At 39.4% G+C, this 57,671-nt stretch carries 47 protein-coding genes and 1 riboswitch (1 of these 48 running past the window's edge); of the genes, 22 read left to right on the top strand and 25 right to left on the bottom strand.

What is annotated here, in order from left to right:
- From hisD to QZU77_RS00220, 4 genes are all read right to left on the bottom strand, one after another.
- Window positions 1-518 carry the 5' portion of a histidinol dehydrogenase gene (hisD, locus tag QZU77_RS00235; protein ID WP_295598228.1) on the bottom strand. It extends 760 nt beyond the left edge of the window, so 518 of the gene's 1,278 nt are visible here — the first part of the coding sequence; the start codon lies at window positions 516-518; its stop codon lies off the left edge, out of view.
- 10 nt (window positions 519-528) lie between these two features.
- Complete coding sequence (gene ilvD, locus QZU77_RS00230; protein ID WP_295598225.1) at window positions 529-2,178, bottom strand: dihydroxy-acid dehydratase; 1,650 nt, start codon at window positions 2,176-2,178, stop codon at window positions 529-531.
- 277 nt (window positions 2,179-2,455) lie between these two features.
- Window positions 2,456-7,429, bottom strand: coding sequence for a hypothetical protein (locus tag QZU77_RS00225; protein WP_295598222.1), 4,974 nt, complete (start codon window positions 7,427-7,429; stop codon window positions 2,456-2,458).
- A gap of 65 nt (window positions 7,430-7,494) precedes the next feature.
- Entirely contained in the window at window positions 7,495-12,132 is a 4,638-nt protein-coding gene (locus QZU77_RS00220) for an Ig-like domain-containing protein (RefSeq protein ID WP_295598219.1), read from the bottom strand.
- Between the two features lie 618 nt (window positions 12,133-12,750).
- On the opposite strand from QZU77_RS00220, the gene QZU77_RS00215 reads away from it, so the two are divergent.
- Window positions 12,751-13,863: a radical SAM protein gene (locus tag QZU77_RS00215; RefSeq protein ID WP_295598216.1), complete on the top strand. Its 1,113-nt coding sequence runs from the start codon at window positions 12,751-12,753 to the stop codon at window positions 13,861-13,863.
- Between the two features lie 199 nt (window positions 13,864-14,062).
- Here the strand turns inward: QZU77_RS00215 and QZU77_RS00210 are convergent, their stop codons facing one another.
- From QZU77_RS00210 to QZU77_RS00200, 3 genes are all read right to left on the bottom strand, one after another.
- Window positions 14,063-14,623, bottom strand: coding sequence for an AAA family ATPase (locus tag QZU77_RS00210; RefSeq protein WP_295598213.1), 561 nt, complete (start codon window positions 14,621-14,623; stop codon window positions 14,063-14,065).
- Window positions 14,623-15,402, bottom strand: coding sequence for a ParA family protein (locus QZU77_RS00205; protein WP_295598210.1), 780 nt, complete (start codon window positions 15,400-15,402; stop codon window positions 14,623-14,625). The genes QZU77_RS00210 and QZU77_RS00205 overlap by 1 nt, the downstream gene beginning before the upstream one ends.
- A 633-nt stretch (window positions 15,403-16,035) precedes the next feature.
- A complete protein-coding gene (locus tag QZU77_RS00200) occupies window positions 16,036-17,337 on the bottom strand; it encodes a TrpB-like pyridoxal phosphate-dependent enzyme (protein ID WP_295598207.1) in 1,302 nt (433 codons plus the stop codon).
- A 95-nt stretch (window positions 17,338-17,432) separates the two neighbouring features.
- On the opposite strand from QZU77_RS00200, the gene QZU77_RS00195 reads away from it, so the two are divergent.
- Together QZU77_RS00195 and QZU77_RS00190 are read left to right on the top strand one after the other, a co-directional pair.
- Entirely contained in the window at window positions 17,433-18,464 is a 1,032-nt protein-coding gene (locus QZU77_RS00195; protein ID WP_295598205.1) for a DUF1786 domain-containing protein, read from the top strand.
- Window positions 18,465-18,470: 6 nt separating this feature from the next.
- Entirely contained in the window at window positions 18,471-19,130 is a 660-nt protein-coding gene (locus QZU77_RS00190; RefSeq protein ID WP_295598202.1) for a PHP domain-containing protein, read from the top strand.
- Here QZU77_RS00190 and albA read toward each other — a convergent pair.
- Both albA and QZU77_RS00180 read right to left on the bottom strand, forming a co-directional pair.
- A complete protein-coding gene (gene albA / locus QZU77_RS00185; RefSeq protein WP_295598199.1) occupies window positions 19,127-19,411 on the bottom strand; it encodes a DNA-binding protein Alba in 285 nt (94 codons plus the stop codon). The two genes, QZU77_RS00190 and albA, sit on opposite strands and share 4 nt — an antisense overlap.
- A 196-nt stretch (window positions 19,412-19,607) precedes the next feature.
- Window positions 19,608-21,140: a 2-isopropylmalate synthase gene (locus tag QZU77_RS00180; RefSeq protein WP_295598197.1), complete on the bottom strand. Its 1,533-nt coding sequence runs from the start codon at window positions 21,138-21,140 to the stop codon at window positions 19,608-19,610.
- Between the two features lie 243 nt (window positions 21,141-21,383).
- Here QZU77_RS00180 and QZU77_RS00175 point away from each other — a divergent pair, with 243 nt between their 5' ends.
- Both QZU77_RS00175 and QZU77_RS00170 read left to right on the top strand, forming a co-directional pair.
- Window positions 21,384-22,301 carry a hypothetical protein gene (locus tag QZU77_RS00175; protein WP_295598194.1) on the top strand — a complete coding sequence of 306 codons (918 nt, stop codon included), beginning with the start codon at window positions 21,384-21,386 and terminating at the stop codon, window positions 22,299-22,301.
- 141 nt (window positions 22,302-22,442) lie between these two features.
- Window positions 22,443-22,658 carry a hypothetical protein gene (locus QZU77_RS00170; protein WP_295598191.1) on the top strand — a complete coding sequence of 72 codons (216 nt, stop codon included), beginning with the start codon at window positions 22,443-22,445 and terminating at the stop codon, window positions 22,656-22,658.
- Between the two features lie 6 nt (window positions 22,659-22,664).
- Here the strand turns inward: QZU77_RS00170 and QZU77_RS00165 are convergent, their stop codons facing one another.
- From QZU77_RS00165 to QZU77_RS00150, 4 genes are read right to left on the bottom strand one after another with little or no spacing between them, the layout of a single operon-like run.
- Window positions 22,665-23,867: a PQQ-binding-like beta-propeller repeat protein gene (locus QZU77_RS00165; protein WP_295598188.1), complete on the bottom strand. Its 1,203-nt coding sequence runs from the start codon at window positions 23,865-23,867 to the stop codon at window positions 22,665-22,667.
- A 13-nt stretch (window positions 23,868-23,880) separates the two neighbouring features.
- On the bottom strand, window positions 23,881-25,035 hold the full coding sequence (locus tag QZU77_RS00160; protein ID WP_295598185.1) for an ABC transporter permease: 1,155 nt from the start codon (window positions 25,033-25,035) through the stop codon (window positions 23,881-23,883).
- Window positions 25,022-26,071, bottom strand: coding sequence for an ATP-binding cassette domain-containing protein (locus tag QZU77_RS00155; protein ID WP_295598182.1), 1,050 nt, complete (start codon window positions 26,069-26,071; stop codon window positions 25,022-25,024). The genes QZU77_RS00160 and QZU77_RS00155 overlap by 14 nt, the downstream gene beginning before the upstream one ends.
- Window positions 26,068-26,472, bottom strand: a complete 405-nt coding sequence (locus QZU77_RS00150) for a PadR family transcriptional regulator (RefSeq protein WP_295598179.1) — start codon at window positions 26,470-26,472, stop codon at window positions 26,068-26,070. The genes QZU77_RS00155 and QZU77_RS00150 overlap by 4 nt, the downstream gene beginning before the upstream one ends.
- A 67-nt stretch (window positions 26,473-26,539) precedes the next feature.
- Here QZU77_RS00150 and QZU77_RS00145 point away from each other — a divergent pair, with 67 nt between their 5' ends.
- On the top strand, window positions 26,540-27,253 hold the full coding sequence (locus QZU77_RS00145) for a sugar phosphate isomerase/epimerase (RefSeq protein ID WP_295598176.1): 714 nt from the start codon (window positions 26,540-26,542) through the stop codon (window positions 27,251-27,253).
- A 150-nt stretch (window positions 27,254-27,403) separates the two neighbouring features.
- Here QZU77_RS00145 and QZU77_RS00140 read toward each other — a convergent pair whose 3' ends face one another.
- Window positions 27,404-28,198, bottom strand: a complete 795-nt coding sequence (locus QZU77_RS00140) for an HAD family hydrolase (protein ID WP_295598173.1) — start codon at window positions 28,196-28,198, stop codon at window positions 27,404-27,406.
- A 274-nt stretch (window positions 28,199-28,472) separates the two neighbouring features.
- On the opposite strand from QZU77_RS00140, the gene QZU77_RS00135 reads away from it, so the two are divergent.
- The 4 genes from QZU77_RS00135 (at window position 28,473) to QZU77_RS00120 (ending at window position 37,357) form a co-directional block, all read left to right on the top strand.
- Window positions 28,473-33,833, top strand: coding sequence for an Ig-like domain repeat protein (locus tag QZU77_RS00135; RefSeq protein WP_295598170.1), 5,361 nt, complete (start codon window positions 28,473-28,475; stop codon window positions 33,831-33,833).
- Between the two features lie 151 nt (window positions 33,834-33,984).
- Window positions 33,985-35,355, top strand: coding sequence for an Asp-tRNA(Asn)/Glu-tRNA(Gln) amidotransferase subunit GatA (gene gatA / locus QZU77_RS00130; RefSeq protein WP_295598167.1), 1,371 nt, complete (start codon window positions 33,985-33,987; stop codon window positions 35,353-35,355).
- Window positions 35,356-35,448: 93 nt separating this feature from the next.
- A complete protein-coding gene (locus QZU77_RS00125; protein ID WP_295598164.1) occupies window positions 35,449-36,942 on the top strand; it encodes a DJ-1/PfpI family protein in 1,494 nt (497 codons plus the stop codon).
- Window position 36,943: 1 nt separating this feature from the next.
- Entirely contained in the window at window positions 36,944-37,357 is a 414-nt protein-coding gene (locus tag QZU77_RS00120; protein ID WP_295598162.1) for a hypothetical protein, read from the top strand.
- Here the strand turns inward: QZU77_RS00120 and ribB are convergent, their stop codons facing one another.
- Window positions 37,358-38,041, bottom strand: coding sequence for a 3,4-dihydroxy-2-butanone-4-phosphate synthase (gene ribB / locus QZU77_RS00115; protein WP_295598160.1), 684 nt, complete (start codon window positions 38,039-38,041; stop codon window positions 37,358-37,360).
- A gap of 56 nt (window positions 38,042-38,097) precedes the next feature.
- Window positions 38,098-38,233, bottom strand: a riboswitch (FMN riboswitch).
- A 39-nt stretch (window positions 38,234-38,272) separates the two neighbouring features.
- Window positions 38,273-38,647, bottom strand: coding sequence for a DUF120 domain-containing protein (locus tag QZU77_RS00110; RefSeq protein ID WP_295598158.1), 375 nt, complete (start codon window positions 38,645-38,647; stop codon window positions 38,273-38,275).
- Window positions 38,648-38,874: 227 nt separating this feature from the next.
- On the opposite strand from QZU77_RS00110, the gene tfrA reads away from it, so the two are divergent.
- Window positions 38,875-40,518, top strand: a complete 1,644-nt coding sequence (gene tfrA, locus QZU77_RS00105) for a fumarate reductase (CoM/CoB) subunit TfrA (RefSeq protein WP_295598155.1) — start codon at window positions 38,875-38,877, stop codon at window positions 40,516-40,518.
- Here tfrA and QZU77_RS00100 read toward each other — a convergent pair.
- Window positions 40,511-41,812, bottom strand: a complete 1,302-nt coding sequence (locus tag QZU77_RS00100; RefSeq protein ID WP_295598152.1) for an amidohydrolase family protein — start codon at window positions 41,810-41,812, stop codon at window positions 40,511-40,513. The genes tfrA and QZU77_RS00100 overlap by 8 nt on opposite strands.
- Window positions 41,813-41,860: 48 nt before the next feature.
- The gene (locus QZU77_RS00095; protein ID WP_292801434.1) at window positions 41,861-42,067 is read right to left on the bottom strand and encodes a histone family protein; all 207 of its coding nucleotides are present in this window, start codon (window positions 42,065-42,067) and stop codon (window positions 41,861-41,863) included.
- Between the two features lie 242 nt (window positions 42,068-42,309).
- Between QZU77_RS00095 and hisG the strand changes: the two genes are divergently transcribed.
- The 3 genes from hisG to pyrB are packed head-to-tail and all read left to right on the top strand — an operon-like array spanning window position 42,310 to window position 44,592.
- A complete protein-coding gene (hisG, locus tag QZU77_RS00090) occupies window positions 42,310-43,170 on the top strand; it encodes an ATP phosphoribosyltransferase (protein ID WP_295598319.1) in 861 nt (286 codons plus the stop codon).
- A complete protein-coding gene (locus tag QZU77_RS00085) occupies window positions 43,167-43,664 on the top strand; it encodes a flavodoxin domain-containing protein (RefSeq protein WP_295598148.1) in 498 nt (165 codons plus the stop codon). The genes hisG and QZU77_RS00085 overlap by 4 nt, the downstream gene beginning before the upstream one ends.
- On the top strand, window positions 43,657-44,592 hold the full coding sequence (gene pyrB, locus QZU77_RS00080; protein ID WP_295598146.1) for an aspartate carbamoyltransferase: 936 nt from the start codon (window positions 43,657-43,659) through the stop codon (window positions 44,590-44,592). Before QZU77_RS00085 ends, pyrB begins: the two co-directional genes overlap by 8 nt.
- Here pyrB and QZU77_RS00075 read toward each other — a convergent pair.
- Window positions 44,585-45,751: an orc1/cdc6 family replication initiation protein gene (locus QZU77_RS00075; RefSeq protein WP_295598143.1), complete on the bottom strand. Its 1,167-nt coding sequence runs from the start codon at window positions 45,749-45,751 to the stop codon at window positions 44,585-44,587. The two genes, pyrB and QZU77_RS00075, sit on opposite strands and share 8 nt — an antisense overlap.
- 664 nt (window positions 45,752-46,415) lie before the next feature.
- Window positions 46,416-46,898 (bottom strand): DUF2299 domain-containing protein, encoded by a 483-nt coding sequence (locus QZU77_RS00070; RefSeq protein WP_295598140.1) that lies wholly within the window; start codon window positions 46,896-46,898, stop codon window positions 46,416-46,418.
- A 67-nt stretch (window positions 46,899-46,965) separates the two neighbouring features.
- On the opposite strand from QZU77_RS00070, the gene QZU77_RS00065 reads away from it, so the two are divergent.
- Entirely contained in the window at window positions 46,966-48,003 is a 1,038-nt protein-coding gene (locus QZU77_RS00065) for a cobalamin biosynthesis protein (RefSeq protein WP_295598137.1), read from the top strand.
- Window positions 48,000-49,013 (top strand): cobalt-precorrin 5A hydrolase, encoded by a 1,014-nt coding sequence (locus tag QZU77_RS00060; protein ID WP_295598134.1) that lies wholly within the window; start codon window positions 48,000-48,002, stop codon window positions 49,011-49,013. Before QZU77_RS00065 ends, QZU77_RS00060 begins: the two co-directional genes overlap by 4 nt.
- A 23-nt stretch (window positions 49,014-49,036) precedes the next feature.
- On the opposite strand, the gene QZU77_RS00055 is transcribed toward QZU77_RS00060, so the two are convergent.
- Window positions 49,037-49,285: a UPF0147 family protein gene (locus QZU77_RS00055; protein WP_295598129.1), complete on the bottom strand. Its 249-nt coding sequence runs from the start codon at window positions 49,283-49,285 to the stop codon at window positions 49,037-49,039.
- Between the two features lie 147 nt (window positions 49,286-49,432).
- Here QZU77_RS00055 and QZU77_RS00050 point away from each other — a divergent pair, with 147 nt between their 5' ends.
- Window positions 49,433-49,606 (top strand): Met repressor, encoded by a 174-nt coding sequence (locus QZU77_RS00050; RefSeq protein WP_295598126.1) that lies wholly within the window; start codon window positions 49,433-49,435, stop codon window positions 49,604-49,606.
- Here the strand turns inward: QZU77_RS00050 and QZU77_RS00045 are convergent.
- Window positions 49,603-50,172: a class II aldolase/adducin family protein gene (locus QZU77_RS00045; RefSeq protein ID WP_295598123.1), complete on the bottom strand. Its 570-nt coding sequence runs from the start codon at window positions 50,170-50,172 to the stop codon at window positions 49,603-49,605. The two genes, QZU77_RS00050 and QZU77_RS00045, sit on opposite strands and share 4 nt — an antisense overlap.
- Window positions 50,173-50,187: 15 nt before the next feature.
- Window positions 50,188-51,990: a DNA-directed DNA polymerase II small subunit gene (locus QZU77_RS00040; protein WP_295598120.1), complete on the bottom strand. Its 1,803-nt coding sequence runs from the start codon at window positions 51,988-51,990 to the stop codon at window positions 50,188-50,190.
- 172 nt (window positions 51,991-52,162) lie between these two features.
- On the opposite strand from QZU77_RS00040, the gene QZU77_RS00035 reads away from it, so the two are divergent.
- Genes QZU77_RS00035 through QZU77_RS00020 form a run of 4 tightly spaced genes read left to right on the top strand, consistent with a single transcriptional unit; the run spans window position 52,163 to window position 55,657 of the window.
- Window positions 52,163-52,660 carry a hypothetical protein gene (locus QZU77_RS00035; RefSeq protein WP_295598117.1) on the top strand — a complete coding sequence of 166 codons (498 nt, stop codon included), beginning with the start codon at window positions 52,163-52,165 and terminating at the stop codon, window positions 52,658-52,660.
- Between the two features lie 8 nt (window positions 52,661-52,668).
- Complete coding sequence (gene cobJ, locus QZU77_RS00030; RefSeq protein ID WP_295598114.1) at window positions 52,669-53,742, top strand: precorrin-3B C(17)-methyltransferase; 1,074 nt, start codon at window positions 52,669-52,671, stop codon at window positions 53,740-53,742.
- 11 nt (window positions 53,743-53,753) lie between these two features.
- Window positions 53,754-54,353 (top strand): potassium channel family protein, encoded by a 600-nt coding sequence (locus tag QZU77_RS00025; RefSeq protein ID WP_295598111.1) that lies wholly within the window; start codon window positions 53,754-53,756, stop codon window positions 54,351-54,353.
- A 38-nt stretch (window positions 54,354-54,391) separates the two neighbouring features.
- Window positions 54,392-55,657, top strand: coding sequence for a magnesium transporter (locus QZU77_RS00020; protein WP_295598108.1), 1,266 nt, complete (start codon window positions 54,392-54,394; stop codon window positions 55,655-55,657).
- Here QZU77_RS00020 and QZU77_RS00015 read toward each other — a convergent pair whose 3' ends face one another.
- Together QZU77_RS00015 and QZU77_RS00010 are read right to left on the bottom strand one after the other, a co-directional pair.
- The gene (locus QZU77_RS00015; RefSeq protein WP_295598105.1) at window positions 55,658-56,509 is read right to left on the bottom strand and encodes a hypothetical protein; all 852 of its coding nucleotides are present in this window, start codon (window positions 56,507-56,509) and stop codon (window positions 55,658-55,660) included. It lies immediately after the preceding gene.
- Window positions 56,496-57,455, bottom strand: coding sequence for a hypothetical protein (locus QZU77_RS00010; RefSeq protein ID WP_295598103.1), 960 nt, complete (start codon window positions 57,453-57,455; stop codon window positions 56,496-56,498). The genes QZU77_RS00015 and QZU77_RS00010 overlap by 14 nt, the downstream gene beginning before the upstream one ends.
- Window positions 57,456-57,484: 29 nt before the next feature.
- Here QZU77_RS00010 and QZU77_RS00005 point away from each other — a divergent pair.
- A partial coding sequence (locus QZU77_RS00005) for a hypothetical protein (RefSeq protein WP_295598100.1) occupies window positions 57,485-57,671 on the top strand: 187 nt, incomplete at its 3' end.

Raw genomic sequence — 57,671 nt, 5'->3', positions numbered from 1 at the left:
GCAATGTCAGCGGCCACCAGAATGGCATCCAATATTTTGCCGTCCTTCTGTGGCGGGGTGACGCACACCACCTTTTCGACACCGGCAATTTTAGCAGGTATCACTGTCATGAGGATTGATGAGGGATAAGCTGCCCTTCCACCCGGTATGTAGCATCCTGCGGAGTTGATTGGCCTGACAATCTGGCCTGCAACCACTCCAGGGTTCACTTCCATTTCCCAGTCTTGGGGGATTTGCTTTTCATGAAACCTTTGAATATTATCCGCAGCCTGCTTAAGCGCTGCGAGGAGTTCATCATCCAGGGTCTTATAGGCCTCTTCAATCTCGCTCTCGGATACTTTCAAGTCATCTATCACTACGCCATCGAATTTCTCAGTGTACTGGCAAACAGCCGCATCCCTGTTCATGCGAACATTTTCCAGAATCTCGGATACCGTGCCCAGTACATTGTTCACGTCCTGTTCTGATCTTTTGATTGTTTCTTCCAAGTCAATCTGTGAGTATTTTAAAATATCCATGATTATAACCCTACCTTAAGATGGCTCCGGTGTCTGCGGAGTGAACGAGCTTCTGGTATAATGCAAGCCAGCCGGACACATCACTTTCAGGGTGCTCGACTTCTCCTAGCCTGGCTCGGATTTCCTCATCGGTTAATTCCACATTGATTGTCCTGTTTTCAATATCGATTTCGATAATGTCACCATTCCTGATTGCAGCAATCGGCCCGTTCTCCCTTGCTTCCGGGGAAACGTGACCGATGCATGGTCCGCGTGTTCCGCCGGAGAACCTTCCATCGGTTATGAGTCCCACATCCTTGATGTTCATGCCCGCTAAAGCGGATGTTGGGTTCAGCATCTCGCGCATTCCCGGTCCTCCCTTAGGGCCCTCGTAGCGGATTACAACAATGTCGCCCTCGTCGATTTCATGGTCAAATATTGCCTTTGTGACATCCTCCTCTGAATTGTAGACCTTTGCCGGTCCCTTAAGGTGCATGAGATGATCTGCAACAGCGCCCTTCTTGACCACACTGCCGTTCGGTGCAAGATTTCCTTTAAGTATGGCGATTCCACCGTCCTCATGCACTGGATTATCTAATGTGTGGATTACCTCAGTGTTCTTGTTCTCGACATCCGCAAGGTTTTCAGCGATTGTCTTGCCTGTTACTGTCAGCTGATCGGTGTCAATCTTATCCCCTAAGGTTTTCAATACTGCCTGTATTCCCCCTGCCATGTGAAGGTCCATCATTGAATCCTCACCGGCCGGTGAAATCAGTGCGATGTGAGGAACGTTACGGGATATCTCATCGAACAGTTCCAAATCCACTTCAATGCCTTCAACCTCGCTTGCAATGGCCGGGATGTGAAGGGCGGTGTTGGATGAGCCTCCCAATGCCATGTCCACTGCGATTGCATTGTTGAATGCTTCCTGTGTGAGGATATCTGATGGCTTGATGTCATCTTCAACCAGCTTTAGAATCTGTTTGCCTGATTCATAGGCGATTTGATTGTTTTCCTCGGTTCTTGCATGAGTGGTTGCGCATGTCGGCAGGGACAATCCGAATGTTTCGGTTATGCATGCCATGGTGTTTGCGGTGAAGAGTCCTGAGCAGCTTCCGGCACCCGGACAGGCGCATCTTTCAAGTTCAAGAACTTCCTCCTCAGTCATCTTGCCTGCGGAGTATGCGCCGACAGCCTCGAATACTGTAATCAGGTCTGCTGGCTTGTCATTGTATTTGCCTGATTGCATCGGGCCTCCAGTCACGACGATTGATGGCACGTTCACTCTTGCCGCACCCATGATCATTCCCGGAACCACCTTGTCGCAGCTTGGGATTAAAACAAGACCGTCAAAGGCATGTCCCTTGGTCATGGATTCCACTGTGGCCGCAATGATTTCACGTGAAGGAAGGGAGTATTTCATTCCCTCATGGTTCATGCTGATACCGTCGCACACTGCCATGGTGTCGAACTCGAATGGTATGCCGCCGGCGGCGATTATTCCCTCCTTGACGTATTCGACAAGTTCCTTGAGGTGAATGTGTCCCGGCACGATGTCGGTGAAACTGTTTGCGATGCCGATGAATGGTTTTTTAAAGTCTTCGTCGTCAAGCCCACAGGCTCTTAAAAGAGACCTGTGAGGTGCTCTTTGAATTCCTTTTTTTACATTATCACTTTTCATTTAATCACACAAATTTAATCGAATCATTAATATATATTTAACTAATCGCTTTTAAAATGTTTGAAAAAATGAGAAATCATGCAAGCATGATGTGCACTGATGCATGTTCTTTTGGAATTTGTTAAATCCCATCAATTGAATTAAAATTCTTAAAAGTAGAGTTGATTAAAACAAAAGACTGATGATTATCATCATGAATTATGATACCTCGAAGCAATTTTAATGGTGTTTGATTTTATGGAAAAAATAGAAAAAATAAATAGGAAAAATTAATTTCCTATTTAATGGTTATTTTAACTTTCTTGCTTGTTGCCTTATAGGACTTGTTGCCCTTGAACTTGATTACAGCATTGTACTTGCCCTTCTTGGTCAATTTATTGATTTTGAAGGTTGCCTTACCTTTAGCGTTTGTTTTAGCCTTGTAAGTCTTTTTGCCAACCTTGATTGTGACCTGCACTTTCTTGATTGGAGTCTTACCTGATTTCAAGGTAATGGAGTATTTTTTAACCTTTAATGATTTTTTGAAGGTTTTCTTCTTAGCTGTAATCTTGGAAGCCTTCTTAGCAGCGGCCGGCGGTTTTACAGGAGTGTTCTGATTGTTATTGTTGTTGGTGGTTTCCTTGATAATAAATACCATTGTTCTGGAAGAAGCACCATACTTGCCGTCCCCAAAGTAATAAACATTAGCGTTATGGTTACCTGCAGGCATGTTTCCAACATCCAAAACAACCTTACCGTCAACTATCCTGCCAGTGTAGATTTGACCGTCAATTTCAACCAATACTTCACCTGTAGCATCCTTAGGGAAAGGAATATTGATGGATCCGTCATCGTTGCTTTGGGCCTGAGTAGTGTCGCCCATAGGATTGGTCGGGCTAGCTGAAGAAGCATCCTTGACTATCACAATAGTTTTGATTGTGCTTGAATAGTTTCCGTCACCAGGATAATAGACGATTGATGTGTAGTTTCCAGCAGGCAAATCAGCAATATCCAAAACAACCTTGCCATCAATAATTTTACCAGTGTAGTTTTTACCGTCGATAGTTACAATGACATCCCCTGTAGCATCCTTAGGGAAAGGAATTTCAACGGTTCCGTCACCGTTGGTCTTAGCTTCAGTTACATTAGCCAATGGACTGTTAGGGTCTTCCACTGTACTGTCTTTAATGATTATAGTAATGACTTTCTGTGAAGCTGAATAGTTTTCATCACCTGAATAGTTGACAGTGGCTGTGTAGGTACCGTTTGGCAAATCAGTGATGTTTACAATGATTTTACCGTCAACAATCTTGCCAGGATAGACTTTACCAGCGATTGTTACATTAACTTCGCCAGTAGCATCGCTAGGCATTGGGATGACAATTGATCCAGTACCATTGGTGGTTACTTCAGTGATGTCACCCATAGGATTGCTTGAATCAATAACCCTGATTGTTGCTATTTTAGTCAAGCCCTCATATTCAACAGCCAATTCAAAGGTTGTCGGATTAGCTGGCAATGCGATTAAAATATTGGTGGCGCCATTATTCAATGTATGTTCAATCTTTTGATGATTGTACAATATGGTAATTTTACCTTCCAAAGCATTGCCCTTGCCGTCATGAACACTGACTGGAATATTGAGCAGTTTACCGGCGTGGCCGATATATTCATCATTTAATTCAATGACCACTTCAGTGTCATTGGTTTCACTATCATCAGATGCATCTTTAACTGTGATTAGACAGTTTTTAGAAACACCCTTATACATTACAGTTAAATTGTAGGATGTTGGCTCATCCGGCAAAAGCATGACAATGCTAGCGTTACCGTTGTGTAATGTTTCTGTTGTTTCAAAACCAATGTAATAAATGCTTATGTCTCCGCTTAAAGGATTACCTTCACTGTCATATACGCTAATTGGAATAACAATGGTTTTTCCGACATGACCTGATTCAGCCACAGGCAATGTTATGACAGCATCAACAGTTTGACTATTCGGATCAACCACATTTACGAAACAGTGCGCCATTTGAGCATGATAAGCTACGGTTAGCTCAAAGGATGTTTGGTAATTTATAGGGTCAATTACGATAGCTGTTGAACCGTTAACCAATGTTTGAGTAAATTCATTGCCGGCATAATAAACTGCCACATCGCCTTGCAAAGGATTGCCTTCACTGTCAGTTACTTTAACAGGAATTTGAATAACCTTGCCTATGTTTTCGGTTTTTTCATTAGGCAAAGTAATTACCGCTTCAATATGAGCGCCGCGATAAACTACATTGATTAATGAAGTTTCCATATGTCCCTTATATGAAATTACCAATTCAAATGAAGTTTCAGCAGCCGGCAAGGCCATTTCAATATTGGCTTCACCATCAACAAGAGTTAAAGTCATGTCATGGCCATTATATGAAACATGGATATCACCAGTTATTGGATTGCCATCCTTATCAGTGACTTTTACAGGAACTGTCAATGTTTCACCCAAATAACCAATATATGATTCATTAACATTGATTACAACGGATTCATGGACTGTAGGAATAACTGATTCGACAATGCATGATTTAATATTTCCATTATAATTAACAATCAATTCAAATGATGTTTCATAGTCTGGCAATGCAACGCTTATTTCCGCTTCACCAGTGGAATTTAGGGATATGGTTGTTTCTTTTCCATAATATGAAACATGAATATCACCGGTTAACGGTTGGCCATTCTCATCAACTACCTTCACAGGTATTTTAATGGTTTCATTAATGTTTCCGGAAGCGCTGTGAGCTAAATCAATTTGAGCAAATGTATCAACAGTATAATCATGAACATTGATTTTGCAAATAGCATTATATCCCCAATAGGAAACGCCTAAATCGAAAGTGGTTTCATAAACCGGCAATGCTATTACAATATCTGCCTTACCGTTGTTTAATGTGATTGTTTCTTCAATACCATTATAGAATATATGAATGTCACCTTTTAATTGAGTGCCGTTTCCATCATGGATATTTACAGGAACAGTAATTGTTCTTCCGACATATTCATTTTCACTTTCAGGCATTTCAATAATAACCGCAGCAGGTTCATTCGGGTCAAGCACGTTTACTTTGCGAATTTCGATTACATCATCATATTCAACAATTAAATCCAAGGTACGTTTAGTATTAGGTAGACTCATGCTAACAGTTGCCCTACCATTGTCTAGAGGAAGTGTCTTATGATTGCCATTATAATTTATGAAAATGTTTCCAGAAACCGGATGACCTGTAGAATCATGAACATACACTGGTACCTGAATAACTTCACCCAAATACCCGTGAGCATCGTCAAAGTCAATATATACAACATATGGATAGACATTTAAGAATGCAGTTGAAATTTTAGCCTGGGTTGCACTTGTGGTTTTTACACCAATGACTGATCCGTCATCTTCAGGGGTGGCGTTGAACATTACCTCTGCATAATTGTCAACAACTTTGGTTACAATTTCATGAGACCCAACAACGAATATGAATTCCTCAAATGAAAATTTAACTCCTTCATTATTAGATATCGTAGCATATATTTTCATTTCACCTTCACAGACATTGAGAGTTTGATTGTCCAAAATTACAATGTTAAAACCATTGTAATCAATGGCATCTTTAATTACAATTTCAGTTTTATCACTGTTGAAATTATTGCCTTTTATATAATCAAAAGAATAGATAGTTGAAATATAAATGGCAGTGGAAGCGTCCAATGCTACATTATTTTTGAAATTATTGTTTGAAACCTCCCCCCCATAACGAGTATCATAATAAATTCCTCCACCATAATCTGCACTATTCGAATTAAAATTACATCCAGAGACCCAATCTGAATAAAGTGCTCCTCCTTCAGTTGCAACATTGTTTGTAAAATTACTGTTACGTGCGCTGGTAGAGTATCCTGCACCACCTCTAACTGCAGTGTTATCAATAAAATTACAATAATTTAAAGAACCATGATATACTGCACCACCATCGTTAGTAGCGGAATTTCTAGTGAAATTTGAATAGTATATTGATACTGTAGACCAGACTGCTCCACCCTTTTTTGCTTTGTTATTGGTGAAAATAGAATAATATACATCACGAAGGTACCCTCTGATTGCTCCTCCCTCATTAGTAGCAGAATTATCAGTGAATTTACAATCACTTATTTTTGAAGAATAGCTTACACGCACACTCTGCCCATATGAAAAGTCTTCAAGATTCTGGTCTTCAAATTCATGGATATGATTTGAATAAATTGCACCACCATCATTAGTAGCAGAATTATTAATAAAATCCGAATGTTCCAATAAATAATTTTCAACTGAATAAATAGCACCACCCTCTCGAGCAGTGTTATTTATGAAAATACAGTTTTCTATATTAGGAATATTTATACCGAAAGTAAGTATACTAATGGCTCCACCCTTGTCTGTAGCATTATTTAAAAGGAAATAACAATTATTTATATTATATTTAAAATGTTCACAGATATATAAATCTCTGCTATGATCCCCATAATAATATTTTTCAGGATGATAATATGGACTTGAAGGATAATATCCCTCATAATAATAATAACCATTTTCGATTTCATCATGATACCATTTTTCATACTCATAAATATCACCATATGACTCCCAAGTAGGGTCATCATGACGAACTATATGATAAATATGACTAGCCAAATTTAAAGCTCCACCATCATGAGCAGTGTTGTTGATGAATTGACAATCTTCAATTGTTAGATTAGATTGAGCATTAATAGCTGCTCCTGCACCTGTACTTTTACCATTTATAAATTTAATTGATTTTAAAACTACATTGGTTTTATTGAAGACATGCATAATAGAGGACAAACTTTGTGCATCCAATGTTGCCAATTCTTCAGGATTGGATTGTGATCCACCAATAATTGTTATATTCTTCTTAATTTCTATATTTTTCCCATTACCAAGATATGTTTTCCCATCCAAATATATAGTGCTGCCATTTATGGCTCCATCGATTTTAGATTGAACATCTGAAAAACTACCTTCACCTGCAGCCAATTGGTCTTCCCCACTAGACTGCAGTATTTCATTATCTTCAGCACTAATAACTGAAGATTCCACTTCAACAGCATTAATCTCTGGGTCTTCAGAAGACACGGTTAATATTTCAGTATCAACATCATTTATATCGCTTTGCTCGAAAGTCATATCTTTCTGTGCAGCCACGGCACTAACTGAAAATATTAAAGAAAGTAACAAAGCAATAACCAAATATTTATGAATAACTTTCATTTTAATTACCTCTTTTAATCTTTATTAATTTATCAAACTATTGTGATTTTAACCTTCTTAATTGACGCTTTGTATGTTTTATCACCTTTAAACTTAATTACAGCCTTATATTTACCTTTTTTGGTTAATTTTTTAATCTTAAAGGTTGCTTTACCTTTATTGTTAGTTTTAGCCTTGTAAGTTTTCTTTCCTATTTTAATTGTAACTTTAACTTTTTTAATTGGAGTTTTGCCGGATTTTAAGGTAATTGAATATTTTTTAACCTTCTTAGCTCTTTTAAAGGTTTTCTTTTTAGCTGTGATTTTAGATGCTTTTTTATTTACAACAGGCGGTTTGACAGGAGTATTTTGCTGATTGTTATTATTAGTCTCTTTAATAATGAACATGATAGTCCTGGCTGATGCTGAATAATTTCCGCCACCCAAATAGTAAACATTAGCATTATAATTACCGTTTGGCAAGTCTTTAACATCTAAAACTACTTTTCCATCAATAACCTTACCATTATAGTATTTGCCGTCAATGTTAACAACAACATTTCCACTTGCATCATTAGGGAACGGAATACTGATAGAACCATCCTTAGATTCGGTTTCAGTAACATTACCCATTGGATTATCTGGACTGACTGCAGTATTATCTTTAATGACCACAATAGTTTTTGTGGAATTGGTGTAGTTTCCATCCCCTGAATAATATATAATTGATGTGTAATTTCCGGCAGGCAAGTCTTTTATGTCTAAAACCACTTTACCATCAACAATTGTGCCAGTGTAATTTTTACCGTTAATGGTTACAATCACATTACCTGTAGCATCGCTAGGGAATGGAATAACCAATAATCCATCACCATTAGATTCCACATCAGTGATATTGGCTAACGGGTGTTTTGAATCAACGACACCACTATCCTTAATGATAATTGTGACGGTTTTTTCAGAGGCGGAATAGTTTCCATCACCTGAATAGGAAACTACTGCACCATATTCACCATCAGGCAAATCATCAATGTTTACAATCACTTCACCATTGACTACAGTTCCATTATACTCTTTACCGTTAATGTTAACGGTAACATTTCCAGTAGCATCTTTTGGGAATGGAATTACAATGGATGTTCCGTTTGAAGTGATTTCAGTCAAGTCCCCCATAGGGTTATTTGAATCAACTACAATGACACTTGTAATCTTAAAGATTTCTCCATAAATAATAGTTAAATCAAAGGTTGTTGGATTTGAAGGCAAAGTTAAAACAATGTTAGCTTTTCCATTTTTCAAATTAATTTCCCTTTCATTATTATTGTATGTGACAATTAATTCACCATTTAATGGGTTGCCTTTTCCATCATGAACAAATATTGGAATAATCTTTGTTTTTCCAACAGAACCGGTTATATCATCTTCAATTTCGATTACTACTGTAGTATCATTGGTTTCACTAGTATCAGATGCATTTTTAACTGTGATTAAGCAATCTTTAGATGTTTCGCCATAAGCAATTGTTAAATTGAATGTGGTTGGAGTGTCAGGCAAGATTACAGCAACGTCAGCAAGGCCATTCTGTAAAGTTTCTGTAAATTCCTTACCTTCATAGTATATGCCAATTTCTCCCTGCAAAGGTTTTCCTTTTTCATCAAATACTTTAACCGGAATAATGATTGTTTTTCCAACATGCCCAGATTCACTTTCAGGCATGGTAATTACAGGTTTGACAGGATTTGGATCAATAACATCAACGAGGCAATGTGCCTGTTTATCTTTATAAGCTACAGTCACTTCAAATGATGTTGGATGAAGTTGTGAGCTTATAATAATATTGGTATGTCCATTCACTAGTGTTTGAGTTGTTTCCTTATTATTATAATAAATTACCACATCACCCTGCATGTGGTTTCCGTTTTCATCTGTAACATAAACCGGTATCACAATAGTTTTTCCTATGTTCTCGGTTTTAGTTTCAGGCAAATTAATTATTGAATTTACATGAGGCTTGTTATCAACTACATTTACTTGAGTAATTTTTGTGTGTCCATTATAAGAGATTGCGACTTCAAATGAAGTTTCAGTGACTGGTAATCCTATTACTATATCAGCCTTACCATCAGTCAATGTTGCATTTTTCTCATGGTCATTATATTCAATGAAAATCTCACCAGACAAAGGATTTCCATTTTGGTCAACTACACTGACCGGAATTGTTATACTTTTACCTGGTTCGGAAGTGTAAGTATCATTTACATTGATTAGAATTTGAGTAATTTTATTTGGATTAATCACATAAACAAGGCATGACTTAATATTTCCCTTATAATTAACTGTCAATTCAAATGAAGTTTCATGAAGCGGCAAGGATATTGCTATTCCATATTGTCCGGTTGTATTTAAACTTCTTGTTATTTCCTGGTCATTATATGAAATAATGATATCCCCTGTTAATGGATTTTCATCCTGGTCAACGACACTAACTGGAATGATGATTCCTTCACCAATGTTTCCAGTTACATTATGTGGCAAATCAATGCTTGCTTCAATTTCTGAAACCGGGTCAATGACATTTATTGTACAAATCTTACTGGTTCCTTTAAATGATACGCTTAAATCAAATGAAGTTTCATAAACTGGCAAACTAACCAATACATCAGCCTGACCATCAATTAATGGCATTATTCTTGTTTTTCCATTATAAGAAACACTTATATCTCCGATTAATCCGTTTCCTTTACCATCATGTACTGTGATAGGAAGTGTAATTGTTCTTCCAATGTATCCGTTTTCATTTTCCGCCATGTCAATTACAATTGCAGTATCGTCATGAGGATCCATTACATAAACCTTACGCACTTTAACTTCGCCATCACATTCGACAGCTAAATTAAAACTGGTTTTTTCAAGCGGTAAACTGATTAACACATGCGCTATACCATTATATGAAACTAATTCTTTTTCATGACCGTTATAACTGGCTATTATAGTTTTTTCCAATGGATGGCCCGATGCATCATTCACATAAACGGGAACCTTAACTGCTGTACCCATAGCTCCTGTGTAATCTTCAAAATCGAAAACAACTGAAAATGGAATAATCTCCAATTTACCGGTGTAAACATTTTTATAATCAGTGGTATTTACACTTACAATCTTGCCGTTGTCATTTGCAATTGTTGCCTGATAATCGATTTCAGCAACACTGTCCAATACTCTTGTTACAAATTCCTCATCACCTACAAGGAATCTGAACTCTCTTGTAGATATCCTATTTCCTTCATCATCAGTTACTAAAGCATATATTTTAATATTACCTTCACAGAACTGGACTGTAGTACCATCCAAAATATAGGTGTACAATCCTGTTACAGGCTTGTCAAAGTAAATTTCAGTTTTATCACTGTTTACGATATTTTCACTGAAATCAACATTCACTGAATTTAATTCCTCTATTGTGGTAATAAACATTGAATGTGAATTATAATAAGGAGCATAGTTATTTGTAAATTCATTGTTTGAAATATTGATTGTCATGAAACTTTTAATATTCAATGCTCCACCATAGAAAGTAGCAACATTGTCAATGAATTTGGAACCTGTGATATTGATAAAATCTCCATAGATAGCTCCCCCTTCAACAGCACTGTTATTAATAAAAATAGAATTATTAATTACATTTGTTACAACATATTTTCCATATTTAGGACTGTAATAAGTTGATTGAGTATGATATATGGCACCACCAAAATGAGCAGAATTTCCAATAAATGTACAGTCCTGAATATTTGCACCATATCCTAAAGAAATCGCACCACCATAATTAGCAGTGTTGTTTTCAAATAAACAGTTCCTGAAAGTCTTTTTACCATAGTCCCTAGGATTATCCATACTAGTCGTATGAGTTTTAGGCGAATTAGTTACATCTACAATGCTACCATATCGACGAGTATTGTTTATAAAATATGAATTTAAAACATTTAAATTATAAATAGGAGAGTAGGAATATCCACCGTAATAATAATAATCTTCAAACCGTATACAATCTTTAAATAATATTGCCTGAGAATTGTTAATAAAATAACAGTTATTAATGTTTAAATGACATGCCGCTCTAATAGCCACATCAGCATTAGTAAATATTATTGAATCCAATGTAACAGCACAATTCCAATCACTGTCATAATAATCATAATAAAAATAAGTATTTTCATTATTTGAAATTGACAATATAGAACTCAATCCTCTAGCATCTAATGTTGCATATTTTCCATCACCTAAACTAGATCCACCAACTATAGTTAAGTTTTTTTGCTGAAAATAAATACGATCTCCATTAGAAACATAATTTGAACCGTTCAAATAGATAGTGTCACCGTTTTTAGCATTGTCAATTGCTTTACTGATTACAGAAAAATTAGCTGGCTCATCAGCAGCCAATTGATCTTTTTCACTAGCTTTTAAAATTACATCATCATCTTCAGCAGCGTTAACTGAAGATTCTTCTTCGACAGAGTTAACCTCCAGAGTTTCCTCAGCAGGTGCATTTAGCGTTTCATCTGAAACTTCCCCCATATTGCCTTGCTCGAAAGTCATATTTTCCTCGATGTCCTGTGCAGCGACTGCACTTACGGAAAATATTAAAGAAAGTAGCAAAACAATAACAAAAATCTTGTGTATTACTTTCATTTTAATACCTCTTTTTAAAATTTTTTTATCAATAAAATAGAAAAGCACAATAAATAGTCATAATAGTTTTTATCAATTGTATATAATATTGTGAATATTTATACGTGAACGCCTATTTTAGTTACATAATATTAATATTATGCAATTATACAACCACTAAAATTATAAATTCCAGCAGTTAATTTACACATAACTAAGTTATCATATATAAACTTATACGATTAAACAAAAAAATTAACTTAATATTTCATTATTGAATAATTATCACGAAAAAATTATACAATTTACTAATACAAAAAATATTTAACAACATTCAAATATAACATTGACATAAAAATAACATTCAAAAAAATTCAAGGACGCTTAATCAAAACTGAATATATTCTAAAAATTCCCGAACACTGAAAAATGATAAGAAAAAATATATTGTAAAAAATAGAATAAAAAAAGTAACACGAAAATATCATATTAGATACCTCATCACTTAAATTTATCCAAAAAACGATCAACACGATAAAATATACATCCAAAAAAAATACACTCTAAGTTTAATAGTATACAAAACATATCAGATAAATCAATATATTTTAATTGTAAAAATCACATATATATTATTATATGACCACACTAGAAAAAATGAAAATCCTAACAGATTCCGCACAATATGACTTATGCGACTACGTAAGCCATAACAAATCATCACAGGTGAACCTCCCAGGAATCTATGAGGCAACAGGTCATAACGGATGCAAGATCCCGCTTTTCAAGACATTGCTGACCAACAAGTGCAAAAACGATTGCAAGTACTGCATCAACCAATCACGCAGAAACTTCACAAGACTTGAAATGTCACCGGAAGCACTTGCAAAGGCATTCCTCGGATACTATAATAGGGGACTGGTGAACGGACTGTTTTTAAGTTCAGGAATATCAGGTGATGTGGACTCCACAATGGAGAAGGAAATAGAAACCGTGCATCTTTTAAGAAACAAGTACGGGTATGATGACTACATTCACCTTAAAGTCGTTCCAGGGGCAAGTCGTGACTCGATTAAAAGGGCGATGTCGCTGGCGAATCGCGTTAGCATTAACATTGAAGCCGCAACACCATCCGGCCTTGCGGAGCTCTCATCAACCAAGGATTATAACAAGGACATACTGAAAAGATTGTCCTGGCTTAACCGGTATCAGAACAAGAGCACCACATATCCGAATTTCACCCACACCACACAGCTGATTGTTGGTGCGAATGATGAAACGGACAGGGAAATATTGAGTAGAATGGAGAAAATATACAAGAAATCCGATTTGAAAAGAACATACTTTTCAGCATTCACTCCAATAGATGAAACTGAATTTGAAAACAAGCAGGCCTGCTCAACTGATAGGACGGCTAAGCTCTATAATGCCGATAGTTTGATTAATGATTATCATTATGATGTCAAGGAATTGGTGTTTGATGAAAACGATAGGCTGTCACTTGACCAGGACCCGAAGATTTTGGCTGCGAAAAACATGAATATATTCCCGGTAGAAATAAACTCGGCACCCTTTGTGGAGTTGATCCGTGTTCCGGGTATTGGTATAAAATCAGCGCATCAAATAATATCTATCCGGAAAAAAATGCCATTCTCCAATAAAGAACAGTTGAGAAAATTGGGTGTTGTTGTGGATAGGGCTGAGCCATATATTAAATTGAGTGGTGAATATCAAACCACTTTTGATTTCTAGGAAGCATGCTTCAATAATTAGTGATTGAGGGAACTTTTTTTCATCATTTTATATTGTAGAATTGAAATAAACAATATATAAAAAATAGAATATAATCGGTTTTTGTAAAATATACAGAGGATGGTTTCAAGTGTAAAAATAGTGTCAGTATATTTTCAAGTGTAAAAAATATATTGTCAAAAAAAGAGAGTATAATATATTATAAGTCTTCAAACAATGCCCAAATCTCAGGGTATTTCTTGGCGACAGCCTCTTCAATCAAGACGGATGCTTCCTTGGATATGCTGAATTCAGGTTCGGTTTTTCTCAAATACCTGAACACTGCAGATGATCTTGAAGACCATAATGTGATTCTTGGGTTTTTATCCACAATTTCCTTTACTTCATCTACATGTTCCTGTTGGATTTTGATTTCTTGTGATGTTTGTACAGTTTCTTCGCTATCTTTATCGCCAGGTATGTCTTTGGATGGGTCATCATCATCTTGACTTTCCTCTTTCGGCTCCTCTTCTTCTGGAACATTTTCCTCAACCTCTTCTTCCTCATCATCTGAAGGGGACTCTTCCTCTGGAGTTTCCTCTTCTTTTACTTGCTCATCTTCTTTTTTGGATTCAATGTCTTCTATGACTTCCTCAACAGTCTCTTCCTCTTCGCCTTTCAGCATGTCCTCCAGGGATTGCGGGGAGTTGCTGTCAAAGTTTTCATCATAGATGTTGGGAATTAAGGAATCCAATCCTTTTCCAAGTCCTTTCCTAGCCATTATACATCCTCTCCGTCTCGTTTGAGGATTTCCTTAGCCAGTTTTAGATATGCTTTTGTTCCGGTGCTGTCCGGATCATATATGAGACATGGCTTTCCGAAACTTGGCGCTTCAGCCAGCCTGATGTTTCTTGGAATGATTGTCTTGAAGAGAAGGTCTGATTCTCCGAAGTAGTTTTTCAATTCCTTGTGGACGTCTTTGCTTAGCCTTGTTCTTTTATCAAATAGGGTTAGGAGAATTCCTTTGATGGGTGTTGGGCTTCTGAGTCTGTTTTCGACTAGTTTTATTGTATTAATTAAATCGGCAACTCCTTCCAGGGCATAATACTCAGCTTGGATAGGTATGAGTACGCTATCGGAAGCTACTAATGCATTGACTGTTATGACACCTAGTGAAGGAGGCAAATCAATGAATATGTAGTCGAATAATGGGACTACATCTTTAAGAGTTTCTTTTAGTATTATGTGGTAATTTTCGCGTTTAGATAACTCCATTCCTGCACCACTGAGGGATATATTACTTGGGATAATAAACAAATTTTTTATAAACGTAGGAATTGTTGCTTTTTTAACATTTATATCCCCTATGATAGCATCATAGATTGTATTTTCTATCTTAGTCTTGTCGATGCCAAAACTTGTTGTGGCATTGGCTTGTGGATCCATGTCCACGACCAAAACAGATTTACCCATTACTGCTAAGGATGTTGCAGTATTCACAACGGTTGTTGTTTTACCGCAGCCTCCTTTTTGATTCATCACCGCTATTACTTCACTCATTAAAGAATTCTCCTTATATCTGATAAGTTTTAAGTTATCAGTTATGAATTATAACTTAAAAACTCAAAGTTCTAAAGAATAACTTTTAAGTTATTCAGTATAAGTTAAAAGGATTAAGTTATCTCTTTTAAATTAAAACTTAAAGGAAATAACTTATCAGTTCTAACTTCTAAGGGATAGGAAATAAGTTTTAAGTTAAAACTTCTAAATTATAAAAAATAAGTTTTAAGAAATAACTTATCATAACTAACTTTTAACAAATAAGTTATATTTTATAACTTCTATCTTATAAATTATTCGTTTTCACATATAAGTTATTCGTTAGCACTTGCAAGTTATAGGTTATATGATATAAGTTACAAGTTATAAGTTATAAGTAAAATCATTTAATGCATGATCAAGCAACTTGAAGAGGCAAAAATGAAAGCATGATATAATCAATCAAATCATCAATTTAATCAACATGAAAACTGAAAGTCTTATCATTCTAAAAATTATAGGGATATGTTTCAAATGTAAAGCATTATGCCACACTAGGCTAAAACCAGGGAGTATCAATTGTTTAAAAAAAATTGTTAAAAGTTATAAGTTATAACTTATAACTAAATTGGTCTAAAAAAAATAAATGAAGGATTATTTTGCGTTTTGCATTGTTCCTTCAAAATAGCTTGCATATCCCTTCAAGTCAAGCATTCCATGACCAGAGAAGTTCATGACAATGGTTTTTTCCTCGCCTGTCTCCTTGCACTTCAATGCCTCATCGATTGTGGCCTTGATTGCGTGTGTGGTTTCAGGTGCAGGAACGATTCCCTGGTTGCGCGCGAATGTTATGCCTGCCTCGAAACAATCCCTTTGATGAACTGACCTTGGCTCGATGTAGCCTTCCTTGGTCAGGAGTGAAACTATAGGTGACATTCCATGGTATCTCAATCCGCCGGCGTGCACTGACGGTGCTACGAAGTCATGGCCCAGTGTGAACATCTTGAGCATTGGAGTGAATCCGTTGGAGTCTCCGAAGTCATAGTCATACCTTCCTTCTGTCAATGTTGGGCATGCGCTTGGCTCGACTGCTATGAATTTGGTGTCTGAGTTTCCGTCAATCTTGTCCTTGATGAATGGGAAGAGTGATCCTGCAAGGTTACTTCCTCCTCCTGCACATGCAATCATCACGTCCGGCTCCTCTTCAGCAATCTCCAGTTGTGTCTTCATTTCCTGGCCGATTACTGTCTGGTGAAGCATGACATGGTTCAATACGCTTCCAAGGGAGTATTTGACCTCATCGTTTTCCAATGCCTCTTCCATTGCCTCAGATATTGCTACACCGAGGGAGCCTGGGTGTTCTGGGTTTTCCTTAAGGACCTGACGGCCGACCTTGGTGTTTTCGCTTGGGGATGCGTAGACGTTGCTGTCGTAGATGTGCATTATGTTTTTGCGGTCAGGCTTTTGGTTGAATGACACCTTAACCATATATACTGTACATTCAATGTCAAGCAGATTACATGCGAGTGACAATGCGGTACCCCATTGGCCCGCTCCGGTTTCGGTGGTGAGCCTTTCGACACCTTCCTTTTTGGCGAAGTATGCCTGTGGAATTGCTGAGTTTAATTTATGTGATCCGGTTGGGGATGAGTCTTCCCTTTTGAAGTATATCTTGGCTGGGGTGTTGAGGTATTCCTCGAGCTTGTTTGCCCTAACCAGTGGGGATGGCCTTCCCATTTCCATGTATAATTCTCTTACTTCCTTTGGTATTGTAATGTATCTGTCTGTTGCGAATTCCTGTTCCAGTCCTGCTTTAGTGAATGCAAGTTGTAGTGATGCTATTTGGTCCTTGCCTTCACTGTTTTTAGGTGCAGGCAGAGGAACCGGTAAGTCTGCCAGCATGTTGTACCAGGTCTTTGGCACTTCATCTGATGATAATTCTATTTTGTAAGTCATGTATAATAATATCATTAATGTACTATTTAAAACTTTGTTGTACAAAAATGTACACTTAATTATTATTATATATTATAAAAAACAATTTAACAAATATGAGAATTTTAGCAATAGATGTTGGAACCGGAACACAGGACATCATGATATACGACACGGAAAAGGAACTTGAAAACTCAATCAAGCTGGTGCTGCCCTCACCGCACCTCTACATCTCCCAAATGATAAGGGAATGTGAAAACGACATTTACTTTGACGGGGACATCATGGGCGGGGGAAAGATAAAGAACACCATCCTCGAGCATATGGAAAAGGGATACAGGGTGGTTATGGAACCGACATGCGCTAAAACAATAAGGGACGACCTCGAGCAGGTCAAGTCATTCGGCATTGAAATAGCCGACAATAAAGAAAGCTATGAATCATTCACAAGAATAACCCTTGGAGACATAAACATCACAAAGCTCAGCGAGTTCCTGCTGGGCTATGACCTTGAATTCGATTTCGATGAGATTGCTATCGCCGTTCAGGACCACGGATACAGCCCCGACATGGGCGACCGTGACTTCAGGTTTGAAAAGATACGCGAGAAGGTTCAAAAACCCATCTCACCATTGGAGTTCGGATTCAGGGATGACACCTTGCCGGATTACTTTACAAGAATGCAGGCGGTAAGAAGGCAGGTGGCAAATGAGGGAATAGATGAATTGCCTCTTGTTATGGACACCAAGTTCGCATCCATTGCGGGAATGTGCTATGATGAGATAGCTGAAAAGTTAAACAGTTATATAGTCATCGACATCGGAAACGGCCACACCACCGCCGCATCCATTGAGGGCGGAAAGATACAGGGGGTCTTCGAGCATCACACCTCAAGCCTCACAGGCGAGTCACTTGAAAGGTACATCAAAAGGCTGGCTTCAGGCGAGATAACACATGAGGAGGTCTACAATGACCACGGACACGGAGCCCATGTGCTGAACCCGATAAGTGAAATTGAAAAGGTGATCGTGAGCGGCCCTAAAAGGGAGCTTATTGAAAAGACCAATCTTGACTGGCATCACGCCGCTCCGGGAGGAGATGTGATGATGACAGGCACAGTGGGACTTATAAAGACAATGCAGGGATAGATTCAAATGCTTAAAATGGACTCACACATTCACAGTGAATACTCACCGGATTCACATTCGAAAATAGATGACATACTTGATGTTGCAAGAAGCAGGAACGTTGACATCATCGCCATCAGCGACCACAATACCGTCGACGGAACAAGTGAAGTAATGCGAAAAACAAGAAACACAGATATACTGGCGATTCCATCAATAGAGATTTCATCAAGCAATGGCCATATCCTTGGTTTTGGGTGTGAGGAAAACATACCTCGCGGACTTTCACCCGAGGATACTATCGACAGAATCCATGATTTGGGGGGTCTTGCAATAGTTCCCCATCCGTACTGCTTTTACCGTCACGGACTCCTGTGCAAAAGCGACTACAATGACCTTAAAATAGATGCCCTAGAGACCAGAAACGCCCGGTTCATCGTGGGGTACTGCAACAACAAGGCTAAAAACCTGGCGATTAGAGAAAACATCCCTACACTTGGTGCAAGCGACGCACATTACTGGAAGTTCGTCGGCGACTGCTACAGCATGATAGACTGTGAAAAAGATATTGACAGTGTATTTAAAGCAATATTAAAAAATAAAGTAGAGGCTCATGGAAAGGGAACATCGAACATATTGCTTTCTAAGTACCTTTTTGAAAAAAATCTTTTAAAGAAATTTGATTAAAAAGAGTCGTCGCTCTTTTCAATTAAAATTTCTATTATAGAAACGTTGGTTTTTTCGTTGTTATAGTTTTCAATTTCCTCAGTGGAAATTCTTATATCCGTAACATCTGATTCTGGTACAAACCTGTTTCTAACTATTTCTGCAGCATCGACTGCACGACTAATAGCTTTTCCCCTTGCTCTAAGTAGCACACTATCTGAGCCTTCATTAAACTGTGTTACAACAGCCAATACATAATTCATAACAGGCTTACTACCTACAAAAATTGTATTATTTTCCATATTAAACTCACCATTATAGAATTTATAAATCAATGTATATAAAATTTTACATAAATTTTGAAATCATTCCCATATAATTAAGAAAAAAAATTAAAAAATGATTAAATAAAATGAAATAAATTATACAAAATAATATCAATTAAATATATATTAAATAAATGATAAAAAATTTAAAAATAATTAAAAATATGTAAAATTAATTTGACCGTTGGATTAATAACAGCTTATTGATGGAATCGAGAACTGCCTTGATACTTGCCATCACAATGTCCTGATCGGTCGACCTTCCCCTGGAGCGGTTGCCCATGGAATCGGATGATATCACAAACACCTCAGCCAAAGCATCAGTACCGCCTGTGATTGCCTCAAGATTATACTCCTCAAGCTCCATGTCAATCTCACCTTTCAGCAAGTCACGAATAGCATTCAATGACGCGTCAATAGGACCCACGCCAGTGGAAGCGGTTTCCTTTTCAACGCCATCAATCTCGAGCCTGACAGTGGCGGTCGGTGAAACTCCTCCCCCGGAAGAGAGGCCCAAGCCCTTAAGTACAATAGGAGTCTCCCTAGCTGAAGCCAGCTCGGTGACCGCAATAGCAATCAGGTCATCATCGGTGACGCACTTGCCGCTGTCTCCCAGGGACTTGATTTCACTGAAAACCCTGTCGAACTGGTCAGCGTCCAAGTCAATGTGATACTCCTTAAGCTTTGATTTCAAGGCATTGGCGCCTGTGTGCTTTCCAAGAACGATGCGGCGGGAATGTCCAACCATCTCTGGTGACATCGGCTCATAGGTGGATGCGTTGTTGAGGATTCCATGAACATGAATTCCGGACTCATGTGCAAAGGCATTGTCCCCGACGATAGGCTTGTTGACTGGCATCTTTACCCCTGTCAGGCGGCCGACCAATGTGGAGAGGCTATATAATCTGGTGGTGTCCAGGCCCAAATCAAACCCGTAGGCGGACTTGAGGGTCATCACCAATTCCTCAAGAGAACAGTTTCCTGTACGCTCACCCAAGCCGTTGACGGTGACATGGGCCTGGTTGGCTCCGCACTCGATTGCTGTCAATGTGTTGGCGGTTGCAAGACCGAAGTCATTGTGGAAATGAACGCTTATGGGAACCTGGAAATTGTCCTTAATGTCGCTTACTAGGTCACGTGTCAAAACCGGAGTGAGAATGCCTACAGTGTCTGGAACATCAAGGAAATCAGCGCCAGCACCAACAACCTCATCAAAGACCCTAAACAAGTAATCCCTTTCGGTGCGGGTGGCGTCCTCGGCTGAAAACTCGACTGTCAAGCCATGGTCCTTGGCATACTCCACTGAATCAGCAGCCCTGGAGACTATCTCATCCATGCTCATCTTGAGCTTGTAGTCACGATGCAATGGGGAAGTGCCTATGAAAAGATGAACATAATCCAGATTGGAATCGATTAACTTATCAATGTCCCCTTTAAGTGATCTTGAAAGGCCAACAATGGTTGAATCCAAATCCATGGCCCTGATTTTACGTGCGGATTCCATTTCACCCTGTGAAGATGCCGGAAAGCCCACTTCAATCTTGTCGACTCCAAGGTTATTGAGCTTTTGAGCAATCTGTATCTTATCCTCAACAGTCAAGGCCACTCCGGGAGTCTGCTCGCCATCCCTTAGGGTGGTGTCAAAAATATATATCTTTTCGGCCAAATTCAATTGTTCATTCTTGATATTATCTATGGTTCTCATTGCATCACCGTCTTTTAACATTCTATTTAAACCCTATCATATTTAAATTTATATTGATAACCCGGAAAAATCAATATTGATTTTGCTTTAAAATGCTTATTTTTTTAATATATTAACATAAATATTGTTTTAGAGTTGTTAAAAGTTTATATATGCTTCAATCAAATTATAATATAAGCTAGCCTAGACATTTGAAGATTTCGAAATCTCAAAAAAAAATTAAAATTTTGAGGTGAAGAATATATGTTGGTGAGTGAAATACATCATCCAAATGACGTGACATTCAAATATTTTGAAGCGACACGCCCAAAAATACTATACAATTACTTCAAGCTGCCGGGAATATTTGTCAGAAACTATCCAACGACAATCATCCGTCGTGACGGAAGCGAGCGTGAAATGGATTGGCTGGTACTTGCAAAACCAGACAACAAGGAAATATTTGAAAAGATGCTGGTCAATATTGAGCATCAATCAAGCCCTGTTGACATGGAAAAGATCAGGGCAATAGCCGATTACAAGGATTACACTAAAACAACATATGGATTGCCTGTCCTGAGCGTCATTATAATGACAATAGACTCAAAATCATCAATCAAGGAATACTATCAAACAAAAACAGATATTCTAAAACCCATTTATATAGAAATCACTTTGGATGAAATATGCGAAAGGTTAAAGAATCTAGAGGACAAAATTATTAACAAACATGCTAAATTAAGCGATGATGAATCCCTAGATTTAGCATTTCTTCCAGTTTTTGCTCCAAAAAACAAGGGAAAAATCATAACCGAAAAAGTGATAAGGCTTCTAAATGAGGACAAGACCATTAAAAAAGAATTGAAAGGTGACATACTCTACGTCCAGGAATTAATGGTTAGGAAATATTTTAAAAATGATAATGAAGGAAAGGAGTTAATGAAAATGATTAAAAACAATTTCAAGGAATCATCCCTTAACAAGGTAATAGCTTATGAACGTGCTTACGCCAATCAACAAATAGAAGAAATCCGATCAGAAACACAACAACAACTAAAAGAAAACGAACAACAACTAAAAGAAAGTGAACAACAACTAAAAGAAAACGAACAACAACTAGCACAAAAAGACAAGGAAATAGCAGAATTAAGAAAAAAACTAAAAGAAAATGGAATAAACTAGGAAAAAAAACTATTTCCTACCTTTAACTTTTATTACAACAAAGATAATCACAATAATTCCTATAATCAAAAAAGCGATTGGAAAGTTAAAATGGATTGAACCCTCTAAACTTCGCACATTATAAGACTGGAGTTACTGAAAATGATTAAAAACAATTTCAAGGAATTATGCCTAAACAAGGTAATAGCTTATGAACGTGCTTACGCCAATCAACAAATAGAAGAAATCCGATCAGAAACACAACAACAACTAAAAGAAAGTGAACAACAACTAAAAGAAAACAAACTACTACTAGCACAAAAAGACAAGGAAATAGCAGAATTAAGAAAAAAAATAAAAGAAAATGGAATAAAGTAGGAAAAATTATTTCCTACCCTTAACTTTTTTTACAACAAAGATAGCCACAATAATGACTATAATCAAAACGGCGATTGAATAGTACATCTGTGTTGAGCCTGGCACCTCATACTTGTTGATGTTCAATGAGTAAAGGTTACCTGAATCGTCACCGAAAAGCAGGCTGTTACCGTTAATAACCGGTGAAGAGGTAATTTCTGAGTTGAACAATACGGTTCCCGGATTGTATGTGAACTCCTCTGCACCAGTGTACTTGTTAAGCACATACAATACGCCGTTGTTGGATCCGAATGCAACCAGATTGTCCTTCAACGCTGCGGTTGACTGAACCTTGTCGCCTGTTGAGTGACTCCACTTTATGTTGCCGTCACGAACGTCAAGGCATGTCATGTTGCCCGCATCGGAACCCACAAATACGCTGTTGTCATACTCATCGATGGTAGGTGAGGAAATCACCTTATTGCTCAAGTCAGTCTTCCATATTAATTCACCCTTGGATTCATTCAGGTAGTAAATGCTGCCGTCACTGGAACCGAAGAGTATGGTCTCGTTTACATAAGCCGGAGATGACAATACCTCATCGCCTGTGGTGAACTCCCAATTCTTATCCTTATCGGTTCCTATGCTGTACATCTTGCCGTTGGTGGAGCCTATATATATTGAATCGTCCACTACGATTGGGGAAGTCTTTAATTCTCCGTCTAGCTTCTTGTTCAACTTGACCTTAGCGTCCTCATCGACACCGTAAAGGTGGCCGTCATCGCTTCCGAAATAGATCACATCCTTATAGTAGAATGGCGCTGCAGCCACATTGTCGCAGTCATATTCCTTGATTATCTTGTGGGAGTTGATGTTGACTATCTTCAAACCGTCCTCGCAACCCACATAGAGCCTGTTCTTATGTATTATCGGTGATGAGGTGCTTGGGGCTTCCAAATCAACATCCCATTCCTCCTCACCTGTCTCCATGTCAATGGCCTTGAGGATTCCCTGGCTTGACACCACATAAATGTAGTCCTTGTATATTGCCGGGGATGAGTGCACTGGAGATTCAATGTTGAATGTCCATAAGTTTGTTACAAAGTCAGATGACTCGTCCCTGTAGGCAGTGTGCTGACTGTCGCCCTGGAAGGCGTTCCAGTTTTGGGCGGCTATCGGTGAGAGGCACAAAAGACCAATGATCAATGCTATTAATAATTTCTTATACATTTAATTAAACCTCCTATACATCCCTGTTGAATCGTTTCACACCTACAATGAAGAATAATAGTGTGAAACCTAAAAGAACAACTAGATCAATCCAGACATCCCCTAATGTCTGGCCCTTAAGCATTATCCCGCGCATTGCATCGTTCAGGTATGTCAATGGGAAGACATAAGCGAGCTTCTGAAGTATCCATGGCATTGTCTCAATCGGGTAGAACACTCCGGAGACGAACATCATCGGCATTGAGAACGGCAGTGAAAGCTGAGCATAATCCTCCTGTGTGGAAGTCCTAGCGGACAGCATTATGCCGAATCCTACAAAGCACAATGCCCCTATGACGAGCACTATGAATGTCTGCAGGAAACCGCCCTTTATGCTGACGTTGAAAAGCAGCACGGCCATGAATATCAGTATCAGTGCCCTCAGCAATTCTATTAATAATTTAGCTGCAATCTTTCCTCCAATTACTGTTGCAACTGATGTCGGGGTCATGAATAGTCTTGCAAGCTCACCGGTTTCACGCTCACCTGCAATGGTTGCACCCATACCCATCATGCAGCTCATCATCACAGTCATTCCAAGAATGGCCGGAACAAGGAAGTCAATGTATTTGATGTTTCCGTATATCCTGTTTATATGCAATGCTATATCATCCTTGAAGTTATCCAGCGAGTGGATTACAGATGGCTCGATGTCAGCATCCTTGGTGGATACGCTGGTCTGTGAAGCCACCATATTTGATATCCTGTAGAATATTCCCTGTGTGGATGATTCAAGAATCTGTGATGCCATCTGGTCGGAGGAGTCCAGGTAGAGTGTCACTGCTTTCTGGTTCGACGTGTTCTTGTCATAATCCGATGGGAGTATGATGGCCGCCTTGACCTCGCCGTTGTCGACTCGCTGCTTTCCCTCATCGAGACTGTCCATCACCTCGACGACATGATAGGTTTCGGTCGTCTTGATCGTGTCCAGTGTCAGGTCGGTCAAGTCACCGTGGCTTTGTGAAACCACAACTATAGGCAGGTCGGTCATCTCCCCTCCCATGCCGTAACCGAAAAGCAGGATCATTATTATTGGGAATGCTATGATTGACACCAGTCTGGCCGGGTGCCTTTTAAGAGAGATCAATTCTTTTTTAATCATCCACCAGAACTTCTTAAACTCTATCATCCTCATTCACCTCCGCTGTTGACTTGATGAACACATCCTCAAGGGACGGTTCCTCAGTGTAGATTGACTTGATGATTCCGCCGGATTGTGAAATCTTATCCAATACATTCTGCACGGCCATGTCATCAAAGGCATCGATTCTTAAATTGATACGGCCGTTTCTTGCAACTTCAATGCTTTTAACATCATTTATCAGTCTGATTTGATTTATTATGCCTTCATCCTGGTTCTTCAGGAGCACTGACATTTTCCTCAGGCTCAGGTTTTCAAAGTCCTCCTTGGTTGAGGTTGAAACCTCGTTTTCCTCTGAAATCTGAGTTAAAGCTTCGGTCATTTCCTGCCTGTTGCTTTCCAAAAGAGCATCCTTCAAACCCTGTGGAGTGTCATAGGCCACGAGGTTGCCGGTGTTGATGATGCCTACATTGTCGCACAGCATGTCCACCTCGTGCATGTCATGAGAGCATAGGATGATGGTGTGTCCGCTGTCGTTGAGCTCCCTTATCAAATCCCATAATGTGCGCTTGGTGGTCGGGTCCAATCCTATTGTTGGCTCATCCAGAAATAGAATATCAGGCCTGTGCACGAGACTTGCCACAAGGGATGCCTTCTGCTTCTGGCCTCCAGAGAGCTGACCAACCACCTTGTCCTTGGCGTACTTGATGTCCACAAGCTCCATCAAATCCTCTATGCGTGAGTCACGCTCGTCATGGGGAACGCCATAGTAGTCGGCGCACAATTGAGAGTTCTCCATCACGGTCAGGTCCTTGTAGAGGCTGACCTGCTGCGGCACCATGCCCAGGAGGTTTCGCACCTCATCAGGGTTTTTCTGAACGTCATATCCTCCGACAGTTGCGGTACCGGATGTCGGCTGTATCAGGCAGGTGAGCATCTTGATTGTTGTGGTCTTGCCCGCCCCGTTGGGACCGAGCATTCCGAAGATTGTCTGGTCGGGGATTTCTAGGTTGAGGGAGTTAACGGCTTTGAAGTTGTTGCTGTAGACCTTTGTCAGGTCATGGGTTTCTATTGCGTTTTTCATTTGTTAATCTCCTTGCCAGTCATGTCTTCAATGTAATCGACCCAGGCCGGATGGGTTAAAACCTTTCCAATGTGATTCTGGATATTGCTTAAAACCATTCTTCCGTCGTCGGTTATTGAATAGTACTTGACTCGCTTATTGTTTTCATTTACTTTCCACTCCCCTGCAATCAATCCCTTCTTCTCCATCTTGGAAAGTATTGGATATACCTTGCTTGAGTTGATAGTGAATTCACATTCGGAGTTTTCGAAGTTAAAGAACTCGTCCAATTTCTTCATCAGTCCGTAACCGTGAATGGTCTGTTTTGAAATAATCCATAGTATCAGGTTATGGGTTATTCCATTTGTGAAGTGCTTTATCAGCTTTTCGGGAGTCTTATTAATATTCGTTTCTTCTGTCATATTTCACCATATGTCAAAATTTTATATATATTAACATTTATTATATGGGCATTACTAATATTTAAATATGAAACTAGGATTTACAACACTGGCGCTGTTCATGGAACCAACCGAGGACATCATCAACCTGGCAAGAAAACATGACTTTGAAATAATCGAGATACTGGCGGAAGACCCATTATACGATAAGGACAACACCCCATTCATAGACTGCGGACTGGACATTCGCATGCATGCGGCAACCGTGGACATAAATATAGCAAGCATAAACAAGGGGATAAGGGCCGAAAGCGTAAGGCAAATGATACACTGCGGACAATACGCTGAAAAAATAGGAGCCAACACCATAACCGTGCATCCTGGGATAATAGGTCGCAATGAGCCACACCTTAGAAAATGGGCATTGGAGATGGCAATAGAAAGCATAGGGGAAATCATCGACAACACCAACGTGGAGATATCAGTTGAAAACATGCCCATGAGGCAGAAGTTTCTGGGAAACACTGTCGAGGAAATCGAGATGATACAGGAGGCCACCGGATGCAGCCTGACCATTGACACCGGCCACGGGAACACCTGCGGAAACCTTGAGGAAATGCTATCGCTTAAAAACATAAGTTACTGCCACCTTAACGATAACGACGGGGTTAAGGATTCCCACATCCCATTGGGTGACGGCACACTGGACCTGAATCTGCTTAAAAGGATTGATACCGCCATCATTGAATTGAACAACTTTGACAATATCCTTAAAAGCAAGAAAGTCATTGATAACTTATAACTTCTCATTTATTTTTTCATTAATACTTACTTATAACTTATAACTTATCATCATATCATTAAGGCCATAAGTTATAACTTATAACTTATAAAAAAATAACAGTCACTTATAAGTTATAAGTGAAAAATCAAAACAAAAAAAAAATAGCTATTAAAAGTCAATCTCAGTTACTTCAAAAATATCCTCAATAACATAATCGGTCTTATCCATCATCTTAGGGGAAACCTCCTCCTGCTGCTCAATGGTCAAGACACTCACATCAGCCTTTTTGAATGCCAAAAGATCATTCAACCCGTCGCCGACCATCATTACCTTAAAACCGGCATCCTGCAGGATGGACACCACTTCACACTTTTCACGGGTGGAGACTGAGCCGTAGGCATTGTCCTCTGGAATATCAAGCATGTTAGCTAACCTATTAATGGCACCCTTACGGTCTCCTGAAGCGATATAAATCTCCATGCCGCGTGATTTCAACGTTTCAACAGTTTCAAACACGCGGGGGAAGAACTTGCCCGCTGAAGTGATTGTGTATGCCACAACGCCCAAGTCCATATCAACGATGAGAGCTGACCCGTTGCACAGTTCCATGTGGGGGATCTTTTCCCTCAGTATCCCAAATCCATCGGTGATGTCTGCAATGGTTGATGATGTCTCATTGTAAAGAATCTCCTTTACTTCAGATTTTGAAACCTGCTTTGTTGAAAAGCTGATGTCGAAATCAATATTGAACTGTTTAATAACATCTGAAATCAAGGTGTCCTCATCCAACTTCAATAGCTTATTGGTGTTGAATTGAAGCACAACCAAAGCCAGCGCATCAGCCTGATCAATCAAATCTAGGGAATTGATGTCTGTGAAAATGTTACCGTTGACAACATCCTTAATTACCCTATACCTTTCAATCAATGTTCCGGAGTTATCAAATACAACCGCTTTTCTCATAATAATCATCCACCATGAAATAATCTTAAATATTATAATTTAGACTCTCACAATCATTATACTTAACGATTTTTGAAAAAACTCTACGAGGACTCATGGTGCTTATTCGATTTTTCAAAACAAAAACAGGCAATAAATAAATAAAATTCAAAAAAACAACCGAATGATTGTTCTTTTTAAGAGAAATGAAAAAAATATTATATAATATTTTAAACAAAGTTACAAATGTATTCAAATTTTAATTGATTACGAAAATCAAGAGAGGTCGAAACTATTGAAATTTAAAAAAACTTTATTAATAACAATTGTATTGCTGACCATATTATCATTGGGAGCTGTGAGCGCTCAAGATAATGTGACTGATGATGCAACATCAGCAAGTCAAGACGATGCAATAGAATTAGAAAGTAATGACGATTCAAAACTAAGTGACGACGCTTCAACAGCATATAACAAAACCATATATGTTGAAACTGCAGAAGGCTCAGATACCGGAGCGGGAAGTGAAGCAAGTCCATATAAAACAATAACTAAGGCAATCAGCGATGTTAACGCATCCGATAAAGCCGTTATTTATTTAGGTAGTGGAACTTACTCAGATGTAAACAATACAAACTTGCAGATTAACCTAAACCATAAAAGCAATAGCGGATCCCTCACATTCATCGGGGATTTGAATGGCGGAACAATCATTGACGGTAACAACACATCACCAATTTTCAAATCAATAGGAGCCAATTCAATAGTGACATTTATAAACATAACTTTCACACATGCTAAAGGCGATATCGGTTCAGCGATACGGTCAAATGGAAAATTAACAATTGACAACTGTGTATTTGAAGAAAATTATGTTACCAATAGGGCGGCAGTGGATTGTGAAAATGCTGACCTGACAGTCACAAATTCTAAATTCTACAAAAACACTGGAAACCAGTATGCGGATATATACTACTCAAATTATGGTCTAGCAACCTTAATAAACAATATATTCGAAAGCAGCACTGCAACATCCCAATATGCATATGCTCCATCAGTATATATAGAATATGGCAATTCAGTCATTAGACAAAACACCTTTAAGAACCTGACCAACTCATACAGTGCAGCAGCATTATTTGTAATGTATAATAATGGAGACAAAATTGCAAATATCACTGACAACACTTTCATAAACTGCACATACACCGGTCAAAGCGGAGGAATCATATATTTCCAAAACGCATACCTTGAAGGAAATGAATTCATCAACTGTACAACAAGAACAACACCGCTTTATTCATCAACTGACTTCAACGCAAGAGTTGAATTTGAAAGTTTGAATATTGACGGAACCAGTTTTGATTTAAAAGCAAATGTGACAGATGATATGGGAAATAAGGTTTACGGTGCAAGAATCATCTTCTACATTGACGATGAAAAAGTCGGCACAGCAAAATCCGATGCAACCGGCGTTGCAACCCTGCCGATGAAAAAATTATTGGAAAACGGTGAACACACAATATCCGGTACACAGGCCTATGACAATACCAATCACTTCAATGTAACTGTAATAAACGGCAGTGCAACAGTGAACTTTGATCACACCCCTATAGACGTATGGGTTTCAAGTGAAGGAAACGATGATACTGGTGACGGTAGCGAAACCAATCCGTTCCTAACACTTAAAAAAGCTTTGGATTATGGTACTGGAGCTACTGTAGATTTAAGAGTACACATTGAAAACGGCATATACAAAGGATCCAAGAACAGGGATTTATCATATTCACATGTTGGAAAAGTCACAATTATCGGCGAATCCTATGGAAACGTCATCATCGATGCTGAACATGCAAGTAAAGGAAGTGGATGGGATACAGAGGCAATAAACATATTCAAATTCGGCCAACAAGTTGAAATCGAATTGGTTAACTTAACCTTAATCAACTGTGACGGCTGCCCAGTGGATGCATACGCTTTAACAATGAAAGATAATATTGTAATAAACTCCAGCACAATCCGTTCTCAATCACCTAATAATGGAGCTTACATTGATAACTTAAAAATAATTAACGGAACCACTCAGGCAATCAACGCTTATAATTTAGTTTTAACCAATTCAGTGATTGAAAACTGTAATGGTAAAACCTCAACCGGTTTACTCTGGTTATCAAACAGTAACGGTTTTAAAGTTCGTTTAGAAAACAATACCTTTAAAGGCAACACAATCGATGGTTATTCCGGTGGTGCAGCATATTACGCTCAATGTGACTTAATAAGTATTAATAACACTTTTGATTCAAATACAGTAACAGGAACTGCATCAAACATTGCATATGCAACCGGTAATTACATTACTTCAATCAATGACAAGTTCATTAATAATAAAGTTCCAAGTTATGTTGCCCAATACAGAAGCAACGGCAATATGGCTACAGAAATTATAGTGGAAAACATTACCTTCATCAACAATAGTGCATCCAGAAACTGTGCAGGATTAGCAACTACCGGCGCTAAAATCAAAGGCGGAAAATTCATCAACAACACTGCAGCAGGCAATGGTGGTGCAATATACTTATTATACCATTCCAAAAACGGTCAGGTATGTGAAATGATTATTGAAGATGTCATCTTCAAAAATAATACTGCATCTTGTGGAAATGACATATTCATAGCTCCTAGTGCAGGAAACAATGCATTTGCAAACTTAAATGATTTAACAATTACTGCAAACAGCAAAAATGTAACCGAATTATCCGATATCCTAACCGTAACAGTAACCCATCCATCAGGTGCAATCATTGGAGGAGGTCAAGTAACCTTCTACCTTGACGGTGATGTAATCGGCAAGGCCGATTTAATCAATCAAAATGCAACCTGGGAATATGTCGGATTTAAAAACGATAAAGACTATCAATTCACAAGCATTTATGAATATGCAACCGAAAACGATACTTACGTAAATGGCGTCATATCTACAAACATTGCTGATGCCTTAGACAGCATTGAGTTATATGTATCTGACAGCCTTGGTGATGATGAAAAAGGTAACGGTAGTGAAAACAATCCATTCAAATCCATTTCTAAAGCATTAAGTGAAGGTTATGCAAAATCCACAAACATTACTGTTCATGTTTTAGAAGGCAATTACACTGGTGAATTAAATACCAATTTAAGAATTCCAACAACTGTTTACGTATTGCTTGTCGGTGAAGATGCAGATAAAGTAAATATCTCAGACAGTGAAGCTGATTACTTCATTACCGCTTTGCCAGGTAATTCTAAATTAACATTAGCTAATGTAACCTTAAATAGAGCTGCTCGTATTAGCCAATCTGCAATTTATGTTGAAAAAGGTGCAAATGTTGAAATTGACAATGTAATATTCATAAACGGACAAGGTAACTACGGTGGAGCTATCAATACCGCAGGTACTTTAACTATAAACAATTCCTACTTCTTCGATAACGGTAATGTATACGTATCCACAAATATATATTACGGTGGAGCAATTTACAACGATGGTGTTTTAATAATCGACAATACAACATTCGAAGCAAACCATGCAGGCAGATTATCCACTATTGCAAATCAGGGCACATTATACATGAAAAATTCAAAAGTAATTGACAGTATAAGTTGTTATTATAATAATATGGATTTAGTGGCTATCGGTGCATTTGGTGGTCAATACGGTAACATTACAATAGAAAACTCTATTCTCACCGTTACTAACAGAACCATTGATGAATTACCTCATAGTTTTAACCAACCACAAAATTCATTTACATGTCTTGCAATCGGATCATGTGAACATGTGACAGTTATCAACACCACATTCGAAAATCAAGGCGCAAGATACACTCCAAACGCATTTGGTGGACTTAACTCCTGGAACATTGTGGGAGGAGGTAATACAATCATGCCTGGAGATATTGAGGTCTATAACTCAACATTCAGAAATTTACAGGCAGTAAGCTTATTCTACACAAGAAATGACGGAAATACATTTCCTTCCCACAGATTATTTGACGGATGTTTATTTGAAAATGTAGAATATATTATTGCAGCTCTCAACTCAGGTAGCTTGTCTGTAGAAATACACAATTCTGTTATTTTATCAAATGATACTGCAAAAATAGGAATTGCTTCAGGTAAAACTCTTGAAATGGATGTTTCCAACAACTGGTGGGGAAGCAACAACGCTACATTTAAGAATGCTACCATTGGAACTTCCTATTTCTTTTCCAATTATATTTTAAAACTCAGAGAAATCAGCTCAGAAGTAGTAAACCCTGAAAACTACCTAGTATTAACATTAAATCCAAGCAACAATGGTGTTGAATTAGCATTTAAATCCTTCGATGGTGAAAATTTAACCGACTATGAAGGAAGTTTACCTGCTAGAGAATTCACTATCAATGCTACTGGTGCGGTTTTAGGAATCAGCAATGGCACTATTGCAAATAAAATATCAATTCCAGTCAGTCCTGAAGATTCAACTTATGTAACTGAAGCTACTGTTGACAATCAAACTGTCAATTTAACTGTTGAAATCAAAAATACTAAAATAGATATTGTATCCGTTAATGAGGATTCAAGCATCAATGCAACATTGACTGACAGTGAAGGCAAACCAGTTAGCAATGCAACCGTTTCATATGAAATCGGAGATATTAAAGCTAATGTAACAACTGATGAAAACGGTAACTTCAACATTCCATGCGTTGCAAACGGCGATGCATTAATCAAATTCGAAGGAAATGGCGGTTATAACCCATCAAATAAGACCTTCAAATTCAACGGAGCCTACAAGCCTGAATCTCCTAAAGCAAACATCACTATTCCTGATGTCAAAGCAGGCGACAACGCAACAATCGATGTTAAATTGCCTGAAAATGCAACCGGAAACGTGACCGTTAGGGTTGACGGTGAAGTAATAGCTACTGTTCCTGTTGTAAACGGTACTGCAAACATTACTTTGAATAACTTAACTCCTGGTGCTCATTTGATCGAAACATCCTACTCAGGTGATGAGAATTACGGAGCGGTTTCCAATGCAAAAAGGATAACTGTTGAAGCAGCACCTGAATTAATAAAAACCGTTATATTCGCACCATCAGTGACAACAACCTACAATGGAAACGGCAACTTAATGGTAATACTCAAGGATGAAAACGCAAACCCATTGAAATCAGCAAGTGTCAGCATCACAATCAACGGCAAAACAAGCGTCGTCAAAACAAGTTCAAAAGGTGTGGCCAGACTGTCCACCAACGGATTGAACCCTAAAGAATACGCTGCAAACATTGTATTCAAAGGCGATGGCACCTATGCTAACTCAAGTTATACCGGTAAAGTGGTTGTCAAAAAAGCCGCATCAAAGATAACAGCCAAGAAGAAAACCTTTAAAAGGACTAAAAAAGTTAAAAAATACACAATAACTTTAAAATCAGGTAAGAACGCTATCAAGAAAGTTAAAGTTACCTTAAAAGTTAAAGGAAAAACCTACAAGGCAAAAACAAATGCCAAAGGTAAAGCCGTGTTTAAAATCAAGAAATTGTCTAGAAAAGGTAAATTCAAAGCCACCATCAAATTCAAAGGCAACAATTACTACAAGGCAACAACCAAGAAAGTAACAATAACAATCAAATAGGGGAAAAATATTTTCTCCTATACTTTTTCTTTTTTTAAAATCAGATCATCAACTTTTTCAAAACAATCTTTTTTCCATTAAAAAAAACAACTTTATAAACCTTAAAAAATAAACTATTAATATTATAACTTACGATTATTAAGGTGTTTTAATGAACGTTATTGAAAAATTAAACTCCATTAAAAATGGAGAAATGACTGCTAAAGAGAATGTGGAAAGCTTCATTAAAGTCATCGATGAAAATAACGATGAGATTAATGCATTCATTGAATTGAACTATGAAAATGCATTAAAACAAGCAGAAGCTATTGATGAGAAAATCGCAAACGGCGAAGATGTCGGCGCTTTAGCTGGACTGGTATTTGGTATAAAAGCAAACATTAATGTTGAAGACTTAATCATTTCCGCAGCTTCCAAAACCCTGGAAGACTATTATGGAAGCTACAATGCAACCGTTGTTGATGAAATCCTTAAAGAAGACGGAATAATCATCGGTATATTGAACATGGATGAGTTCGCAGCTGGAAGCTCAACCGAAACCTCCTACTACGGACCGACCCAGAACCCTGCCGCCATGGGAAGAATCCCTGGAGGATCATCAGGAGGCTGTGCAGCGGCAATCGCAGCTGAAATGTGTGACATTTCAATCGGGTCAGACACCGGAGGATCCATCAGAAACCCTGCATCCCACTGTGGAGTGGTAGGATTCAAGCCAACCTACGGTGCAGTATCAAGACAGGGTCTTTTGGACTTGTCCATGAGCCTTGACCAAATCGGACCATTGGCAAATGACGTTAGCGGAATCGCACTTGCATTGAATACCATTGCAAAGTATGATGAAACCGAATGCACAACCCTTGACTGGGACAAGCCTGACTTCACCGAAGTATTAGGTGACACCTCATTAGAAGGCATGAAAATAGCAGTATGTAAGGAATTCATTGACGTTACCGATGATGAAATCAACAAGACTGTCAATAAGGCAATTCAAAAACTTGTTGATGCAGGCGCTGAGCTTGTTGAAGTGAGCTTCGACTACATTGACTTATGCCTGCCAACATATTACCTTATCAATTATGTGGAATTCTTCTCCGCAACCAGGAAATACGATGGAAGGGATTACGGTTCCAGAATCGAAGAAGTTTGCGGTGACGAAGTGTTAAGAAGAATCAAGATCGGTTCACACATTGCTGAAGCTGAATTCAGCGGCAAGTACTACAAGCAAGCATTAAAGGCAAGGTCAGTCATCAGAGGGGAAATCACCTCAATGCTTGAAAACGTTGATTTGATTGTCGGACCAACCGTTCCAAAGCTCCCTCACGAAATCGGCGAAAAGCTCGAGCCTATGGAAATGTATGCCTACGACATATTGACTGTAATAGCTAACCTTGCAGGCATTCCAGCGGCAAGCATACCTGCAGGCGAGGTTGATGGTATTCCAGTCGGTCTGCAGATTCAGGCAAAACCATTGGATGATGAAAAAATCATAAAAGCAATGAGTGTTTTTGAAAACACTCAATAAACTTCTTTTTTTATAGACATTTTTACACTTGAAATGCACCTCTTAAATTTTATATTAATAGAACTACAATAGATTATACAAGAGGATATTATCATGACAAGAATAGGACTAGCTTATATCAATGGTGCAGTGCCGGGATTCGAGGATTTCGGATGCCTGCCAACCGATATTGTTAAGGAAAACGGACTGGTAAACGGGAATAGGGCTAGTAAAGAATTGGATGCATTAATCATCCCAGGCGGCACGCTTATTGAGTCAAATGACATCAACATGGGATTGAACACTGAAATAAAAAAGATGGCACGTGACGGAAAGCCGATCATCGGAATATGCGCCGGCTTTCAATTGCTGTCAAATCAGATAGACATCGGCAGAAAATCCCCAGTGCCGATAGTGAAGCCGGGCCTCGGACTGATTGATGTTGACTTCTCACCATTGATTACAAGCGACCGTGTAAAGGCGAAGGTGTTTGACAACTCATTTTTAACAAAAAACCAGACTGAAGACGTCGACGGTTTCCACACCCACACTTACGGAAAGGTTGAGGGTGACGCGAAGCCATTATTCTATTCACAGGTCCAGAGGATGAACTACGGTGACACCAATGAAAGCGGCGAGTACAATATCTTTTCCGGCGCATGCAACGATGACGGAAACGTTATCGGAACAATGATTCATGGGATACTCGATGAAAATCCGATAATTGTAGATAATCTATTGGAACAAATAGATGCAGTAGACATCGACAATATTTACAATAGAAACATGGAAGTTAAAAAATACCTCAAACATGAAGTCGGAATCAACACCGGCATTGAAATACCTCAAATAAAAGCATTCAAGAAACCCAAATACCTCATGATTGGAAGCAACGGGTCAGACTCAGGCAAGACATTCATCGTGACCGGGCTTGCAGGTGCGCTTACAAAAAGAGGCTATAATGTGGCTCTTTTAAAGGTCGGCCCTGATGTGCGCGACATCATACCGGGACTTTACCTGACCAAGGGCAGGATGGAAGAGTTTGCATCAGTGAAAATCGGACACCTCGGATGGATGGACATTGAGTCTACCGTCGCGAAACTCAACAGATCAGACTATGACATAGTGCTGATTGAGGGCGTTATGAGCGTGTTCACCGGTCTTTTGAATGAGAAGGTACCGTTCTCAGCTGCTGAAATAGCAATGTCATCAGACATTCCGATGATACTGGCTTCAGGCGTCAACAAGGGCGGAATCGAATCAGCGGCAATTGACCTGGTTTCACATGCCAACATGCTTGAGAAATTCGGAGTCTCTGTAGAAGCCATACTTTTAAATAAAGTATACAATGACGATATATTCGACAATGTGGTTCCGTATATCAAGAACAACACCAGTGTGGAAAATGTTCTAAAGCTTCCAAAACTGAAATCCGCAGACATGAGAGGGTTCATCCCTGAAGTGGAGATACGATATGAGCTCTTCACATCCCATGCAATGGATCTGGTGGAGGATAACCTGGACATTGACCTGATAATCAGCATGGCTCGTGAGGTCGAATTCAACAAGATCTACTCATTCGATGAGATAAAAAGCAAGGTGATATAAAATGGCACTTAATCTAAGCCCTGAAAAGGGAGTCAAGCTTACAAAAAAGGATAGGGCACATGTCCTTAAGAAAATGAAAACAGGATGGAAGGCAACCTGCCTGATACCTGATTATGTCTTTGACGAAAACGGGAACATTCAAATAAACTCAGACATCAACCGCAGACTGGTAAAAAAAGTTAAGTTCATGGATGACGGAATCCATATCGAAAAGGCGTTGAAAACCAAGACCCTAAGAATAAAATGGAGCATGATTTCCCAGATAAACAAGTCAAAAGAAGTAAAAAATGGTTTAGAAATTAAAATGCATGACGGAAGATACGTCACATTCAGCATTTATAATTCCTACAAGTATCAGCAAATAATGGAATTTGTCGCTCAGCACATAGCCAATAAGTGCAATAATCCCAATTAGCTATTCCTCTAGATATTTATTAATAATGTCTTCGCCTCTCAAAAGGATTAAACCGTTTTCCTCTGCGTATTTGCGGGCGTCAGCGACGCTTGTAGCCTGTCCTGTTTCACCATCCATCATCTCACAGACAACACATACCGGAGTCACACCAGCCATTTCGCATAATGCAAGGCCTATCTCGGTGTGTCCCTGACGGTTTTTGACAAGTCCGTCTGCTCCTCTTAAAAGACATACGTGGCCCGGTGAGCGGAATGTTGCACCGAACTCATCGAATCTTTCCTCTTTCATCATCAAAGCCATTTCGCTAATGGTCATTGCACGGTCGTGGTCTGTTACGCCAGTGAATGATTTCCTGTGGTTTGCCCATATTGAAAATGATGACCTTTCATCGTATGGAATGTCATTAGGCGCCAGTTTAGCAAGCTCAGGGTATTTCTCGGTTGCAGCTGCCATGATGTCAACCATGAACGGCAAGTGTATTGCATCACAGAAGTCAGCGTGCAGGCAGTTGCAGATTAATCCTCCCGCATCGTTTCTCATAGTTGCGATTGATTTTGGGGTCACGAATTCGGAAGCGATGATCATGTCGACTTCGCCTTCCCTGTCGTCATCGTCGAAAACCAGTACGAATTCACCATTCCTGATGGCTTCTAGTGCTTTGTCTAAATTTGTTTCTTGATTCATAGTAATGTCTCCTAAATGTTTACTAGAACCAGGGTTAAAAATAACTATATTAACTATTATCTTCTCTTTCATCCGGACTGTAACCGTCGGTTTTGGATTCTCACCAAATCAACACTGCCATTGTGCTCGTGGACTTATTTTATTTTAAAAATCACCACCGGTGGGGAATTTCACCCTCCCCTGAGAACGTATTAAAAAATATATTCGTCATATATAAAATAGTTTGCGGTATCAAAATTCAAGGGATACAGTATCGCCGTCTTCAATGCCCAGCTTGTCTCTCAGCCTGTCTTCGGCGATGAATTCAAGATAGTTTTCATCATGAGTTGTCTTTGCCGGAAAAACAATTGCGCCTTTGATTTCATCATTCAATACGGCTTCAATATAGTTCACTGCCCCGAATTCTGTGTCGGGTTTGATTATGTTTTCGCAGCTGTCCTTCACCTCATTGATTTCATCGAGGTATTCCTCGCTGACGATGACGTTCAGCGTTCCCGGGTATGGTATGAAACCCAGATTTTTTCTAAATTCCTTCGTATAAAACTCCTGTGACAGGAAATATGCTGCCTTGCCCAAACCGGTTGTCACTTCACCATCAATTTTCATTAAATAATCCTCATTTAAATTATATGTAAGCAATAAAAGTATTGAAATATTTACTCGATTCGTTAATTTAACATCATTGCAAAACTTTATCACATTAATTGAATTTTGGAATATACATTCAATACTATAAATTAATTCAATTTAATTAATAAATATTTTTGAAGAAACTTATTAAATATAAAAAATAGAAATAATACTGAAAAAAAATTTTTTACAGGGTAATAGAAATGGAAACAAAAACTATCTCAACAGATGTATTAATCATCGGATCTGGAGGAGCAGGTTCAAGAGCAGCCATTGAGGTTGATGATGCAGGACTGAAAGCAACCATCGTGTCCAAAGGACTGTCATTCCGTTCAGGCTGTACCGGAATGGCAGAAGGAGGATACAATGCAGTATTCAAAACCGTCGATAAGGACGACTCCATTGAAGCTCACATCAAGGACACAATGAAGGGCGGAAGCTACCTCAACGACAAGGAACTTGTTGAAATACTCGTCAACGAATCACCGAAAAGACTAATAGACCTTGAAAACTACGGTGCACTGTTCGACAGACAGGAATCCGGTGAAATAGACCAAAGACCGTTCGGAGGACAAACCTACAGGAGAACCTGCTACCAGGGAGACCGTACCGGAGCGGAACTTTTGAATGCCCTGAAAGAGGAAATCATCAAAAGGGGCATCGACTGCATCGAAGAGGTAATGGTCACCTCACTTGTCACCGACAACAACCAGGTGATTGGCGCAACCGGACTTGACCTCAAGGATTCAAGCCTCATATACTTCAAGGCAAAATCAGTCATACTTGCAAGCGGAGGAGCCGGACAACTATACCCTGTAACATCCAACACCTTCCAGAAAAACGGTGACGGCTTTGCAATAGCATACCGTGCCGGAGCCAACCTTGTGGACATGGAGCAGATACAGTTCCACCCGACAGGAATGGTGGCGCCAGAATCCAAGAAGGGAGTGTTGGTTACCGAAGCCGTGAGAGCCGAAGGAGGAAAGCTCATAAACAGCGAGGGCGAAAGGTTCATGAGCAAGTACGCTCCCGAGAAAATGGAGCTTGCAACACGTGACGTCGTGGCACGTTCAATATACCAGGAAATCATCGAGGGCAGAGGAACCGAGAACGGCGGAGTGTACCTTGACATCTCACACCTTGACGACGACTACATCGACGAGAAGCTTGAAACCATGGTTCTGCAGTTCGACAACGTCGGCGTAGACATCAAGCACGAGCCGATAGAAGTCGCACCGACAGCGCACCATTTCATGGGAGGCGTCAAGATAAACCCTGACGCATCAACATCACTTGAAAACCTCTACGGAGCGGGGGAAGTCTGCGGAGGAGTTCACGGATCAAACCGTCTCGGAGGAAATGCCTTAGCCGACACACAGGTGTTCGGAAAAATAGCAGGCGTAAGCGCATCACAGGCAGCCAAAGGCAGTGAACTTAAAACAAATGATGAGCAAGTGAAGGCGGAAGCCTCAAGAATAGAATCACTGATCAAGAAAGGCTCCATCAAGCCGCAGGAATTCAAGAACAACATCAAGAAACTGATGTGGGAAAAAGTCGCAATCGTGCGTGATGAAAAGACCCTCAACGAGGCATTGAAGGAACTATTGGACATGCAAAAGGACCTTGAAGACCTTGACATCAGCGACAAGACACAGTACAATACCGACCTTGTCACAGCTCTTGAAGTCATTAACATGGTTGACATATGCATATTGTCAGTCAAATCAGCAATATTGCGTAGGGAAAGCCGTGGAGCACACTACAGAAGCGATTTTCCTGAAAGCAATGATGAATGGAAAAAGAGTATAGTGATGAATAAAGAAAAAATAGAATTTGAAGCTAGATAGCTTCTTTCAATTCTTTTATGGCCTGCCTGGCCTTGGCATAGATTTCATCCTCATCCAGAACAGTCAACTTCTTATTCTCCATCAATACCTTACCGTTGCAGATGGTGGTGTCAACGTTTGATCCGTTTGCGGAGTAGATGATATTTGATGTGATGTTTGAACTGTCCGGAGTCATGTTGGCAGCGTTAGTGTCTATCAGAATAATGTCCGCCTTTTTGCCAACCTCGATTGAACCTATTTCTGAATCCCAACCTAAAGCCTCAGCACCCTTGATTGTAGCCATTTCAATAGCCTCATCTGATGACAATACCTTAGGGTCAAGAGTGGTTACCTTCTGAAGCAGGCTTGCAGTCTTCAACTCCTCAATCAGGTCCAAGTTATTGTTAGAGGATGCGCCGTCTGTTCCGATGGAAACGCAGACACCATTTTCAATGAGCTTGGAGACCGGTGCAACGCCGGATGCCAACTTCATGTTGCTGCATGGGTTGTGTGAAACCTTGACGTCATGCTTTTTGATTATGTCGATTTCATCATCGCTCAGCCATACGCTGTGAGCGGCCACAACATCAGGACCTAATAATCCTATTTTTTCAAGGTATTCGAATGGCCTTAAGCCCTTTTCTGCTGAAACATCATCGATTTCCTTTTGTGTTTCTGAAACGTGAATGTGAATTCCCATACCGTATTCATCCGCCAGTTCACGTGTCCTAACCAGTAACTCTTCGGATGCTGTGTATGGTGAGTGAGGTCCTAAAAAGACTTTTATCCTGCCGTCAGCCATTCCATTGCAGTTCTTGAATAATGTCAGGTTTTCATTGAGTTCATTTTCCCTTCTTTCAGCGTCGCCGAAGTCTATCATTCCATATGACAGCACCGCCCTTATGCCGGCGTCTTCGATTGCACGTGCAACGTCCTCCATGTAGAAGTACATATCGGAGAATGTGGTTGTTCCAGACTTGATCAGCTCAACAGCCCCCAAAAGCGCTCCTATGTAGCAGTATTCGCCGTTGAGGTTCGCTTCCATTGGCCATATGTGATCGTTGAGCCAAGTGTCGAGGCTCAAGTCATCTGCAAGGCCCCTGAACAATGTCATTGACAAATGAGTATGAGTGTTTATTAGTCCCGGAAGAAGTATTTTGCCTTCCGCATCGATTACTTTGCCTACACCGCTTTCATCTATTTCATCGGCGATTTCAGCGATTGAATCATCTTTGATTAATAAGGATTGTTTTTTATTGTCAAAATTTGGATTTAAAATTATTGCATTCTTGATAAGTATAGTATTATCGCTCATAATAACACCTTTAAAAAAAAATAAAAAAAAAAGTTAGCTAAAAACTATTTATAAGTTTTTGATAGCTAATTTGATATCTTCTGCTTTAACAGTTTTACGTTTTGCGATTTTAGCAACATTGTTAGCTTCTTTAGCAACATCACGAGCAACTTCTTCTAAGTATGCAGCTAATTCAGCTTTTGCATCTTCACTTACTCTTTCTGCACCAGATTCCTTGATGATTCTAGCGACAGGAGCTTTTGGTATTTCAGACATGTTTTTCACCTCACATAAAATTTGTTAAAACTTATTATTAGGCAATTTAATAATAAGTTAAATAACAATATAAGATATCTTTATATTTAAATATTTTGCAAAATTGTGCTATTATTTAAAAATGGGATAAAGAAATTATAGAACTATAAAATTAAAAGAACTAAAAATTATTACTCTTTAAAAAAGTATTTATTAATTATTTAACAATATAATATCAGAATAAAAATTCGAGTTATGATATGATGAAGATTAAAATTGCAATTCCATCAAAGGGAAGAATAAGCGAACCGTCAATAAACATCCTGGAAAAGGCAGGATTGGGATTGATTGACAAGAACAATCGTAAATTGATTTCAAAGACTTTCAACGATGACATTGAAGTCATGTTTGCAAGAGCATCAGACATTCCGGAATTCGTCAATGACGGAGTGGCTGACATGGGAATCACTGGCGTTGACCTGATTCAGGAAAACGAGGCTGATGTCAGTGAGCTTCTTGACTTGAGGTTCGGCCAAACAAGGCTTGTTATAGCAGCGCCTGAGGAGTCAAGCATAAATTCCATCGACGACATCACCGGCGACATGAAGGTTGCAACCGAGTTTCCAGTCCTGACCGAGAAATACCTGAAGGGGAAAGGATTGGACTTGAAGATCGTGAAGCTTAGCGGTTCGACAGAGGCTGCACCGTTCATCGGCATTGCCGATTTGATAACAGACCTAACAAGCACAGGAACAACACTCAAGATGAATCATCTTGAGATAATAGACACCATACTGGACAGCACCATCAAGCTGATAGCAAATCCCAACAGCTTGAATGAAAAGAGGGAATTGATTGAGGCCGTGAGCACAAGCATCAAGGGTGTGCTTGACGCTGAGCGCAAAAAACTCATCATGATGAACGTTTCAGAGGTTGACCTGGACAATGTCAAGGAGGTCATGCCTTCAATGGGCGGTTTGACAATATCAGAAGTCTTATCTGATGAAAAGACCGTTGCAGTGCAGGCGGTCATTGATGAGAAGGAAGTGTTCGAGCTTGTCAATGACTTGAGAAACGCCGGTGCAAGGGACATTCTAGTAGTTCCAATTGAAAGGATCATATGAGAATTGGAATAATCTACACTACAAACAACGAATCAACAAGGAAATCCTGCAAGATTCTTGAAGGCAAGCTCAACGCCGAAACCCAATTGATACCGATTGAAATGGCTAAAAAGGATTGCCTTTTAAAATACAATTTCATAATACTCGCAGCATCAGCAATCGGCGGCAAGGTGCAGGGCAGCTTTAAGCTGTACGTTTCAAGCAACCTGAAGACATTGAAGGGAAGGCCGTTGGGATTGATAGTCAACTGTGAGGAGGATAGGGACAGGTTTTCAAAAGCATTCACCGAAGAGCTTCTAGATTCATCATACATTCACTCGAATTTCGGTTATGAATTGAATCCTGATTACGGCAACTATATTGAAAGGAAAAAAACAAATAAATTAATTAGTAAATACAAAAAGAATAATGAGAATCTTCCAACATTGAACATTGATGAGATTGACAGGTTTGCAGACGACATTAACAAGATGATTGAAAAAAGGGTTGATTAAAATTTTCAGGTTAAAAAACATAATATCAATAAAGGACTTTGAAAGAGAGGACATCGAATACATTCTTGATGAAGCATCAAAACTGGAGGATATTGCACAATCCAGAGACATTTCAGAGGAATTGAAGGGCAAGATCCTTGGGTTGATGTTTTTCGAACCATCCACCAGGACAAGAATTTCATTTGAAACAGCAATGAAGCGCCTGAGCGGAGGATGCATAGGATTCACAAGCAGCGGATCCAGTTCAGTGTCCAAGGGAGAAAGCATCGCCGACACCGCAAAGATGTTTGAGGGCTACAGTGACGCTCTAGTAATAAGGCATGAGCTTGAGGGAGTGTCAAAGTTCATTTCAGACATTGTGGATGTACCGGTCATCAATGCAGGTGACGGTGCAGGCCAGCACCCTACACAGACACTATTGGACCTCTACACCATCAAGAAGGAGATCGGCCAAATCGATGGCTTGAAGATTGCCCTGATCGGTGATTTGAAATTCGGCCGTACAGTCCATTCGCTTTCAAATGCGTTATGCCTGTTCGACAACGTTAAGATTTACCTGGTCTCACCGCCTGAACTGAGAATGCCGCAGGAGGTTCTTCATGACCTGGACAAGACCAGCATCGAATATGAGGAAGTCGACAATATCGAGGACATTATCGATGACGTTAACGTTTTATACGTGACAAGGATTCAAAAGGAGCGTTTCGCTGACATCAACGATTATCTGCAAATCAAGGGAGCGTACATCATCAACAGGAAAATGCTGGAAGGCAAGGATTTGATTGTAATGCATCCTTTACCTAGAATCGATGAGATAGATGGTGATGTTGACGATACCAAATACAATAAGTACTTCACACAGGCTGCAAATGCGGTGCCTGTGAGAATGGCGATTTTAAAAACATTGATTAAAAACAACCCTAAATAGAGTATAAGGCTGTTTCCAACAATTGCTCATCGCACTGCAATTTGATAATGTTTGTTCTTCCCCTTCCACGTCCGCGTGAAATGGTATTGGTTGATATTATTCCCAAGAGTTCCAGTTCATTGATGAAGTCGAATATTCTTCTATAGGTGACTGAATCCTTTTTGGATATTTCAGTGTATTCCTCATAGAGTTTTCCTGAAGTGATTTCATCGCCCTTCTTGGTCAGCAATAGGATTGCTTCGAGAACCCTTTGCTGCTGAAGAGGAAGTGTTGAGATTATTTCAGTAATCTTATTGTGTTCAATCCTGTCTTTAGCCCTTATGACATGCTCGCTTGTTACTTTTTCTGAATTCTCATCGAATGCGAGTTCACCAGCGTTTTTCAATAGGTCTAGAGCGTATCTTGCATCACCTTCTTCCTTGGCGGCCATCGCTGAGCATAACGGTATTACATCATCGTTTAGTATGTCGTCATGGAATGACAACATTGCCCTTTCGGTGAGTATGTCTGACAATTGTCCTGCACCGTAAGGAGGGAATATTATTTCCTTGTCGTTGAGACTGCTTGTTACCCTTGGAGTGATCAGGTTTTTAAAGTCAAGGTAATTACTGATTGACAGTACTGCAACATTGTCTGTTCTTGTTAATGTGTAGAGTATTCCGTCCCCATCCTTGGACAGCAGTATGTCGATTTCATCTAGTATGACTATCAGGTGCAGTTTTTTTCCGAATGCATTGGTTCTGAAAAGGTCCCTGAATGCCTTGACCACTTCTGCCTTGGTCCATCCACGGTTTGGAACATCCCTGCCCAGCCTGTTGCATAATTGGGCTATCACCTGGTATTCTGTGGTGTAGTCTGTGCATCTGATGTATTCTATCTTTATGAAAATGTTTTCATTGTTTGCAGCCTCTATGAGTTGTTCGCGTGCGAATTTTGATGCTGCGGTTTTTCCTGTTCCTGTTTTTCCGTATAGTGTTACGTTTGACGGTGTGACATCATCCAATACGTCAACCCAGTATTTCGCTATTTTCCTTATTTGATCATCCCTATGAACCAGCTTGTCCGGCAGGAACCGGTGATCCAATGGTTTTTTATCTTTAAATATATGGTTTTTGCGACGATTTGCGAATAGTCGTTCGTCTTCAAAAATATTGCTCATGTTGAATCTCCCTTAAAAATTTATAATGTTAATCAATTAGAATAATGAAAAAAATAGATGAGTATTATTTCCAGTGTTAATATTATAATAATGCTATTAAATAAAGTTTTTTATTACCTATATCATGTAAAGTAATAAAATTGCCTTGAGAGTGAAAAATTAATCCGGTTAAAACATTTTAAAACCATTGAAAATAAATATTAATCATTATTATTGGTTAAAACAAATTATATAAGTGTTGAATCATCATAAGATGATTTAAATTGGATTTGAAAATAAATATGAAATTGGACTATTTCAAATATAAGATATGGATTTCAAGTGTAACCCATAGGCTGAAACAACATGTCACATGTGGCTAAATGGAAAAAATATGTTGACAAGCGAAAATCATCATGACACATGCAAGAGAGAGGGAGGTGTGTTTCAAGTGTAACACTTTTCATGGGGCCGGCGAAAAACAAGACGTGCATTTCAAGTGTAAAATCACACTCATCATGAAAAAAGATAATTTTCAAATGTAAAAAAATCAATAGAATCAATCAGAATCAAAAAACAAGAAAGAATAGGGGAGATGAACTTCAACTGAATACAGTTGAAATATACCTCTCGATTCCTAATATACCCTCAAAATGTTTTCACTTGCAATGCACCTCTCCCTCTCCTAGATGAACATGTCGTTCTGATTGGAAGGGGTTACATTCACAGTGACATTGCCGAATTTCTCATCAATCAACCAGATGCAATGCAGCTTTGCCTTGAACACTCTCTTGAGGGTTCTTATAAACTCGTTTTTAGTCAAGCCATCTTCAAAGATTTGATCGGTGACGACGAATTGCTGAAGAATGTCATTTTGAACCTGAAGCTCATAATCAACCAGGAACTGGTTCAGTCCGAAATTCAATTGCATTATGAAATCCTTCTGTGTTTGCTTGCTGCTTGATTGCATGAGGCTCAAGTGCTGTGGAGCAACCTGGGTTGCACATGCAATGACAATGCAATCCTTGCCGGTAGGCTTGACAACATCCATTATATTGTCCTTAGGAAATTCAATGATACAGTGGAAATCAGCGTTCTCATCATATTTCATTTCCCTCAGGAAATCCTCATCTGTTAACCATTGTCTTATCTTTTCTTCTTCAATCATAATATCATCATTTTATTTAAAATTTTTAATAATAAATTATTTATTTTTTTATTATATATAATAAACTATGATTGAATATAATTATTTACTTAATGATATAATATTAGTTAAAACAAGCAATATTGTTTCATTAAATTTATTTTTATTTATTATTATTGCTTTTCTAACATCATTGGTAATAGACATTATATTCGGTGAGCTTCCAGCAAGAGTGCATCCTGTTGTCATCATCGGATCAATCATTGGTTTTTTCAAGAACCTTTTCATAAGGTTTAAAAGCAGATTGCCAGGATTGATGGTTGTAATCGCAGTGTGCATCGTTTCAAGTACAATAGTGTATGTCATATACCGGATTTGCTCATTCAATGTGGTCTTATGGTTTGTTGCATTTGCAATACTCGTGTCATCAACATTCTCAATCAAGATGCTTTTGAGCACTGCAGTTGACGTTAAGGATGCGCTTGATGAAAGCATTGACAAGGCACGTGAGATGGTGTCATACCTTGTGAGCAGAAACACTGATGAGCTGACTGAAAGCTTCATTGTATCGGCTGTGATTGAAAGCCTAACTGAAAACATAACAGATTCATATGTCGCTCCGATATTCTATTATTTCATATTCGCACTGGTGATATTGAAATGTCCGGTAAATGACCCATTGTATTTCCTGCTTATGATACCGATGCTTTACCGCATATCCAACACGATGGATGCAATGCTTGGCTATAAGACAGATGAACTCATAAACATAGGCTATGTGCCTGCAAAGATTGATGACATCCTCAATTACATTCCGTCAAGAATCAGCGGATTATGCGTTGTCATATCAGCATACCTCCTCAATTTGGATGGTAAGAACGCTTATAAAGTCATGATGAGGGATGCCAGGAACTGCCCATCACCAAATTCAGGCTACACAATGGCAACAACAGCAGGGGCATTGAACATTCAGCTCATAAAAAAGGAGACTTATATCCTGGGCGATGACAACAAAAGCATCACAGGCGAGGATATTCAAAAGGCTGTTGACTTGTCTAAAATGACAATATTATTATTTACAATAATTATTATATTATTATTTATTATATTATATGTGATATTATGAAGATTGCAATAATTACAGTATCAAACAAGGGTCAGGAATTGGCAGCTGAGCTAAAGGAAAAATTAGATTCGGATTCGACAATAATCAGATGCGACCTCTATCACAAGAACGTCAAGAAACACTTTCCAGTATTGTTTGAAGAATATGATGCAATAATAGCGGTTATGGCATCAGGAATACTCATAAGATCCATTGCGCCGCTGGTCGAATCAAAGGCCACAGACCCTGCAGTCATAAACATTGACGACAACGGCAATTTCGCAATATCAACACTATCAGGCCATCTCGGAGGAGCCAACAAATTGGCAAAAAAGGTTGCAGAATTGATCGGTGCAACACCCGTGATAACCACTTCAACTGATGTGAACAGCAAACTGGGAATTGATGTCATGGCAAAGGACCTGTACCTGTCAATCGACAATCCAAAGGAGATACTGCACTTCAACAAGGCCATACTTGAAGGAGGTGAAATAAAGTTGACAGTAAATCCGAACAGGAATTTCGACTACCTCTTCACTTATCTCAACAACAATACACTTGAAATCAATGTCTCAATATACTACTCATCAAAAATGGATAAGGATGAAATACATGTTCAATTGGATGAGCATGAAATGACCCTGAAAGAGAGAAAGATTGTTGTCGGACTGGGCTGCAGGCGAGGAAAGGAATGTGAAGCAATATATGATGGCGTTGTAAAATCATTGGATGACTTGAAAATACCGGTTTCAAGGGTGAACATGCTAGCATCGGCTGAAATAAAAAAGGATGAAGGCGGAATGCTTGAGCTTTCAAGCAGACTTGACATACCGATATCATTCGTTGAACTTGACAAGCTGAAACTGTTCCATTCAAGTGATGTTAAAAAATCAGAGTTCGTAATGTCAAAATTCGGAATATGGGGCGTGTGCGAACCGTCAGCCCTGATAATGGCAGGATATGACTCAAAACTAATCTACAAGAAAACCTCATATGACGGTGTGACAGTCTCGGTTGCGGTTGGTAAATAAAAAAAGGAATTTAAAAGCTAAATTTAAATAGCTTCTAATTTTGATAGAACTTCCCAAATTAAAGTTCTAGCGTGAACTGGAATATTAGGATCGTTACTGATTTCATCTAACTTTCCAAGTACGGTACTTATTTTAACAGATTGATCTTGCTCTTCGTCTTTTAACAAGTCACTAGATTGACTTGCAGCCTCTCTAATGTTACGAGGAACAGTGTTGTTATCTGAAATATAGTCAAGTATTTCACATACTTCATCGATTGCTTGATTGCTCATATATACTCCCTCCAAATAAAATATTTAAAAATAAGTAAAATAACTATTAATAGTAATGTTTATATTTATTTAATTTAAATAGTTTGTGGTTATTCAAATATATTTCATTTAGAAAAATATATATTAACTAAAAATGAATTATTATACATGTCAGACGTAAGCAAAACTACAATAAATTTACCAGTAGATTTAAAAAAAGAATTGAAAAAAATTGCAATTGATGAAGACACTTCATTATCCGGATTAATCATCAAAATGATTGAAGAAGGAATGCAAAACAGAAACAAAACTGATGTAAGTTCAGATGAAGATGCTTTCTAATCTTCAACTGAATTTAACATTAATGTAATGAATTGAGTTTTGGCGGTTTCCTCAACAAAAACTGCTAACAACATCGCCTCCCTTAAATCATCACTGACGCAGATAACACCATGATTCTTTAAAACCAGAACATCCTCATCGCCAATGCCCTCGCTGGCACTGTTTGCAAGCTCATCAGTCCCCGGCTTTTCATACTCGATTGACGGCAAATAAGGGGTCTTGATAGCGCCGAAACCCTCCAGTCTTTTAAGCTTCTTGTCTGAGAATGCAAATCCTGTTGCGTATGGTGAATGGGTATGCACTATAGCGGTGACGTCTGGCCTTTTTTTATAGATTCCCAAATGCATGTTCACTTCGCTTGAAGGCTTTCCATGGGTCAGCACGTTACCTTCCATGTCAACAAGGACAATGTCCTCTTCATGCAGGTTTGACAGTGACTTAAGGGTTGGGGTTATGGCAACAACATCCCCGAATCTTGCGCTGATGTTTCCTGCCTTACCTGAAACCAGTCCTTTATCGTAAATCTCATTTGCAATGCTAATAATCTCTGCAATATTCTTTTTCATAAAAAACAACCTCTCTTATAAGAATTTGAAATGCCTATACTTTCCCTTGTGAATGACTGGAACTTCCGCCGGTGTCGGGTTGATGTTGTAGATTTTCTGGAACTCAGTCTGGGTCTGGAAAGTACCTGAGTTGATCAGGTGAACGCCCTTGAATCTTCTGTAGCTGTTAATGTGAATGTGTCCGGTGTGGAAAATGTCAGGCACCTCATCGATGACTAGATAATCCTCAAGCTCTGATGCCAATGGGGTTCTTTCCCCGTATAATGGTGCCAAATGCCTCTTCAATAACAATTCCTCCATTATGGCATCGCTTTTCTCATACTCGAATTCCTTGACGGCCATGACCATGTCGTCGAAACTGCGCCCGTGGTAGATGAGAACCTTTATGCCGTCAAGTGACACTACACCCGGATTGGATATGAACTCAACATTGTCAAGCTCATACAACGCATTGGCGTATTCTTCAGGCACTGCAGGCTGAGGCTCAGCCACTCTTGAAGCGTCGTGGTTTCCAGGAGCAATAATGATTTTAATGTCGCTTCTGATATTTCCAAGGAACCTTGCAGCCTCATTGTACTGCTCTGTGATGTCCTTGATGGCGAGCTCCTTGTCCTGGTTCGGGTAAACGCCTATTCCATCCACGATGTCTCCTCCGATAATGAGGTATTTCACGTCTTCAGCAACTCTTCTCTGCTCCTCGTCACCCGCTTCACAGTTGATCCAGTCGATGAACCTTTGAAACGCATCTTCAAGGAATGTCAGGCTTCCAATGTGAACATCGGAAAGGAAAACTATACCGAAATCCATTTCCTTGTCTGGAACCCTTAAAACCCCAGGGTTGATGATTTCCTGTCCGAATGCGAAGTTGCGGTCATCACTCTTGTTTGCGATGACTCCAACTACCTCATCCCTCACGAGCTTTTCGGCTTCACGGAAAAGTTCCTCGTTCTTGTTTGAGAACAATATTGAAATGGTGCCGGTATCATCCTCGAACTCAACAATCTTATGACCGTTTTTACTGGTCCTTATCTCACGAACCATCAATATCAGGCTAAGGCTGTCCATTCCATCATCGATATCATTGATTTTAGTGTAGTTCCTGAGTTCAGGCCTCTTGGATAGGATATTCGCCAGCTTTTCATATCGGCTCTTGAAGTATGAAATGAGGTTTTCAAGCTCCCCGCTGGTGTATGATTTCTTACTTGTGTCCTGTATGATTTCAAAATCATATTCGACGTTGGTCTTTTGCTGGTTTCTCTTGAACTTGATTTTAGTGTCCTTGATTGTTTCTGAAGCCTCCTGGATAGCCTCGTTAACGTAGTGCTCTGGCTCGTCACTTTCCTTTTTAAGGTTATCGATGGAGGTTGGCTTGACAGGCTCTTCAGCTTTCTTTTCAACCTTTGGCCTTTCAGGTGTCTTTTTGACTGGCGGCTTTTCACCAGCCAATGCTGATGCCTGCGGTGATTTAGGCTTTTCAACCCTTGGGGATTGTTGTGGTGTTTTGCTGAGGGCTGCTGATTGCGGTGCCTTAGGCTTTTCAGCCTGTGGCGCTTGCTTTATGACAGGCTCCCGTTTATCATCATTTAAGGTTTTCTGAGTATCATCAGGGGTTTTGCTTTCAACGCCAAGCACCTCGTCAACGGTTTCGCCGCTGACTGAAACCAGATCCTTGGATGTGAATTTATCCCCTTTCAATTTAACTATTAAGTTAGATGCAAAATTAACTGGATTTTCTGCATTAATAACTTTATCATATGCTTCAGGTGATAGGTTAATTCCCTTTTTTGCAAATTTTAATAGAATTTTATTAGTTGACATATTGATAAAAATTTTATTCTTTTATGTTAATAAACTTTGAGAATTGGTGGCTGCAATATTTACCTGCACCTGTAAAAAATGCGAAATTTGAGTTATATTTATTATATATTAAACATAAAATTAAACATAATATAATAATCTTTAAATTTTAAGATTAAGAGTTTGTGATAAAATGGCGAATAAGATAGTTAGAATCGTTTTAATTGTAGTGTTATTCCTGGTGTTTTTTGAATTGGGACTTTTCAGTTCATACACTATTGTAACCGCAGAAGCTCCTAATCCACAGGCCCTGATTGATATGCAGGTTTCCAAAATACAGTCAATCTTCAGTCCGGAAAAGGTCAATGAGGTTCTAATCAAGGACCCTACCCCTGTAAACATCACCAACAAGAAGGATGTGGGACTGAAAATGGAGGACCTGTCGAAGGTTGACGGTGTAGGTGTGGATTCAATGAACATAACAACCTATGATGACACTGACAACAAGAACTTAACAGTTAACATCGAAGCGCTAGGTTACGCTTCACCGAATTCAACATCAGGACAAATAGTCATCAGTCAAGACCCATCCTACAAGGTGGTTGCAACCGCACAGGCCGAATACAAGGAGAACGGCTTGCGGGTTGACGAGAATACGCTGACTATTAATTCAATCTTGAAGCTTTACTAGTGATAAAAATGATTAATGTTATAGGTATTGGTCAAAACAGAGACAACATGACCCTGGGGGCTATAAAGGCCATAGAGGAGTCCGACGTCATAATCGGTTATAAGAAATACATTAACCAGATTGAGGATTTAATCCAGGATAAGGAAGTCATCAAGAAAGGAATGGGCGATGAGATAGCCCGTGCAGAGTTTGCAATTGAAAGGAGTCTTGAAGGCCAAACCGTATCATTGATCAGTTCCGGAGACCCGGGAGTCTTTGGCATGGCAAATGTACTGTATCAGATTGTCAGCAAATATGAAGACGTTGAAATAAAGGTTTATCCGGGAGTGTCAGCACTCAATTACGCATCCAGCCATCTGGGCGCACCTCTGCATGACTTTGCAGCAATCAGCCTAAGCAACATCCTGACTCCAATGTCTGAAATAGAAAAGAAGTTAAGGTATGCGCTTGAATCCAACATGATAGTTGCAATATATAATCCAATCAGCAAGACACGAAAGGAACCATTCAGAAGATTTATGGAGTGCGTTTTGCAAATTAAGGGCGAGGATGCATTAATAGGGATTGTAGACAGCACCTATGAGCCTCCAAAATCAACAATCGTCAAGGCCAAGGACTTGACAGAGGACATGGTCAACATGTCATGCACACTGATTGTCGGAAACGATTTAACCTATGTTCAGGATGACAACCTAATAACACCAAGAGGATACGTTATCAGGTCAAAGATCCATCCGTTATCACAAAATCATTATGAAAAATTCCTCAATGGAGAAGTGGGCCACGGGCCTAACCGTGAATGTGAATTCTATCCATGCCACTATGACGGTCAATACTGTGACTTCTGCTACTGTCCATTCTACCCATGCGGCGATTCAGCAACCGGCGGGGAATGGATCAAGGGTAAGGGTGTTTGGAACTGCACCAACTGCCACTGGCTGCATGAAAAGGAAACAGTCGAATACTTGAGAGAACCTATAGAAAACATCATTGAGGATGTCGAAGACTTGAAAACCAAGAAGAAAACCTTATTGAAGCTTAGAAAAGCATGCTTATTAAAAACTAATCCAAATGATCTTTAGGAGAGTTTGAATTGTCAATCAAAAATCTTTTAATAGAAATGAAAAACATGTCGGAACTAATGGTCGATTTAGCATATTCCGCTATATTATTCAACAGTAAAGCGGCAGCTGAAGAAGTAATCGCGCTAGAAAACGAAGTCAACGCAATGAACTATGAGATAAAGAAAGAATCATTAGTGGCCGCCAGATCATATGAAGATGCTGAGAAGCTAACAGCATTACTTGAAATTGCAGAAGCTGCAGAAAGTATAGCGAATGCAGCGAAGGATTTAGCTGATCTAGTAATAACCGGGTTCAAGCCACACCCAGTGTTCAAGATGGTTATGGAAGAGTCCGATAAAAGTATTGTCAGAGTGACAATCGCTGAAAACTCAGACCTTGCAAACAACAGTCTCGGAGACTTGCTGCTGGTTAACCGTACCGGAATGAGGGTTATTGCTATTAGAAGAGGAGTGTCCTGGATTTACGGACCTGATAAGTACACCACCTTATTGGCCGATGACACACTCATTTTGAAGGGAACAGACGAAGGCGCAGACCTGCTTGAAAAACTGGCCGCCGGAACCTGCTCACTTGAAGACATTCCGGAAGAATTAGAAGACGAAGACTAGAGAGAGTTGATTTAAAATGATTATGGGTAGTGATATGTGTGAAAGACCAACAGAAGAAGATTCGCAGTCCACTATCTGTAATTTCAACATTTCCTGATTTTGTAAGCGAACATAAATCCATCATAAAAGAAAGCCTCATAGCATTATTAATCTGTGCTATCGGCGATTTATGCGCAGGAGTTATTCTAGGAAAGATGACCTTTTTCCTTGAGACATTCCCAGGACTGCTTGTAATAATCCCAGGAGCCATTGGGATGAGGGGAAACATTTTCGGGTCATTCGCCTCAAGACTATCCACCAACCTGCACATAGGTATAATCTCGCCTAAATTCGAGTTTTCAGAACAGGTTAACTATAACATATTCTCATCATTTGTACTGACACTAGTGCTGTCCCTGTTTTTGGCCATAATCGCTAAAGTACTGTGCCTGTTATTAAGACAGCCTTCAATGGACCTGATTGATTTTATTCTAATCAGCGTAATCGCCGGTGTGATTTCAAATCTCATAATGCTTCCTATTACAATGCTCGTGTCATTCAAGAGCTTCGAGCATGGATGGGACCCTGACAACATTACAAGTCCAATCATAGCGGCATTCGGGGACCTGTTCACATTGCCGGCCATTATCGCTTCAGTGTTTATTTTACAAGCCATTAATTTCAATTACATTTTTAAGGACATCGTACTCGTAGTTATACTGATTGCAGTCATTGTCAGCTTCATATACTGCTACAGGCTGTCATATGAAACCAACACTATCCTTAAGCAGTCAACACCAGTACTGCTTTTATGCTCATTGTTGGGAGGGGCAGCAGGAGGAATACTGAACTCAGCGGTCGAAACCTTACTGACCAATCCAAGCCTGCTCACATTACTGCCATTATTCTCCGGTGAATGCGGAAGCCTTATAAGCATACTTGGTGCAAGATTATCATCAGGACTTCATTCCGGTTTAATCGAACCATTTAATAAGCCTGAAGGTGAAGCTATCCATAATTTCATCATAAGCTTCATACTGGCAATCATCGTATTCCCAATGATTGGACTATTGGCTGAAGGGTCATCATACGCTTTAGGCGTTGTCGGCGTCGGATTCGATAAGATCCTTGAAATATCCACCTTAGCAGGCGTGATACTGGTTGCAATAATGGTCATAATCGTCTATTACGTATCCATCACTTCATATAACAATAATATGGACCCGGACAATATTGTAATTCCGATTTCAACAAGCATCACCGATTCGATTTCAAGTCTGATATTGATATCCGTCTCATTGCTCCTGTTGGGCGTTTTAATCTAGTCAATGCCAAGCGGTCATTACTAGCTCGCACTCATTCGTCCTGAAGTAATCGTATTCCAGAAACCCCTCATCGAAATCCTTCGGAACGGACACAAGAACCGCCTTGGCGTCAGGCCGGTTCAAGTGAATGAACACTATCGCATGGTCATCATCATAGAAATTGACCATGTCATTCAAGTAAATCCTGCTGGAAGTTGGCGTTTGCCAGGAGGGGGCCTTAACCATCCTTGTGGTTTCCACAATGTATTCCAGATCCTCCATTTCACCGTCATCTATAAGAAGATAATAATCTGATTTCCTGAGGTTTCCCGGAAACACCTTAAAGTAATCGCAGCTGCTTTCATCCTGAGGATGATTCTTATCGCACTTGCCGTCATTCCTGAAATCCTTAAGGACATAATGCTTGTAAAAGTCGCATTTCACAAGCCTTGTAAGCGAATACATATCCTCACCCTCCCCATACTCACCGAGTTTTACACTTGCAATGCTGCTCTCATGGGGCTTCAGCTCAAGGGATGAGTGAATCTTCGAGGAGAACATCTGCTCATGGACAAGCTTGTCATAGTCCTTTCCCAATGCAATCAGCTTGGAATACGAGACACTGTTGGGTATGACCAATCCCGCCTCATTGATGATTGCAAGGCCGGGTGTGCCCTGCCTGTACTCGTTCCAATTTTCAGGCTCGCCGGGATTGTTGATTAAATTATCCATGACTTCCGATGTCAGCTTCTCCATGTTATTGGTCTTCTCAGCATTCACAACCTTCTCGGTTGCATCCTCGACATGCGAGAGGACAACGCCGAAAATCATAAGGACCACCATCAGCATTACTCCAATTTCAATAAGTCTCATTGCCATAATCACTCAACCCGTATTTCTTTCTGTGTGAACTGTCAAGAATAAGACTGTCCCAATCATCCGGATTAATCTTTTGACCGTTGTAATGGTCAGCGAACACCACATGGTCAGAGCATGACAGGGATTCGTTTCCAAGAGGAGTGTGCGTCTGGATGAACACCTCGAAACCGTAATGAGGACACTTTCCCTTACCCTCAAGGCGGCACAGGTAGCAGCTTCCGTCAGCGCTTTCATGGAAATACCCAGTATCCAGGCAATCCTCCAGGACTCCTGGGTCGCCATGATGGATATAAGGGTCATATGGGCATTTCTTTATCGTCATTGGCGCTGTGGCTTCAAGGTATGATTCCGGAGAGTCGAAATTGTGCAGTAGCATATACGCAGACAATGCGGTCTTGTAGTGGATCTTGTCATCATAGGCCATGATTCCCGATGCAATCGTCAATTTTGCAATCGGAAGCGGATCTCTCAATCCCTCGACTGAAGCGTTCCTTTCAATCACCTGGGAAAAGCGTTCATTGTCCTTAACACCGTCCAGGCGAACCTTGAACAATATTACCCAAGGCGAATCCGTGGTTTCCACAGACAATACCTCGCTTGAAAGGTCAACATCATACTTCTCCTTGAAATCATCATTCTTGCTTTCGAGCTTGTCGGTCAGTTTCTTCTTAATGTCGCTTTCACTGTCCCGAACGGGCAGGCCATTGTAAACCTTCTGCGTCACATCCGCAATCGATTCCCGTCCAAGAACCTCCAAATTACTTGAATAGTCATCAATGATGTACTTGAAGTTGTCATTGGATTGTGATTCAATGTTATGGTTTTGAATGTAATTTAGCGACGTCATGGTGACAATGCACATCAGCACAACTGCCGCAATTAGAATTGCAGTCGTGCCCACTATCATATTGCCTTTTGAATCTGGTTTTCTGATTTTCATTTTTAAAAGTTTGGAGTCGGATTTATAAATTGATTGTCGAAGTGCGACTCGGTGATTTTGTGCGGGTGCGCACTTGGCAAAACTATATATGTTACGGCATGGGAGCAATATTTAACAAATTTAACATTATTGTGCAAGAATTCTCCGGCTTCTTTAAGCCGGAGATGAATTGCACTTTTAAGAGGCATGAATTTTTAGAATTTTTCTGCGATATAA

Origin of the sequence: uncultured Methanobrevibacter sp., assembly GCF_902774605.1 — an archaeon.
Classification (GTDB): domain Archaea; phylum Methanobacteriota; class Methanobacteria; order Methanobacteriales; family Methanobacteriaceae; genus Methanocatella.
Note: the sequence above shows the minus strand (reverse complement) of the source record. Positions and strands in the feature narration are given on the sequence as shown.

What these genes read in the sequence shown, in the direction of transcription:
- QZU77_RS00070 (WP_295598140.1), bottom strand. Translation starts at nt 46,898, where the DNA reads ATGATTGAAGAAGAAAAGATAAGACAATGGTTAACAGATGAGGATTTC.
- QZU77_RS00125 (WP_295598164.1), top strand. Translation starts at nt 35,449, where the DNA reads ATGACAAGAATAGGACTAGCTTATATCAATGGTGCAGTGCCGGGATTC.
- QZU77_RS00140 (WP_295598173.1), bottom strand. Translation starts at nt 28,198, where the DNA reads ATGAGAAAAGCGGTTGTATTTGATAACTCCGGAACATTGATTGAAAGG.
- ribB (WP_295598160.1), bottom strand. Translation starts at nt 38,041, where the DNA reads ATGAATCAAGAAACAAATTTAGACAAAGCACTAGAAGCCATCAGGAAT.
- QZU77_RS00060 (WP_295598134.1), top strand. Translation starts at nt 48,000, where the DNA reads ATGAAGATTGCAATAATTACAGTATCAAACAAGGGTCAGGAATTGGCA.
- hisG (WP_295598319.1), top strand. Translation starts at nt 42,310, where the DNA reads ATGAAGATTAAAATTGCAATTCCATCAAAGGGAAGAATAAGCGAACCG.
- QZU77_RS00050 (WP_295598126.1), top strand. Translation starts at nt 49,433, where the DNA reads ATGTCAGACGTAAGCAAAACTACAATAAATTTACCAGTAGATTTAAAA.
- QZU77_RS00095 (WP_292801434.1), bottom strand. Translation starts at nt 42,067, where the DNA reads ATGTCTGAAATACCAAAAGCTCCTGTCGCTAGAATCATCAAGGAATCT.
- QZU77_RS00010 (WP_295598103.1), bottom strand. Translation starts at nt 57,455, where the DNA reads ATGAAAATCAGAAAACCAGATTCAAAAGGCAATATGATAGTGGGCACG.
- QZU77_RS00120 (WP_295598162.1), top strand. Translation starts at nt 36,944, where the DNA reads ATGGCACTTAATCTAAGCCCTGAAAAGGGAGTCAAGCTTACAAAAAAG.
- QZU77_RS00220 (WP_295598219.1), bottom strand. Translation starts at nt 12,132, where the DNA reads ATGAAAGTAATACACAAGATTTTTGTTATTGTTTTGCTACTTTCTTTA.
- ilvD (WP_295598225.1), bottom strand. Translation starts at nt 2,178, where the DNA reads ATGAAAAGTGATAATGTAAAAAAAGGAATTCAAAGAGCACCTCACAGG.
- QZU77_RS00160 (WP_295598185.1), bottom strand. Translation starts at nt 25,035, where the DNA reads ATGATAGAGTTTAAGAAGTTCTGGTGGATGATTAAAAAAGAATTGATC.
- QZU77_RS00015 (WP_295598105.1), bottom strand. Translation starts at nt 56,509, where the DNA reads ATGAGACTTATTGAAATTGGAGTAATGCTGATGGTGGTCCTTATGATT.
- QZU77_RS00205 (WP_295598210.1), bottom strand. Translation starts at nt 15,402, where the DNA reads ATGAGTGAAGTAATAGCGGTGATGAATCAAAAAGGAGGCTGCGGTAAA.
- QZU77_RS00150 (WP_295598179.1), bottom strand. Translation starts at nt 26,472, where the DNA reads ATGACAGAAGAAACGAATATTAATAAGACTCCCGAAAAGCTGATAAAG.
- QZU77_RS00045 (WP_295598123.1), bottom strand. Translation starts at nt 50,172, where the DNA reads ATGAAAAAGAATATTGCAGAGATTATTAGCATTGCAAATGAGATTTAC.
- QZU77_RS00035 (WP_295598117.1), top strand. Translation starts at nt 52,163, where the DNA reads ATGGCGAATAAGATAGTTAGAATCGTTTTAATTGTAGTGTTATTCCTG.
- QZU77_RS00145 (WP_295598176.1), top strand. Translation starts at nt 26,540, where the DNA reads ATGAAACTAGGATTTACAACACTGGCGCTGTTCATGGAACCAACCGAG.
- QZU77_RS00055 (WP_295598129.1), bottom strand. Translation starts at nt 49,285, where the DNA reads ATGAGCAATCAAGCAATCGATGAAGTATGTGAAATACTTGACTATATT.
- QZU77_RS00065 (WP_295598137.1), top strand. Translation starts at nt 46,966, where the DNA reads ATGATTGAATATAATTATTTACTTAATGATATAATATTAGTTAAAACA.
- QZU77_RS00215 (WP_295598216.1), top strand. Translation starts at nt 12,751, where the DNA reads ATGACCACACTAGAAAAAATGAAAATCCTAACAGATTCCGCACAATAT.
- tfrA (WP_295598155.1), top strand. Translation starts at nt 38,875, where the DNA reads ATGGAAACAAAAACTATCTCAACAGATGTATTAATCATCGGATCTGGA.
- gatA (WP_295598167.1), top strand. Translation starts at nt 33,985, where the DNA reads ATGAACGTTATTGAAAAATTAAACTCCATTAAAAATGGAGAAATGACT.
- QZU77_RS00100 (WP_295598152.1), bottom strand. Translation starts at nt 41,812, where the DNA reads ATGAGCGATAATACTATACTTATCAAGAATGCAATAATTTTAAATCCA.
- QZU77_RS00040 (WP_295598120.1), bottom strand. Translation starts at nt 51,990, where the DNA reads ATGTCAACTAATAAAATTCTATTAAAATTTGCAAAAAAGGGAATTAAC.
- QZU77_RS00110 (WP_295598158.1), bottom strand. Translation starts at nt 38,647, where the DNA reads ATGAAAATTGATGGTGAAGTGACAACCGGTTTGGGCAAGGCAGCATAT.
- QZU77_RS00170 (WP_295598191.1), top strand. Translation starts at nt 22,443, where the DNA reads ATGATTAAAAACAATTTCAAGGAATTATGCCTAAACAAGGTAATAGCT.
- QZU77_RS00175 (WP_295598194.1), top strand. Translation starts at nt 21,384, where the DNA reads ATGTTGGTGAGTGAAATACATCATCCAAATGACGTGACATTCAAATAT.
- cobJ (WP_295598114.1), top strand. Translation starts at nt 52,669, where the DNA reads ATGATTAATGTTATAGGTATTGGTCAAAACAGAGACAACATGACCCTG.
- QZU77_RS00075 (WP_295598143.1), bottom strand. Translation starts at nt 45,751, where the DNA reads ATGAGCAATATTTTTGAAGACGAACGACTATTCGCAAATCGTCGCAAA.
- QZU77_RS00165 (WP_295598188.1), bottom strand. Translation starts at nt 23,867, where the DNA reads ATGTATAAGAAATTATTAATAGCATTGATCATTGGTCTTTTGTGCCTC.
- QZU77_RS00195 (WP_295598205.1), top strand. Translation starts at nt 17,433, where the DNA reads ATGAGAATTTTAGCAATAGATGTTGGAACCGGAACACAGGACATCATG.
- QZU77_RS00180 (WP_295598197.1), bottom strand. Translation starts at nt 21,140, where the DNA reads ATGAGAACCATAGATAATATCAAGAATGAACAATTGAATTTGGCCGAA.
- QZU77_RS00210 (WP_295598213.1), bottom strand. Translation starts at nt 14,623, where the DNA reads ATGGCTAGGAAAGGACTTGGAAAAGGATTGGATTCCTTAATTCCCAAC.
- albA (WP_295598199.1), bottom strand. Translation starts at nt 19,411, where the DNA reads ATGGAAAATAATACAATTTTTGTAGGTAGTAAGCCTGTTATGAATTAT.
- QZU77_RS00085 (WP_295598148.1), top strand. Translation starts at nt 43,167, where the DNA reads ATGAGAATTGGAATAATCTACACTACAAACAACGAATCAACAAGGAAA.
- QZU77_RS00190 (WP_295598202.1), top strand. Translation starts at nt 18,471, where the DNA reads ATGCTTAAAATGGACTCACACATTCACAGTGAATACTCACCGGATTCA.
- QZU77_RS00155 (WP_295598182.1), bottom strand. Translation starts at nt 26,071, where the DNA reads ATGAAAAACGCAATAGAAACCCATGACCTGACAAAGGTCTACAGCAAC.
- QZU77_RS00200 (WP_295598207.1), bottom strand. Translation starts at nt 17,337, where the DNA reads ATGACTTACAAAATAGAATTATCATCAGATGAAGTGCCAAAGACCTGG.